Genomic DNA, 56553 nt, shown 5'->3' with positions numbered 1-56553 from the left:
GGTCTCGGCGGCCAGCACCTCCCAGTTGTCGTAGCCGACCACGGCGAGGTCGTCCGGGACGCGCCGGCCCAGCTCGCGGGCCGCCTCGACGAACCCGGCGGCGATCTGGTCGCTGCCGCAGAACACCGCGTCCACGTCGGAGCCGGCGGTCAGCAGCATCTCGGCGGCGTGCCGCCCCCAGCGCTGCGACCACGTGCCCCACAGGGTCTCGCCGGCCTGCGCCACCCCGGCCTCGGCGAGCGCGGCGGTCAGGCCCTCGGCCCGGTCGCGCGCGGCCTTGTAGTCGTCCGGGCCGGTGACGTGCGCGATCCGGCGGCGCCCGAGCGCGAGCAGGTGACGCACCGCGAGCATCGCCCCGCCCACGTCGTCGGGCACGAACGAGACATCCGACGGATCCTCCGACGGGCCGTACGCGTAGACCACCGGCACCGGCAGGTCCTTGCTCACCGAGGGCCGCGGGTCGGTGCTCTCCCCCACCACGATCAGCCCGTCGACGCGGCGCGACAGCAGCGCCCGCAGGTGGTGCTGCTCCCTGATCGCGTCGCCCCGGGCGTCGCACAGCAGGACCGCCATCTCACCCGCGCCGAACGCGTCCTCCGCCCCGAGCAGCACGGGGATGCTGAACCGGCCCGCGCTGTCGGAGGTGAGCAGCCCGACCGTGCGGGTCTGCCCGGACAGCAGCCCCCGGGCCAGCGGGCTGGGCTGGAACGCCAGCTCCTCGGCGGCCGCCAGCACCCGCTGCCGGGTCGAGGCCCGCACGTCCTGCCGCCCGTTGAGCGCCTTGGAGGCCGTGGCGATCGACACCCCCGCCAGCGAGGCCACATCACTGATGGTCGCCCGCCTAACCGCCATCTCTCGAAACCCTTTTCTCTCACCGATCAGCTAGAGCTGACCCTAACACCGTTGACATGGCTCGAGGTTTCTCTTACGTTTCCGAAAACCTTTTAGTCCGCGGGGACCGAAGGAGTCACCATGAGACGACGGCTGGCCGGTATGGCCACCCTCGCGTTGTTAACGCTCACCACCGCCTGCGGCGGAGGCGGGGGTGGAGGCGGGCAGCAACCCGCCGAGGGACCCGTGACGATCACCATGTGGACCAGGGCCGCGACCCAGGTGCAGAGCGAGCGGCTGGTCAAGGCCTACAACAGCAGCCACAGGAACCAGGTGAAGCTGACGGTCATCCCGACGGACAACTACCAGCCCCGCATCGCCGCCGCGGCGGGCGCCAAGCAGCTGCCCGACGTGTTCGCCGCCGACGTCATCTTCGTCCCGAACTACACCTCGCAGGGCCTGTTCCTGGACGTCACGGACAAGATCGCGGCTCTGCCGTTCAAGGACGGGCTCGCCCCGTCCCACATGAAGCTCGGCACGCTCGACGGCCGCCAGTACACCCTGCCGCACACGCTCGACCTGTCGGTCTGGTTCTGGAACAAGGACCTGTACGAGAAGGCCGGCCTGGACCCGGAGCAGGGACCGAAAACGCTTAAGGAGTTCGCCCAGCACGCCACCACCATCCAGGAGAAGCTCGGCAAGGACGGCAAGGTGCACGGCACGTTCTTCGGCGGCAACTGCGGCGGCTGCTACGTGTTCACCTTCTGGCCCTCGGTCTGGGCGGCCGGCGCCCAGGTGATGAACGCCGAGGGCACCGAGTCGCTCAACGACCAGCCGGCCATGACCGACGTGTTCACGATCTACCGCGAGCTGCACGAGAAGGGCGTCACCGGCCCCACCACCAAGGAGGAGCAGGGCCCGACCTGGACCGGCTTCTTCCCGAAGGGGGAGATCGGCGTCATGCCGATGCCGTCCACCACGCTCGGCGCGATGCCGGCCGACATGAAGATCGGCGTCACCGCGATCGCCGGCCCCGACGGCGGCGAGTCCACGTTCGTCGGCGGCGACTCGATCGGCATCTCCTCCACCTCGCGGAACGTCGAGGCGGCCTGGGAGTTCCTGGCCTGGACGGTCTCGGACGAGGCGCAGGTCGAGGTCATGGCCAAGAACAAGGACGTGGTCGCGCGGACCGACCTGGCCGACAACAAGTACTCCGCCGAGGACCCGCGCGTGGTGCTGATCAACTCGCTGGTCGGCAAGGGCGAGACGCCGTACGCGCTGCGCTTCGGGCAGACGTTCAACGACCCGCAGGGGCCCTGGCTGCGGCTGGCCCGCGAGGCGGTGTTCGGTGACGCCGCCCAGATCGGGCGGTTGAACACCGAGGTCACGAAGTCCCTGCAACCATGACGTTGACGCTCGGCAAGCCACGGGGACGGGCGGCGCACGGCGCGGCGCCCGTCCCCTGGTGGCGTGGGCGCAAGGCCCAGGGCTGGCTCTACGCCGCGCCCACCGCCGTCATCGTGGCCGTCCTGTTCATCGCGCCGCTCGCGCTGGTGCTGTGGATGTCGCTGCACCGCTGGCCGCTCCTCGGCCCGGCGACGTTCAACGCACCGGGCAACTACACGAAGATCGCCGACAATCCACTCTTCGTGGACGCGGTGTTCTTCACCCTGAAGTACACGGCGATCATCACGGTGCTGCTGTCGGCGTTCGCGCTCGCGCTGGCCCTGCTCGTGCAGGAGCGCAGGCCGGGCGTCGGCTTCTTCCGCACCGCGTTCTTCCTGCCCGGCGCGGTCGGCTTCGCCGCCACCTCGCTGCTGTTCTACGGCATGCTCAACGCCGACTTCGGGCCGATCGACCCGATCCTGCGGTCGGTGGGCCTGATCGACGAGCCGGTCAAGTGGACCGGCACGCCCGACATGGCGTTGTTCTCCACGATCGTGCTGGTGCTGTGGCGGTTCGCCGGGTTCAACATGCTGATCCTGCTGACCGGTCTGCAGGCGATCCCGACGGAGGTGTACGAGGCGGCCAGGAGCGACGGGGCCAACCGGTGGCAGATCTTCACCAAGATCACACTGCCGCTGCTGCGGCCGACGGTCGCGCTCATGCTGATCCTCAGCGTCACCGGGTCCCTGCTGGCCTTCGACCAGTTCTTCATCTTCACCAACGGCGGCCCGGACAACAGCACCGTGTCGATGGTGATGGTGATCTACCGCGACGCGTTCTTCCGCTTCGACCTCGGCGGCGCGGCGGCCATGTCGGTCGTGCTGCTTGTGGCGCTGGTCGGGCTGAACGTCCTCATGATGCGGAGGCTGCGGTGAGGTACTACACGACGATGACCGCGCTGGCGATCCTGTTCCTGTTCCCGCTGGTGTGGAGCGGCTACGCGTCGCTGGAGGAGCCGGCCAACTACGCGGACATGGCCGCCTTCGGCGAGGGCGTCGGCACGTACGCCACCAACAGCCTGCTGGTCGCGGTCATGACCGTGGGCGGCACGCTGGTGGTGTCGGCGTTCGGCGGCTACGCGTTCGCCCGGTTCGACTTCCCCGGCAAGAACCTGCTGTTCCTGGCCACGCTGGCGATCCTCATGGTGCCGTACGCGACGATCCTCATCCCGCTGTACGTGCTGCTCGGCTATCTCGGGCTGCAGAACTCGCTGGTCGGGCTGTCGCTGGTGTTCGTCATGTTCCAGCTGCCGTTCGCGCTGTTCATGATGCGCAACGCGTTCGAGGCGATCCCGCGCGAGCTGGAGGAGGCGGCGCTGGTCGACGGCTGCGGCACGTTCCGGGCGTTCACCAGGATCCTGCTGCACGCCGTGCGGCCGGCGCTGATCACCGTGGCCCTGTTCGCGTTCCTCGCCTCGTGGAACGACTTCTTCGCGCCGCTCATCCTGCTCAACGACGGCGCGTCGTTCACCCTGCCGGTGGCCGTGGTCAGCATGACGTCGCGCACCATGGGCGCGATCGACTACGGCATGCTCCAGGCCGGCGTCATGGTCATGGCCATCCCCTGTCTCATCCTGTTCATCGTGCTGCAGCGCCACTACGTGCGCGGATTCATGTCAGGAGCTCTGCGTGGCTAACCCCGTCCTGCCCTCTTCGGGCGTGCTGTCCCCTCTCGGCCTCGACGCGGTACGGATCACTCCCGGTTTCTGGGGAGACCGGGTGGCGCTCAACCGCGAGGTCACGATCGCGCACTGCCAGGAATGGATGGAACGGACCGGCTGGATCGGCAACTTCCGCGGCGAGCGCCCGCGCCGGGGACGCGAGTTCAGCGACTCGGAGATCTACAAGCTGCTGGAGGCGATGGCCTGGGCGGACCACCCCGCGCTGCCCGAGCTGGCCGAGACCGTCGCCAGGGCCCAGGAAGGCGACGGCTACCTCAACACCCGCTGGTCCGGCAGCCGCTACACCGACCTGGAGTGGGGCCACGAGCTGTACTGCTACGGCCACCTCATCCAGGCGGGCGTGGCCAGGCTGCGCACGCACGGCGAGGACCCGCTCACCCGGACGGCGGTGCGCGCCGCCGACCACGTCTGCCGCCGGTTCATGGAGGGCACGCAGACCGACGGCCATCCCGTGATCGAGATGGCGCTGGTGGAGCTCTACCGGGCCACCGGCGCCGAACGCTACCTGGAGATGGCCCGCCGGTTCGTGGAGCGCCGCGGGCTGCCCGCCCTGGGCGAGATCCATCTCGGGCGCGCGTACTTCCAGGACGACGTCCCCGTACGGCAGGCGACGGCGTTCCGCGGGCACGCGGTGCGCGCGCTCTACCTGGCGAGCGGCGCGGTCGACGTGGCGGTGGAGACCGGCGACGAGGAGCTGCTGAAGGCGATCGAGGACCAGTGGGAGCGCACGGTGGCCCGGCGCACCCACGTCACCGGCGGGATGGGCTCGCGGCACGCGGACGAGTCGTTCGGCGACGACTACGAGCTGCCGCCGGACCGGGCCTACTCCGAGACCTGCGCCGGCATCGCCTCGATCATGCTGTCGCACCGGCTGCTGCTGGCCACCGGCGACGTCCGCTACGCCGACCTGGCCGAGCGCACCCTGCACAACGTGCTGGCCACCTCGCCGGCGCTGGACGGGCGGTCGTTCTTCTACGCCAACCCGCTGGCGGTGCGGGTGCCGGCGCCGCCGCCGGACGGGATGGTCAACCACGCGGCGCAGGGCGGACTGCGCTCGCCCTGGTTCGACGTGTCGTGCTGCCCGAGCAACATCGCCCGCACGCTGGCGTCGGTGGCGGCGTACGTGGCCACGTCGGACGGCGACGGCGTGCGGATCCACCAGTTCACGCCGGGCGAGATCAGCCACGGCGAGCTGCGGCTGCGGGTGGAGACCGGCTATCCGTGGTCGGGGACCGTGCGGGTGCGGGTCCTCGACGACGGCACGGGACGGATCTCGCTGCGCGTCCCGGCCTGGGCCTCCTCCGCCACGCTGGCGCACGGGGGCGGGACCCGCCCGGTCGGGCCCGGGTACGCCGAGGCCGTCGGGAGCTGGCGGGCGGGTGACGAGCTGGTGCTTGAGCTGCCGATGGAGGCCCGCTGGACCTACCCGGACCGGCGGATCGACGCGGTCCGCGGCTGCGTCGCCGTCGAGCGGGGGCCGCTGGTGTACTGCGCGGAGTCCGCCGGGGACGAGCCGCCGCTGGCCGAGGTGGCCGTGCGGCCCGGCTCCGCGCTGGCCGAGCATGCCGAAGGGGAGGTGGTCGAGCTGGAGACCGAGGCCGTGCTCGGCGCCCCCGCGGCCGGCTCCTGGCCGTACCGGAGCGGCCCCGACGGCTGGGACGGGGACCACGGCGCCGAGCCCGGGGCGGCGTTGCGGCTCATCCCGTACCACCGCTGGGGCAACCGCGGGCCGGCCACCATGCGCGTCTGGCTTCCCGTCGCCGACTAGCAGGAGCACCCCGCGGGCCGCTCGCCGTCCCGCCCGGCGAGCCGGTGCGCCTGACCTGGCACGTTCCCGGTCACCGGTCACGTCACGGGCGGCACCCCGCCCGCGACGGCCACCATCGCCGTGACCTGACGGGGAACGTCCTCCGGTTCCGGATCGTTGTCGTAGGAGACGATCCGGAACCGGAGGTACCACGATGGGCTGGCATTACCGCAAGTCGATCAAAGTCGGGCCGTTCCGCGTGAACCTGTCGCGGCGCGGCGTCGGCCACAGCTACGGCAACCGCCGTTTCCGCGTGACGGTCGGCCCCGACGGCCGCCGCCGCCTCACCGTCCGCCTCCCCGGCGGCTTCCACTGGGGCAAGACCTTCTAGCGACCCCGTCCCGCTCTCCGTACGATCGAGGCATGTTCTTCGACCCGCCACCGGCGCGGGAAGAAGTGGCGCGACCGCCGCACCCGGCTCTCCCGGAGTGGTTCGCCCCGCCCGCCGCCGAGCTCGGCTCGACCCTCGCGAGCGACCGGGTGCTCGCCCGCAGCCCCCACGTGGCCGTCGCCCTGACCGGCGTCCGCTACGCCGACGGCGCCAAGGCCACCACCGTCGAAGGCGACCCCGGCACGTCCCCCGAACCGCCCACCGCCCCGCGGATCTCCTGGATCCCCGGCGGCGGTCCCCTGCGCAGCGGGCAGAGCTTCGGCGTCAACGCCCTGGCGCTGTGGCTGTGGCCGCTGCCGCCGCCCGAGCCCTTCGAGCTCGCCGTGGAATGGCCGCTGGGCGGCATCGGCCTCACCATCACCGAGCTCGACGGCGGCCCCGTCGGCGCCGCCGCCCGGCGGTCGGCGGCTTACTGGCCGTGAACCGTCACTTCCGGTCGAGGCCGAAGAAGTGGATCGCGTGCGCGGCCATCCCCGGATGCGGCAGGTCGTGCCCGGCGTCGGTGACCGTGTAGGCCTCGACCTGGCCGGACCCGTACCGTCGCAGGGTCCAGCCCGGGGCCGGGGTGGTGGTCGAGGTGGGCGTCGGGCTCACCCCGTGCACGTCCGTCCACTGCTCGACCTGCTTCTCCAGCAGGCCGAACTCCAGCACGTCGTCCACGGTGCCGTGCCAGGTCATCAGCCGGGGCCGCGGACCCTGGTGCCCGGGATGGGCGTCGCGGACCAGGTCGCCCCACTCCCGCGGGCTCCGGTCGGAGCAGCCGGGCGGCCCGAGACAGCCGAAGGGCACCCCGGCGAAGGCGGCGCCGGCCTGGAACACGTCGGGATAGGTGGCGAGCAGGTTGACGGTCTGCATCGCGCCGGAGGAGAACCCGGTGGCGAACACCCGCGCGGGGTCGCCGCCGTGCCGTCGCACGACGTAGTCGACCATCGACACGATCGAGCCGGGATCGCCGCCGCCGCCGTGCCGGAGCGCCTCGTCCGACCAGACGTCGAAGCAGTTCGTCAGGCCGTTGGCGCTCTTGTTGCCCTGCGGGTAGACGACGACGAAGCCGTGCTCGTCGGCCAGCGACGCGAACTCGGTCCGCCGGTGGAAGTCGGCGGCCCGGCCGTTGCAGCCGTGCATCACCACCAGGACGCCGGGACGCGCCGCCACGCCGGCAGGGACGTAGAGGTGCATCTCGATGCCGCCGGGGTTCGCGCCGAAGTCACCGATCCTGGTCAACGTCGCCGCTGTCGTCCCGGGCGCCGTGGCGACGCAACCGGCCAGGACGGTGATCACCGCGGCGATCACCGTCCAGGACCCGATCGGCACCGGCCGGTGCCGTCTCATGATCTGATCTCCTAGCCCCGGTTCCAGTTCCACTTCTGGTTGTTGCCGCCCCAGCAGGAGTACAGCTGCAGCTGGGTCCCGTTGCCGGTGCCGGCGTTGACGGCGTCGAGGCACAGGTTCGACTGGACCCCGACGATGGAGCCGTCGGAGTTGACGCGCCACTTCTGGTTGTCGCCGCCCCAGCAGGAGTAGATCTGCACCCTGGCGCCGTTGCCGGTGCCGGCGGCGTCGAGGCACTTGTTGCCGTAGACGCGGATCTCCTGCGCGGAGGTGTAGGACCACTGCTGGTTGGAGTTGGTGTGGCAGTCCCACAGCTGGAGCTGCGTGCCGTCGCTGGTCGAGGCGTTCGGCACGTCCACGCACCGCCCGGACGCCACGCCCCGGATCTGTCCCGGCGTGCCGGGGGTCGGCGTGTCGGTCGGGTCAGGGTCGGGGTCCGGGTCGGCGCTGTTGAGCGCGTTCAGGACGGAGTTGTACGCGGCCTTCTTGTTGCCGTTGCCGTCGAAGAGCAGCGGGCTGGTGTTGGCGCCGAGCCAGGAGTCGCTGTCCCGGACCCCCCAGACCGTGACGCCGGTGCAGCGCGCCACCGCCAGGCAGTCGTTGACGACGTTGGCGTACGTGGTGGCCGAGCCGCCCTGGATGTCCAGCTCGGTGATCTGCACGTCGACGCCCAGGGCGGCGAAGCTCTGGATGGTGGTGCGGTAGTTGCTGTTGTACGGGCTGTTGCTGTTGAAGTGCGACTGGAGGCCCACGCAGTCGATCGGCACGCCGCGCTGCTTGAAGTCGCGGACCATGTTGTAGACGCCCTGCGTCTTGGCCCAGCTCCAGTTGTCGATGTTGTAGTCGTTGTAGCAGAGCTTGGCGGACGGGTCGGCGGCCCGCGCGGTGCGGAAGGCCACCTCGATCCAGTCGTTGCCGGTCCGCTGGAGGTTGGAGTCGCGGCGGCCGCCGGAGTTGCCGTCGGCGTAGGCCTCGTTGACCACGTCCCAGGCGTAGATCTTGCCCCGGTAGTGCGCCATCACACCGTTGATGTGGTCGATCATCGCCTGGCGGAGGTTGCCGCCGGAGAGCGACTGCATCCAGCCGGGCTGCTGGTTGTGCCAGGCGAGGGTGTGGCCGCGGACCCGCTTGCCGTTCTGCACCGCCCAGTTGTAGACCCGGTCGCCGGCGCTGAAGTTGAACTGCCCCCGGTTGGGCTCGGTGGCGTCGATCTTCATCTCGTTCTCGGCGGTGATCATGTCGAACTCGCGGTTCGCGATCGTCGTGTACTGCCCGTCGCCCAGCTTGCCTGCGGCGATGGCGGTGCCGAAGTACCGGCCGCTCTGCTGGGCGGCGGCGGCGAGCGTGCTCTCCGCCGCGTTCGCGGGGGCGGACACCGCCAGCGCCGCGCCGACGATCCCGAGGGCGCCGACGGCGGCCACGAGACCGCGGACGGCGCCGAAACGTTCGGACGCGGATGAGCGTAAAGCGTTCAAGCCCATGCCTGACTCCCTACTGAAAGCTACGGGAAGAGGGATATGCGGGAACCCGGCGTACGACGCCGCGCCCCGGACCGGAGGCGCGCACCACGGCGGCGTCATGGCCGGCGGCCCTCGCCGATCACCACATCAGGCAGGGCCGACTGCCTCGGAGATCAGTGTGGGAAATGCCACCGAAACTTGTCAACATCTCAGCGAAATTTTCGGCCGGGCGATGATCCAGCGAGCGTGCGCCGCGGAGCGCGGAGCGCGGCGTGCGGAAGTGACGCGACAGGCGTAGGTAGATGAAAATTTCATCACCGCGCACGTAAGTTACGACCGCCGGACCTGCACCGCGACAACCTGGGTGTCCAGGGGGCCCTTGACGGCTTCTGACCCGTTGTGTTTACTCGCCGCCAGCACCACCGGGGTACCGAGGAGGGCCGCACCACAGCATGTGAACGCGAACATGGATCCCCGACCATGGGACGCGCGAAGACCGTCCGGCCTGGGTGGCACCACACGCCCAGGTCCCGGCACCTCATGTACGCAGACGGGACGACAGCGCGCCGGCCGGGATGGCCGCGCCCAGCCAGCAGAACGGCGCCAGCAACGGGCTGGCGAACGCGACCGGGACGGAGAGCAGGAAGAACGCGGGCACGATCGCGATGTCCGCCGACGTCCGCAGCACCCGCTCCCGGGGCAGGCCGCGGCTGAAGTAGCTCCAGCAGGCGAGTTCGGCCAGCCCGGCGGCGGCGATCGTGAGGGCGTAGAGGACCACGGCGACGGTCTCACCGCCGTACTCGGCCATGAGCTGTGAGGCGGCGGGGATGAGCACGATCGGGCCGAGGACCAGCAGGTTGAGCCAGAGACCCGGGTTGCCGACGCGCCGCACCGGGGCGAGGAGCTCGCGGTGCGCGATCCAGAACCGGCCGATCACGGCGAAGCTGAGCACGGCGCTGGCCAGGCTCGGGATGAGCCCGCGCAGGTGCGTGCCGAGTTCCTCCGGCGACATGCCGGGAGGCACGTCGAGGTTCAGGACGAGGATGGTGATCGCGATGGCGAACACCCCGTCGCTGAAGGCCAGCACCCTGTCCAGGCTCTCCCGCCCGGCTTTCTGGTCGTTCTCCACCGCTCCGGTCTAACAGCCGTGACCGGTCACGCGGGGGACGACATGCCGGGGGCTACCGGAGGCCGTCGGCGAAAGGCTTGGCCAGCTTGAGCAGGGCGTCGCGGGCGACGGCCGCCTCGAACGCGGGCTCCTTGTATCCCTGGGCCGTCACGACCCCGCCGCCCGTGGTGGTGCCGCGATAGGTGAGTTCGACCGTCTTCGCGCCGGCCAGCACCTCGACGAGGATCTCGCTCCTGGGCGGTTCGTCCGCGCGGCCCGGCCGGACGGTGGTGGAGACGACGGCGAACGCCCCGTCCCCGAGGCCGGGCAACCGTTCGCGGGCCTCGTAGGTGGTGCGGATCCGGTCGTCGCCGATGCCGCCCTTGGCGCGGTAGCGGTCGTACTTCTTCGCGTTCCGGTCGAACTGGTACGCCGCCTGCGCTGCGCTGCCCCAGTCGGCCACGTGCGCGTTCAGGCTGCCGCCGCGGGCGGTGTACTCCTGGCCGGGCTCGTGCTCGACCGGCTCGCGCACGGTCCAGGCGCAGACGGTCTGCGGGACGCGGCCGTCGGTGCTCTTGACGGACGGTCCGGAGACCTCGGGGAACAACGCCGCCCGCACGTCGTCGACGGCGAGGACGGCGCACGGCCCGGTGACCTTCACCTCGCCGGCGTCCCTGGCCATCTCGGCGGTGACCAGCGCGGCCACCTTCCCCGCGGCGGCCCGCACCGCGTCGCCGGTGAGCAGTTCGGGCCGGGTCCGGTTGCTTCCCCCGTACTCGATTTGAATCAGCCACGGCCCCTGCCGGACGAACACCGCGGCCTTCAGCCCGGTGCGGCCCGCCGAGCTCTGGCTGTACGACTCGTCGCCGTACCGCAGCTCCCTGAGGTCGCCGAACGCGGAGCCGGTGGTCCTGCCGTCGACGCGCTTGCCGTCGCGGACGTTGACCCGCCGGCGGTGCGTCTCCTTGTCCTGGGCGAACCGGCTCTCCGCGTGTCCGGCGGTGGCCGTGGCCCGCACCGCGACGGTGAGGACGCGGTGCCCGATGACGCCGTTCCCCACGTCCATCTTGCTGTTGCGCCAGGAGCAGCTCGCCCGCTTCTCCTCGGCGGTGGCGGACGGCGTGGCCGCGTCCCTCCCGCCGTACTTCCCGTCGGCGACCAGGCTCTCGCGCAGCGCGCCGGGGACGGCGGCGCAGAGCTGGTCGCCGCTGATCGGCCGCAGCTTCACCGCCGCGGCCGACCGCGACGGCTTCGGCTTCCCGGACGACCGGTTGGTGGTGCGGCCGGGGGCCGCCTCCCGTCCGCCGTCGCCCGCCCGCAGGAACCACCAGCCCGCGGCGGCCACGGCGACCAGCATGATGACGGCGAGCCCGGCGATGACGGCGATCAGCGCCTTCTTCCCGCCGCCTCCGCGCGGAGGAGGCCGCCACCCCCCGCCGGGCTCGCCCATCCCCCCTGGTCCGGGCAGGGGATGTCCGTACGGTCCCCTGGGGCCGGGTCCATGGGTCGGCGGATAGGGGGTCGACATTGACAGCCTTTCCGTACGAACCAGCGGTGGTCCGATGCCGGACCCATGGCTGACCACGAACCTACGGAAGACGGGCGCACAGGTGTGTCAGGCGAACACCCGACACCGCCGGCTTCAGGAAGCGGCCCAGACGGGACGGGCGCCGCGGACGCGCAGCATCATCGAGTAGAGCGAGGTGGTCGCGGTGATGAACACGCGGTTCCGCTTGGGCCCGCCGAAGACCAGGTTGGAGACGCTCTCCGGCAGGCCGAGCCGGGCGATGAGGGTCCCGTCGGGGTCGTAGCAGTGCACCGAGGACTCGAAGGCGGCCCACACGCGACCGGCGTCGTCCAGGCGCAGACCGTCGAAGCCGCCCCGGCCGTCGTGCCCGGCGAACACGCCGCCGCCCGCCAGGGTGCCGTCGTCGCGCACGTCGAAGGCCCGGATGTGGCGCTCCTGGGTGTCGGCGACGAAGAGCCTGCTCTCGTCCAGGGAGAAGGCCAGGCCGTTGGGCCGGGCGAAGTCGCCGGCGACCATCGCGGTCTCACCGGTGACCGGGTCGATCCGGTAGACGTGGCAGCCGTCGATCTCCTGCTCGGCCCGATGCCCTTCGTAGTCGCTGAGGATCCCGTACGGCGGGTCGGTGAACCAGATCGACCCGTCGGAGCGGACCACCACGTCGTTCGGGCTGTTGAGCCGCCTGCCCTGCCAGCTGTCGGACAGGACGGTGATCGCGCCGTCGTGCTCGGTCCTGGTGACCCGGCGGGCGCCGTGCTCGCAGGAGATCAGCCGGCCCTCGCGGTCGAGGGTGTTGCCGTTGACGTAGCCGGACGGCTGCCGGAACGGCCCCACCGCGCCGGTCAGCTCGTCCCAGCGCAGCATGCGGTCGTTGGGGATGTCGCTCCACACCAGGAACCGGCCCGCCGGGAAGTAGACCGGCCCTTCGGCCCAGCGGCTCCCCCGGTGCAGGCGTTCGACGTGGTGGTCGCCGCCTCGCACGCTCGCGGCGCGCTCGTCGAACGCCTCGAACTCCACGGGGATGAGATCCACGGCGACGGCCTCCCTCGGTGACGGAAGGTCCATTCATACCAAGACCCCTGCCGGGACGACAGGGGTCGGGTGACGAGAGGGGTGGAGCTATGGGGATTCGAACCCCAGACCTCTTCCATGCCATGGAAGCGCGCTACCAACTGCGCCATAGCCCCTTGCGGATGCGTCGCCAAGTGTATCCGAATTTCCGGCCGCCCGTGTCAGGCTCCGGCCGGGGTGACGGTGGTGCGCATGGTGAGCGACTGCTCGCCGGTCTCCAGTGTGACCGTGACCTCGCCCAGTTCGCCCGTGCTCCGCAGGTGGGTGCCGCCGCACGGGATCGACGCCTCGCCTTCGGGCAGGGCGCAGCGCCAGGTGCGGCGGGCGGTGAGGCCGGGCCCCGGCACGTCGATCCGGACCGGCGCGTCGGCCGACACCCAGGTCTTGAGCCGTTCGGCGACCTCGCTCGCGGTCTCGGCGGGGTCCAGCCCGTCGGCGGTGAACCCCTTCTTGCGCAGCGACTTGCCCAGCCGGTACTCGTCGACGCTCCCGTACGGGACGATCCGGGAAGCGGTGATGGCGGTCTGGTCGAAGTCGGGGTTGCCGAGCCGGTCGCGCGCCGTCTCCTTGCGCCAGCGGCCGGCCAGGGCGGCGTTGAGCGCGAGCGCGGCCAGGTGGCAGGCGGTGTGCCCGGCCGACAGGGCGGCCCGGTGCCCCGGATCCACCTCCAGCGCCACCTCGGCTCCCAGGTCCAGCGGGGTCTCGGTGACGTGCACGACCAGCCAGTCCCAGCCGTCGGCGCCGCGCCGCACGGGGATGTCCGCGCCCAGCAGCACCTCGCCGCCGGGCTCCCGGGCGCCGGTCACGCAGTCGAGCACCGGCAGCCCGCCGATGACGCCACGGTCGGCGGGCTGGTCGGGCCAGGTGTGGTCGAGGGGGTGGAACGGCGTCTCGGTGACGACGAGGCCGTGCCGCTCCCCCACCGGCACGGCCCCGACGATCTCGGAACGGCCACTGACATGACCGTAAGGGAAGGTGACAACTGTCGATTCCACAGCGTCATCCTGCCAGAGACACGCGCCGCTCGTCCTCGACGAACCGGTCGCGTCCCGCGTACAGGCCGGTGACCAGCTGCGCGGCCAGCACGGTGAAGATCAGCAGGTACGGGAGCGTCCAGCCGCCGCTCGCCTGGCGCAGCACGCCGACGAGCAGCGGGCCCGCGCCCGCGATGAGGTATCCGGCGCTCTGGCCGAACGCCGAGAGCGCGGCCGTGGTCTCCGGCGTGCGGGTGCGCACGGCGAGCATGGTGAGCGCCAGCGGGAACGACCCCATGCCGATCGCCACCAGCACCACCCACACGGGCGCGGTCGCCGCCGGCGCCAGCCACAGCCCGAGGAATCCGATCACGTACGCGGTCACCAGGCCGACCACCATCGGCCGCTGGTCGCGGAAGCGGGCGGTCACGACGGGCACGAGGAGCGAGACCGGGACGTTCAGCGCGGTGAAGGCGCCGAGGATCACGCCCGCCTCGCTCACCGAGTAGCCCCCGTCGGTGAGCATGGTGGCGAGCCAGCCGAACATGATGTACGCGATCATCGACTGGGTGCCGAAGTAGACGGCGATCGCCCAGGCCAGCCTGCTCCGGGCCATGCCGCGCAGGCCTGTGCCGGTCCGGCCGCCGCCCCGCGCCGGCTCACTGCGCAGGAGCGCGAGCCACGGGACGGCGGAGATGACGGCCAGCGCCGCCCAGACGCCGAGCGCCACGTGCCAGTCGCCCGAGGCCTGCTCGATCGGGACGGTGGCCGCGGCGGCGAGCATGGTGCCGACGGCCAGCGAGGTGGTGTAGACGGTGGTCATGACCCCGGTGCGGGCCGGGAAGTGCCGCTTGATCAGCGTCGGGATGAGCACGTTGCCGACGGCGCCGCCCGACAGGGCGACGGCGCTGCTCAGCAGGAACACCGGCGCGGAGTCGACCAGGACCCGGACCAGCATGCCCGCGCCCAGCGTGACCAGGGACAGCAGGAGCAGCCGGTGCTCGCCGAGACGGCGGGCCAGCGCGGGCGTCACGGCGCCGACGGTGGCGAAGGCCAGCACGGGCAGCGTGGTCAGCAGGCCGGTGCCGACGCTCGTCATGCCGAGCGAGGCGGAGAGCTGGTCGAGCAGCGGGCCGACGCTGCTGACCGCGGTACGCAGGTTCAGCGCGGCCAGGACGATCCCCAGCACGAGGAGCCAGGCGAGAGGAGTGGTTCTGGGCCGTTCCTCTTGGGTCAGCACGCTCATGCCGGACGAAGTCCTCCACTCATCAAGTCATGGGATGAATCGATAGCTTAACAGTCACGAAAGGGACATCTATTCCATAGGCAGAGCAAAGCCCCCGAAACCATCGGGGGCGGGGGGCCGGACACGCGAAACCCCCGAGAAACTCGGGGGTTTCGAAGCGAACCGGGTGAGTTACATCACCGGTCGGGGGCCCTGCGGCGGCTCGTCCCGGGGCGGGACGGGGCCGGGAGGCGGGAGGGTGCCGGAGTCGCCGGGGAAGCCCGTGTCGCCGCCGACCGTGCCGGGAGGCACCGGGCGGTCGCCGCCGAGGCCGGAACCGTGCTGGTGAGGGCCGGGGACGTCGCCCCGCCAGGCGCCGGTCTCGCCGCCGCGCGACTCGATGAACTTCTTGAAGCGCTCCATGTCGCCCTTGACGCGGGTGCTGACGATGTTGAGCCAGTCACCGACCTTCTCGGTGAAGCCCTCGGGGTCGTACTCCATCTGGAGCGTCACCCTCGTGGTCTCCGGGCTGAGCCGGTGGAAGGTGACGACGCCGGACTGGTGGGGCTTGTCGAGCGAGCGCCAGGCGACACGCTCGTCGGGGTGCTGCTCGGTGATCTCGGCGTCGAACTCGCGCGTGACCCCGGCGATCTCGGTGATCCAGTGCGTGCGCGTGTCCGTGACCTGCTTGATGGACGCGACGCCTTCCATGAACTCGGGGAAGCTCTCGAACTGGGTCCACTGGTTGTACGCGACCCTGATCGGAGCATTGACCTCTACAGCGTGCTCGATCGTACTCATGGAGAGCCTTGCTGCCCGTCCGGGCGCGCGCTTAACGTCGGCGCCACAGCCAGTAGAGGCCCACGACCGGAAGCACCAGCGGGATGAACAGGTAACCCTTCCCGAAACCGGACCAGACGGTTTCGTCAGGGAAGGCGGCCGGCCGGAGCACGCTCGCGGCGCCGATGATCAGCACCCCGGCCAGCTCGATGAAGAGCGCGGCCAGCGCGAGCCGCCGCGCGCCGCGCGCGAGCGCGACGGTGAGCAGCACGTAGACCAGCGCGGCGAACCCCGACAGCGCGTAGGCCAGCGGCGCCTCGGCGAACCTGGTGGCGATCTGCACGGCGGCGCGGGCGCCGGCGGCCACCGCGAACAGCCCGTAGAGGGCGATCAGCGCCCGGCCGGGCCCCGCGCCCAGCCCGGTGGTGGTCACGCGGCACCCTGCCAGACCTGCAGCAGCCGCCCGGTCATCACCGCGATCGCGAACCCCGCCACGACCAGGATGGCGGGCCCCCAGCGGCTGCGCTCGGCGAGCGCGAGGAAGACCCCGGCGGGCGGGATGAGCACCTGGCCGGCGAGATAGCCGTAGATCGTGGCCGTCTCGCCCGCGGGCCCCTCCCCGCCCGCCATCGCGGCGACCAGGAAGCCGCCCTGCACCAGCACCCCCAGCTCCAGCAGCACGAACCCGGAGAACAGGATCACGCCCATCGGGCGGTCGCGGATGGCGGTGATCAGGCTCGCCAGCGCCAGCAGCAGCCCGCCGACGATGACGATCGTGGCAACGGTGGTGTTCATCGCAGCACAGGTTATCGCCCGGCCAGGTCGCCCTCGATTCCGTCCAGCACCCAGCGCAGGCCGCGCTCGAAACTGTCACCGGCGCCCGGCGTCCCGGCTTCGATCAGGGGCGCGAGCCGGGGGAACTCCCCCCGCCCGACCAGCTCACGCAGGTAGGGCTCGGCCAGGGCGGCGCGCTCGGCGTCGCTGACGCCGTCGCGGCGGGGGGCCGCGCGCTCGGCCGCCTCCCTGATCACGAACCCGGTGACGTAGTCGGCGACTGCGGCCAGCACCTGCCAGGCGGTCGCCCGGTCGAGCCCGAGCCCGTCGAGCGCGGCCAGTTTGCGCTCGACGTGCCGCAGGGCGTTGGGCCCGACGGCGACCCGCTGCGAGATCAGCTCGACCCGCCACGGGTGGCGGCGCACCAGCTCGCGCTCGCTCCTGGCGAGGGCGAGCAGCGTCTCACGCCAGTCGCCTGGCGGCGGCTCTTCGGCGAGCAGCTCGCGGGAGATCTCGTCGAGCATCAGCGCCAGGAGGTCCTCCTTGCGCTCGATGTGGGTGTAGAGGCTCATCGCGCGGGCGCCGAGCTCGGCGGCCACCCGCCGGATGGACACGGCGGCCAGCCCTTCGGCGTCGGCGAGCGTCACGGCCGCGGCCACGATCGCCTCCCGGGTCAGCGCGGGACGGCGCTCGGGAACGGGCCGGGACCAGACGGAACTCACTCGTTCAGTGTACGCCCATCGATACGGTGTACGGTCAAATGCTACGGTGTACGGCATGCGATACGACGTACGGGATCCGCTCTGGGCCACCGGACTCGCGGTGCTCCTCGGCGCGATCATGACGATGCTCGACACGACGGTGGTCAACGTCGCCCTCTTCGCCCTCGGCCGGGAGTTCGCGGCCACCCCGGCCACCATCCAGTGGGCCGTGACCGGCTACCTGCTGGCCCTGTCGATGACGGTGCCCGTCACCGGCTGGGCGACCGGCCGGTTCGGCGCCCGCGCGGTGTGGGTCACCTCGCTGGCGTTGTTCGCCGCCGGGTCCGCGCTCAGCGCCGTCGCCTGGTCCGCCGGCAGTCTGGTCGCCTTCCGCGCGGTGCAGGGGCTCGGCGGCGGGCTGCTGCTGCCCGTGGGCCAGGCCATGCTCGCGCGGGCGGCCGGGCCCGAGCGGATGGGCCGGGCCATGGCGGTGATCTCGGTGCCGGCGATGCTCGCGCCGGTGGCCGGGCCGGTGCTGGGCGGCCTGTTCGTGGCAGGGCCCGGCTGGCGGTGGCTGTTCCTGCTCAACCTCCCGATCTGCGCGGCCGCGCTGCTGGCCGCTGCCCGGCTGCCCCGCGACGAGGGCGGCGTGCGGCAGCCGCTGGACGTGCTCGGGCTGGCGCTGCTCTCCCCCGGCCTCGCGGCCCTGGTGTTCGGGCTCGCCGAGGTGGGAGAGGGGGCCTCGCTCACTCATCCGGCGCTGTGGGCGGGACTGGCGCTGGTCGCCGCGTTCACCGTGCGCGGCCTGCGAGGCGGCGGGACGCTGGTGGACCTGCGCCTGTTCGGCGACCGCGGCTTCGCCTCGGCGGTGGCGGCCCTGGCCTGCTACTCGGCGGCGATGTTCGGCGTGACCGTGCTCGTCCCGCTGCACAGCCAGATCGCCGGGGGCGGCACGGCGCTGGACGCCGGGCTGCTGCTGGCGCCGATGGGGGTGGGCGCGGCGCTCACCATGCCGATCGCGGGCAAGCTGACCGACAGCCGCGGCCCGCGCGGGGTGGCGGCGGCCGGGATCGCGGTGGCGGTCGCGGGGCTGGCGGCGTTCGCGGCGGCCGACGGGTTCGCGGTCATGATGGCGGCGATGCTCGTGCTGGGCCTCGGGCACGGCCTGGTGTCGCCCTCGGTGATGGCCGCCGCCTTCCGGTCCCTGGATCCCGCCGTGCTCCCGGCCGCGACCACGCTGAGCACGATCGCGGTACGGGTCGCCGCGCCGTTCGGGGTGGCGCTGCTGACCGTGGTGCTCCAGGTGTCCACCCGCGCGTCCGCCGCGGACCCGTTCACCTGGGCGTTCGGCTGCGCGATCGGCCTCGCGGCGGTCTCGCTGGCACCGGTGGCGCTCGTAGGATCGAGGGCATGGAGAGGATCCTCGTCAGCGCGTGCCTGATGGGCCGCCGGGTCCGCTACGACGGCGGCGCCAAGACCAGCTCGGACGAGCGGCTGGCGGCCTGGCGGCGCGAGGGCCGGCTGGTGGCGTTCTGCCCGGAGGTGCAGGGCGGGCTGCCTGTGCCCCGGCCGGCCGCCGAGATCGAGGGCGGCGCGGGCGGGGCGGCCGTGCTGGAGGGGCGGGCCCGGGTGCTGACCGCCGACGGGTCCGACGTGACGGCCGAGTTCCTGGCGGGGGCGCGGGCCGCGCTGGCGGCCGCCCGGTCGGCCGGGGCGCGGCTGGCGGTGCTCAAGGAGGGCAGCCCCTCGTGCGGCGTGCTGACCGTCTACGACGGCACGTTCACCGGCCGCCGCGCCGCGGGCCGTGGCGTGACGACGGCGTTGCTGGAGAGCCACGGCATCCGCGTGTTCGGCGAGGACCACATCGAGGAGGCGGCCGCCTACCTGGGCGAGCTGGAGTCCTGATCGGGGTCATCAAAGAGCCCCGCTCGCGTGAGCGGGTGGCCAGGACCCTCGCGGTGAAGGGCGGCGATCACTTCTCATGCCCGCAGGGGGAGCGGCGCCGCGCGCCGCTCCCCCGCCCGCGGGTCAGCGGGTGGCGTGGTGGTGCCCGGCGTGCGCCTCGGCGTCCGCCTGGAGCGGCGCTCCGGCCTTCGCCTTGGCCCTGGCCGCCGTGGCGCCCGGCAGGCTGCGGTCGTAGGCGTACGTCACCGCCGAGTGCACGATGGCGCCGGTGTTGACCAGCAGCGCCTTGGTGCTGACGTTGGCGATCGTGTCGCATGACCGGTGATAGCACGGGTCGTAGGCGGCCCCCGCCGTGCCGCCGAACAGCGCGGCCTCCTCCTCGGTCTTGACGCCCTCGGCGCCGGTGAACAGGCCGCCCGAGGGGATGCCCGAGTCGATGAACGGCCCGTAGTCGGAGCGGCCGTCGAAGTCGGTGCCGACGTGCGGCAGCCGCAGCGCGTCGAAGTAGCGCTCGAACGTGTCCTCGATCTCGTCGGAGCCGGGCGGGCCCGCGGGCGCGCCGGTCGCGTCGGAGTCGTCGCCGTCATAGATCTTGTAGGCGTAGTTCGTCGAGCCGATCATGTCGAAGTTCAGGTACAGCTTGATCTTCGCCCGCTCCTCCGGCGTCAGGTTCGCCACGTAGTACTCGGAGCCGATCAGGTTCAGCTCCTCGGCCCCCCACCAGGCGAAGCGCAGCTTGTTGACCGTCGGCAGCTTGGCCACGAGCAGGGCGGTCTCCAGGATGCCCGCGCTGCCGGTGCCGTTGTCGTTGATGCCGGGGCCGGCGGTGACGCTGTCGAGGTGCGCGCCGAACATGACCACGTTGCCCGGGTTGCCGGACCGCGAGTCGGCGATCACGTTGTAGGTGGTGCGGGTCTCGCTCTCGGTGTCGGTGGCCAGGCGCACCACGGTGGTCGCCGCGGCCAGGTCCTGTCCGACCTCGAAGCTGGCGCCGACCACGGGGATGGTGACCGTGGGCTCGCCGAGCGTGCCCTGCACGGTGGCCGTGCGGCCTTCCTGGCCCTCGTTGAAGATGATCACACCGGCCGCGCCGGCGGCCTGGGCGTTCTCCGCCTTGACCCGGAAGTCGCAGCTGCCGCGCTGGATCAGGGCGATGTTGCCGGGCGTGAACCCGGCGAAGTCCGCCGCCTCGCAGCCGGAGGTGGAGCCCGGCGTGGCGGGCGGCGGCAGCTGCAGGTCCACGTTCTGCAGGGTCGCGGTCACGTCGCCGGAGCCGGAGTAGGTCATGGTGGCGAACTCGCCGACCGAGCTGCCGTCCGGCGGGGTCGGCGCGTACGTCCGCGGGTTCGGCGAGATCCGCTCCATCGTGGCCGTGGAGTTCTCGATGAAGAACGGGAACTCGAACGGCTGGATGGTCACCTTGTATCCGGCCTTGCGCAGCTTGTCCGCCACGTAGTCGCGCGAGGCGTCGTACCCCGGCGTGCCGGAGGCGCGGGTGCCGCCGTTGGCGTCGGCGATCCGCTGGAACGCCTCCAGATGGCGGACCACCGGCTTGACCTTGACCGACGAGGCCAGGGCCGTGGGACTGGGATCCGCCTGTGCCGGGGTGACGAAGGTGAGAGGAAGGGCGAGGGCCGCTGCCAGGGTGCCGGCTCGGGCCATGCCCTTGGGGAGGTGGAAGCGCATTCGGCTCCTCCGCAAGGAATCTGGTTGGGACTGTTTCCCCGATTCAAGTTGCTGTGGCACGTTAACCAGAGCAAGGCACCCTGAAAAGACCCAGATATTCAGTTTCAGCCCACCACGTCGTCCTTGGCGGATTCGAGGTTGGTCTTCAGCTCCTCCATGACCTTGGCGTATCCCAGGTAGCTGTAACGCTCGGCCGCGCGCCACGGGTAGACCTGCCCCGCCTTGACCGCGGGCAGGTCGTTCCAGGTCGGCTTCTTGGCCATCTCCTCGACCTTCATCGACTGGGCGCGGGCGTCCACCAGGATCACGTCGGCCTCGTACTTGTCGGCGTTCTCCCAGCTCAGCACCTCCCAGAAACCGCCCTCGCTCTCCGTCGCCGCGGCCGGGGAGACGAGGCCGAGGCCCAGCTCCGCGAAGTAGGCCAGGTCGGGGTGGTCGGGCAGGTAGGCCACGTACATGCTTTCGGGGGTGGCGGTGATGACCATGACCTTCAGCCCCGGCCGGGCGGCGGCCAGCTCCTTGAGCTGCGCGGACGCGGTCTCGAAGCGGGTCTTGGCCTCGACGACGGGCGCGGCCCGCGGGTCGGCGCCGAGCGCGGCGGCCAGGTCGGCGTAGCGCCCGATGACCTCGGTGAGCTTCTTGCCGCCGAGCGCGACGCCGAGCGTCGGGGCGACCGCCTCGATGGCCTCCTTCGACTCGTCCGGCACGTACCAGAGGCTGTCCTTGATGTACATGCCCGCGACCAGCAGCTCGGGCTGGACCGAGATGTACTTCTCGACGTTGAACTCGCCCCAGACGTTGCCGATCGTCTCGACCGTGCTGATGTCGACCTCGCCCACCTCGGGGTCGCGGCCGCCGTCCTTGAGCCGGTGCGGGCCGAACACCGCGACCGGCCGCACGCCGAAGTCCCACAGCGCCGCCGCCGAGCCGGCCTGGGCCACCACCCGCTCCGGCCGCTTCGGCAGGGAGATCTCCTTGCCCCGGTCATCGGTCCAGGTCCACGGCCCGGCCGCGGAGGCGGACGCGGAGGGGTCCGCGCTGGACGGCGCGGCCGCGGGCGGGGCCTGCGTCCCGCCGCAGGCGGCGGTTCCGAGCAGGGCGGCTGCGGCGAGGGCGATGAGACCGCGACGCGGGACAGTGACCATGGGGGGCTCCTCCGGGCGAAACCGATGTTTCTGGCCCGCATATTAGATTAGCCTTACCTAAGCCGAAAGGCCGCCCCCCAGGCATTCACCCGGGAACCCTAAGATCGTGGGCAGGGGGTGAGCCCACCGTGCTGAGGGCGATATTCAAGACCGAGGCAGGCAGCACCACACTGCTGCTCGCCGCCACCGTCCTGGCCATGCTCTGGGCGAACTCGCCATGGGGCGACACCTACGAGGCGTTCTGGCACATCCCGGTCGGGCTGACGTTCGGCGACGCCACGTTCTCGCTCGACCTGCGCCACTGGGTGAACGACGGGCTGATGGCGATCTTCTTCTTCGTCATCGGCCTGGAGATCTCCTACGAGATGCGCCTGGGGCAGATGCGCGACCGCCGGCTGGTCGCCGTGCCCGCCCTGGCCGCGCTCGGCGGGCTGATCTTCCCGGCGGCCATCTACCTGATGCTCAACGCGGGCGGCCCCGGCGCCGTCGGCTGGGGCGTGCCGATCGCCACCGACACCGCGTTCGTGCTGGGCCTGCTCGCCGTGGTGGGCGCGCGCTGCCCGGACCCGCTGCGGGCCTTCCTGCTCACGCTGGCGATCGTGGACGACGTCCTCGCCATCATGATCATCGCCATCTTCTACACGGCGAGCCTGTCGGTGCCCGCGCTCATCACCGCGGTCCTGCTGCTCGCCGCGATCGTGCTGCTGCGCTGGCTGCGGATCTGGCGCGCGCCCGCGTACATCGTGCTCGGCTTCGCGCTCTGGGTGGCGACGCTGGAGAGCGGCGTGCACCCGACGCTGGTCGGGATCGCGCTCGGCGTGCTGGTGTTCGTGTACGCGCCCAGCGAGAAGAAGCTGATGCGGGCGGGCGAGGCCGTGCAGGAGCTGACCTACGCGCCCAACCCGCGCGCCGCGGTGGAGGCGACCCGGCTGGTGCGCATGTCCGTCTCCGTGAACGAGCGGCTGCAGCTGCGGCTCCACCCCTGGAGCAGCTACGTGATCGTGCCGATCTTCGCGCTGGCCAACGCCGGCATCCGGCTCGACGCCGAGACCCTGAGCGCCGCGATGACCTCGCCCGTCTCCATCGGCGTGGCGCTGGGCCTGATCGTCGGCAAGCTCCTGGGCATCACCGTCGGCACCTGGCTGCCGCTCCGCCTCAACTGGGGCATCCTGCCCGGCAACCTGGTGTGGGGCCAGCTGCTGGGCGGCGCGGCGGTGTCCGGCATCGGGTTCACGGTCTCGCTGTTCATCGTGGAGCTGGCCTTCGAGGACCCGCTGCTGATCAGCGAGGCCAAGATCGGCATCCTGGCCGGCTCGATCACCTCGGCGCTGCTCGGCTGGATCATCTTCAGGCTGGCCTGGAACCGCGGCGGCGTGTGCGCCCCGCCCGACGCCCCCGCCGAGCCCGAGGAGGAGCTGCCGGAGCTGCTCAGCGTGCCGGTCGGCCCGGACGACCACGTGCGCGGCCCGGCGGACGCGGCCGTCACCATCGTCGAGTACGGCGACTTCGAATGCCCCTACTGCGGACGGCTCCACCCGATCCTGGAGGAGCTGCGGCGGCGTCACCCCGACGTGCGGTTCGTCTTCCGTCACTTCCCGCTGCGCCAGATGCACCCGCGCGCGGTGCCCGCCGCGCTGGTCGCCGAGGCGGCGGCCCGCGACGGCCGGTTCTGGGAGATGCACGACAAGCTCTACGCCCACCAGCGCGCCCTCTCCGACGAGGATCTCGCGCGCTACGCGGCCGACCTCGCGGTCGACCTGTCGGCCCCGATCGCCGCCCGCGCCGCGCGGATCCAGCGCGACGAGCGATCAGGACACGAAAGCGGGGTACGAGGCACCCCGACCCTGTTCATCAACGGCGTGCGCTACCGTGGCCGGCTGACCCTCGACCAGGTCACCGAAGCGGTGAGCCAGGCCCGCCCCGCCGCGTCCCCCCACCGAGAAGCTCCCTGACGGACGGAGATCCCCGGCATGCAGTCCCTGTGGAACACCCTCAACATCGTGATCGTGCTCCTGCAGTGCCTGGTGCCGGCGGCCGGCATCGTGGTCACGGCCATGGGGCGGCGCACCCACGGCCGTGCGGCGATGCTCGGCCTGTTCGGATGCGTCGCGCTCCTGCTGGAGGGGCTGCTGCGGCTGGGCCAGACGATCTTCCTCGAAACCCTGGTGAGGAGCGTCGGCATCGGCGGCGTGAGCCGCGTGCTCGGGATCCTGGGGCTGGTGTCGTTCGTGCTGACGGTGACGGGCCTCGGTCTGCTGATCTGGGCCGTGGTCGCCCGCCGCACCCCGCCCCCGCAGCCCGCCGCACCCGGCTGGCCGCAGCCGCACCCCGGCCCCCAGCAGGGCTGGCCCCAGACCCAGCCCGCCGCACAGCCCGGCCCGTACCAGAATCCGCAGCCCGGCCCGTACCAGAATCCGCAGCAGACCCCCTACCAGGAGCCCCAGCCTGGCCGGCACCCCGGACAGCCCCAGAACCCGCCGGCCGGGCCGCCGCCTCCGGCCTAACCCGCCAGATACTCCTCCCAGGTGATCTTCCCGGCCGGGCGGGCGGACGTGGTCAAGTGCCCGGCCCGGAAGGCCCGCCCCAGCCTGCCCGGCACCCGCACCCGCAGCAGTCGGCGGCGCGACCGCCGCGAGAGCAGCCACTGCCGGGCCGCCTGCGCCATGGTCAGCACCTCGGGCCCGCCGTACTCCTCGACCTCACCTGACGGCCCCCGTTCGATCAGCCACGCCAGGTGCCCGGCCACGTCCCGCACGTCCACCGGCTGGACGGGCAGCTCCGGGTCGGCCACCACCGCGCCCAGCCGCGCCGTCCCGGCGAAGATCTCGGCCGCGAACTCGTGGAACTGCGTCGCCCGCAGCGTCGTCCACGGCACCCCGCCGTCGCGGACGAGCCGTTCGGCGGCGAGCTTGATCCGGTAGTAGCCCCACGGCACCCGGTCCACGCCCACGATGGAGACGTAGACCAGGTGCCCGGTCCCCGCGGCGCGGGCCGCCGCCAGCAGCGTGCCGGTGCCGTCCAGCTCGACCCGGCGCGTGTAGCCGCCCTTGTAGGGCGCCGACGCCAGGTGGACGACCGCGTCCGCGCCGGCCAGCGCCGCGCCGACGCCCTCCCCGGTGGTCAGGTCCGCGACGGCCCAGCGCACCCCGCCGCCGTCCGCCCGCCGGGTACGGCTGAGCGCCCGTACCTCGAACCCCTCGGCGGCCAGCCGGGCCGTCACCGCCCGGCCGAGCCGCCCGCTCGCCCCTGTCACAACCACAGATGTCATGCCGAAAGGACGGGACGAAGGCGTCGGATGTGACAATCTTGGAGCGCACTCCCACATCGCCGCGCGTTCGAGGGGATCATGAATCCGGAGCAGCCAGACGGGGACATGACGATCAGGCGCCGCTGGAGCGGCCCCGCCCAGCCGCCACGGCGGCCGACGACCTCTCCGCACCCGCTGCCCCCGCCGAGGAACGCGACGCCGCTGTTCCCGCAGAGCCGCCCGGCGGCGCCTCCGCCGTTCCAGATGGACGACGGGACCCGCCGCCTGGACTACACGCCGGACCTGCTGCCCGACGTCGCCTACGAGACCGGCAGGTCCCGGCCGGGCACGTGGTGGCTGTTCGTGGTGGGCGGGATCCTCCTGCTGGCGGCCGTGCTGACCGCGGCCGTGCTGTTCTCGGTCAACTCCTAGGCCCTGGCGAAGTCCATCGTCCAGTTGGTCTCCCAGGTCCGCTCGCCGTCGACCGAGAACGCCTGCTCCCACCGGCAGGCGTCCGGCCCGAGCACCGTCCAGACGAACCGGCAGCGCACCGGCGTCCCCTCGTGCGCGTCGTCGGCGTAGAACTCGCCGCGGTCGCCGTCGAAGCCGCCCACCATCGGCGGCAGGCCGAGCGTGCCGGTGCGGCTGCTGGACCAGTAGATGGACCACAGCCGTGCCGCCGGGTCGTACAGCCGCACGGTCAGCCCGCTGTAGCCGCGGGTGGGGAACTCGATCTCGTCGACGTTCGCGGCGCCGCCGAAGTGGGGGGTGCAGACCGACCGGCCGGGGAACTCGTCCCACGTGTCGCTGCCGGCCAGCCGCTCGGTCAGGCGGCGGTTGGCCACGTTCCAGGTGCCGAAGAGGAAGTCGAAGTCGTTCATGCGGCGACGGTAGGGCGGGGTCACTGACATGTAGTGTCAGCGATGTGCGCGCGTCACGCCTCGTCTCGATCCTGCTGCTCCTGCAGACCCGGGGCCGGATGACGGCCAGGGAGCTGGCCGAACGGCTGGAGGTGTCGGTCCGTACGATCTACCGCGACGTGGAGTCGCTGCACGCGGCCGGCATCCCGCTCTACGGCGACGCCGGCCCCAGCGGCGGCTACCAGCTGCTCGACGGCTACCGCACCCGGCTGACCGGGCTGACCGCGGACGAGGCCGAGTCGCTGTTCCTGGCCGGGCTGCCGGGCCCGGCGGCCGAGCTGGGGCTGGGCGCGGTGGTGACGGCCGCCCAGCTCAAGCTGATGGCGGCGCTGCCGGTGGAGCTGCGCGACCGGGCCGGCCGCATCCAGGAGCGGTTCCTGCTGGACGCCCCGACGTGGTACCGCGATCCCGAGCCGGTCGCCCACCTGACGGCGGTGGCCGAGGCGGTGTGGAACGAGCACCCGCTGCAGGTCCGCTACCGCCGCTGGCGGGCGCCCCAGGAGGTGGAGCGCCGGCTGGAGCCGTACGGGCTGGTGGTGAAGGCCGGGCGCTGGTACCTGGTGGCCCGCTGCGGCGCCGACGTGCGCACGTACCGGGTGTCGCAGATCCTGGAGCTGCACCCGCTGCCGGGCCGGATCGCCCGCCCCGAGGGCTTCGACCTGGCCGCCTACTGGCAGGGTCACCTGGCGGAGTTCGAGGCCAGGCTGCGGTGGGGCGAGGCGGTGGTCCGGCTGTCGCCGTCCGGGCTCGGACGGCTGCGCGACCTGATGACGCCCGGCGTGGTCGCGGCGGCGAAGGAGACGGCCGGGCCGCCCGACGAGGAGGGCTGGGTCACGGTGACGGTGCCGATCGAGTCGATCGGGCACGCGGTCGCCGAGTTCCTCAGGCTCGGCCCGGACGCCGAGGTGGTGGCGCCGCCGGAGCTGCGCGAGCGGATCGCCGACGCCGCCGAGCTGGTCGTCCGCCGTTACCGCGGCTGATCCCGGCGCATCACGTGGAAGCGCCGGGTGACCTCGTACCCGGCGCCGGTGTAGAGACCGGCGGCGGGCCCGGTCTCGCCGGTCCACAGGAACCACGCCCCGTGCAGCCCCTCGGCCCGCATCCTCGTCATGGCCGCGTGCAGCAGGATCTTGCCGAGCCCGGTGCCGCGCTCCCCCGGATCGACGCCGAACGGCCCGAACCGCTCGCGGACGCCGTGGTACGCCCCGTACGCCGCGAACCCGACGACGCGCTCCCTCGTCGCGACGATCAGCCGCTCCGGGCCGCCCATCCGCCTGATCGCCTCGCCCCAGTCGGGGTTGAACGCCCCGGCCGCGAACCTGATCAGCCCGGGCAGCTCACCGTCACCCGGCGTCCGGAAGGCGTACCCCTCCCGCTCCCGCGCGGCCCGCAGCTTCAGCACCTCGTCAGGCGTCGCGTACCCGACGAGCGTGCGGTCCATGGCGACCGGCGTGGACACGGTGCGGAAGCCGAGCTGCTCCAGCAGCCGGTACGCGGCCGGGTAGAGCACCGGGTCCACCCCCGGCAGCACGTAGCCCGGCGTGTACGAGGCGAACTCGACCGTCGTGCGCCCGTGCCCCGCCAGGAATCCCAGCGCCTCCTCCAGCAGCCGCCGTCCCATCCCCTGCCGCCGGTGTTCCGGGGTCACGAAGAAGAACGGGATCCACCCGGTGCCGAGCTCCAGATCCGTGCCGGGGGCGAGCGGCACCAGCCGGCGCACCCCGTACGCGCACCCGGCGACCTGTCCGTCCACCACGGCCACCCGCAGGCCCTCGGGGTCGAAGTTCGGATCGAGGAGCACGCCGTCGCGCAGCCGGCCGGGGGTGGTGGGGTCGGCGGGCAGGCCGCGGTTCCAGGCGGCGACGAGCGCCCGCTCGTCACCGGCGGCGAACGGCCGGACCGTGACCTTGGTCATCCGGCCATGCTGCCAGAGTCAGACGCGGGTGGGCAGCGGCCCGCCGTGGTACGTCATCGCGTCGGCGAACGCGGTGAGCAGGTCGACCTCGCCGCCCTGGCCGCCCTCGCCGCCCTCGGCGTCGGCGTAGGCCCGGTGCAGGTTCATCACCAGCCGTTCGGCGTCGTCCCACCCGGCGAACTCGCCCAGGTCGGCCTGCTGCGCCGCCGCCAGGGGCGTGAGGCCGTGCTCGCGGCCCTTCTGGGCGACGTCGAGCACGAACCGGTAGTAGCGTTCGTGCGCCGCCAGGATGCCCGGCAGCGCCGCCGCGTCCGCCAGCGGCCCGTGCCCCGGCACCACGTGCTCGGCCCCGAACGCCGCCAGCCAGTCCAGCGACTCCAGCGCGCCCTGCACCGACCCCATCATCACCAGCGGCGTCAGCCCGTTGAAGATCAGGTCACCGGTGAACAGCACCCGCTCCTCCGGCAGCCACGCGACCACGTCGCCCGGCGTGTGCGCCGGCCGGCCCGGGTGCCGCAGCTCGATCCGCCGCCCGCCCGCGAACACGGTCACCTCGTCGCGGATGGCCACGTCCGGGACCCGGCGGGTGACGTTCCCCCAGTCGGGCACCGGTGTCCAGAACGGCGGGCACCCGTCGATGACGAAGTCGGCCAGCAGCGCCTCCCGCATGGCCGCGTGCCCGAACAGCACGGCGGTCTCAGGCAGCAGGCTGTTGCCGTACGCGTGATCGCCGTGCTGATGGGTGTTGACCGCCATCCGCACCGGCACGCCGCCGGTCGCCTGGTCCAGCGCCCCGAGGAACCGCCGGGTCCGCTGCTCGGTCGCGCACGTGTCGACCACGAACGCCGCCCCGTCGCCGGCGACCGCCCCCGCGTTGTTGACCCACCACGTCCCGTCAGGCTGCACCCACGCGAACACCCCGTCCACGACCTGGTGCAAGCGCGCCTTTCCGATCGGCCCGTCCATGTTGTTCCTCCCGTCGGTGACCCAGGCCCCCTCTGCACTACGTCCCATCCTTCCCGGCGGATCACGTCGCGACCATGACGACATCACGGATCATGCGCGGTGTAGCGGACAGGGCCGTCCATGCTGCAAAGTGGAAACACTGTTTCCCTAGGAGGTCGTGACGTGCGCTATGTGATCATCGGTTGTGGCAATGTCGGCATGGAGCTGGCCCGCCGCTGGACCGCCGCGGGCCATCAGGTGACCGGCACCACCACCACGGCCGGGCGGGTCGAGGAGCTCCAGGAGGTCTGCTCGGACGTGGCCGTGCTGCGGGGCAGCGACCGGGCGGCCGTGGAACGGGTCAGCTCCGGGGCCGACGCCGTCGTCCTGACCGTCAGCCCGCGTCTTTCCCGCTCCTTCGACGCCGCCCAGCGGGTCGCCGAGTACGCGGACACGCTGACCGCCAGCGCCCGCACCGCGGCCGAGGTGCACCCCCGGGTGGTCTTCACCAGCTCGGCGTCCGTGTACGGCGCCGGCACGGGCGACGTGGTCGACGAGAACACCCCCGTGACGGGCGACTCCGACGCCTCGCCGCGCAACTTCGCCGAGGCCGAGGCCGCCGTGCTCGCCACGGCCGGCGGCGCGGTCGTGCGCATCCCCGACGTGTACGGGCACCCGCGCGACATGGACTACCCGACACGGGTGAAGATGGCCCACGAGATGCTGGGCGGGAGCGTCCCCTTCTCGGCCGACGCGCTGCTCTACCGGATCGACTACCGCGACGCGGCCGCCGCGCTCGACTTCGTGGTGAGCGAGGGGCTGACGGGGATCTACAACGCGGTCCCGGACACCGTGCCGCCCCGGACGAACGAGGAGGTGTTCGGCGAGATCTGCGCCGCCGAGGGATGGCCGCCGCTGACCTTCCGCGGTGAGATCAAGACGCCGACCGTGCCGGTGAGCTCGGCCAAGCTCCGCGCCGAAGGATTCACCTTCGCGCACTGAGCGACGGGGTTGGGTGGAGCTATGGGGATTCGAACCCCAGACCTCTTCCATGCCATGGAAGCGCGCTACCAACTGCGCCATAGCCCCAGATCACCGCTCGCAAGCGGGCCTCGGAGAGCATATAGCCATCTCCGTGATTCGCCTAATCGCGGAGACGGCTCAGAGAGACGGGCCGCTCGCGTCACGCGAGCGGCCGTTCACTCGGGCCGGCGCCCCTCGGCGTCGGGGCTGTCGTCGCTGTTGATCGGCTCGGGGAGGGTGCCGGCGTTGTGCTCCAGCAGCCGCCACCCGCGGTGGCCCTCGTGGAGCACCGACCAGGAGCAGTTGCCCAGCCCGCCGATGGCGGACCACAGCTCCTGGGGCAGCCCGAGCAGCTCGCAGATGCCGAGCCGCAGCGCCGCGCCGTGGGAGGCCACGACGAGCAGCCCGTCGTCGTCGAGCTTGGCCGCCCAGCGCCGCATCGCGGCGGCGACCCTGGCGGCGACGTCGGTCACGGGCTCGCCGCCGGGGGCTTCCCAGGCGACGTACTCGCGCGGCCAGCGTTCGGCGATCTCCTCGCGGGTGAGACCCTCCCACTCGCCGCCGCCGCGCTCGCGGAAGTCCTTGTCGACCGCCACGTCGAGCCCGGCGACGCGGCCGAGGGCGAGCGCGGTGTCGTTGGCCCGCTGGAGGTCGGAGGACACGATGAGGGTGGGCCTCAGGGAGGCGAGCAGGGACGCCGCCCTGGCCGCCTGAGCCATGCCGGTCTCGTCGAGCGGGATGTCGGAGTGGCCCTGGAAGCGGCGTTCGACGTTCCACAGGGTCTGCCCGTGACGGAGGCAGACGATGCGCTTGCTCAAGTGCGGGCCCTTTGGATGTTGGCCTGCATCACGCTCTCCGGCAGGGCGATGGCCGGGCAGTCCTTCCACAGCCGCTCCAGGGCGTAGAAGGTGCGGTCTTCCTCGTGCTGGACGTGCACCACGACGTCCATGTAGTCGAGAAGGACCCAGCGGCCCTCGCGCTCCCCCTCGCGGCGCACCGGCTTGGCGTCGGCCTCGGTGCGCAGCCTCTCCTCGATCTCGTCGACGATGGCGCGGACCTGGCGGTCGTTGTTGGCGGAGCAGAGCAGGAAGGCGTCGGTGATGACGAGCTGCTCGCTGACGTCGTAGGCGAGGATGTCATCGGCCAGCTTGTCGGCGGCGGCCTCGGCGGCGATGCGCACGAGCTGGACGGCAGTGTCGGATGCTGTCACGGTGCGGGTCGGTCCTCCTGTGTCGGCAACATGCCCTATATGGAGGGTACCCGTTACGGCCGTCCTGCCCCACGCATGGCACGATCACTTCATTCGTGGGCTCGATACAGGTCGCGCTTGTTGATGTACTGGACGATCCCGTCGGGCACGAGATACCAGATGGGCTCGCCCTTGGCCACCCGCTGCCTGCACTCCGACGACGAGATGGCCAGCGCCGGGATCTCCAGCAGCGTCACCCTGCCCTCGGGCAGCCCGGGGTCGTGCAGGTGATGGCCCGGCCTGGTGCAGCCGACGAAGTGGGCGAGCTCGAACAGCTCGTCGGCGTCCTGCCAGCCGAGGATGGCGCCGAGCGCGTCGGCGCCGGTGATGAAGTACAGCTCCACCTGCGGCCCGTAGATCTGGGAGATGTCGCGCAGCGTGTCGATGGTGAAGGTGGGGCCCGGACGGTCGACGTCGACCCTGCTGACGGAGAAGCGCGGGTTGGACGCGGTGGCGATGACGGTCATCAGGTAGCGGTCCTCGGGCGCGGACACCTCGCGCTCGTACTTCTGGTACGGCCGTCCCGTGGGCACGAACACGACCTCGTCGAGATCGAAGTGGTGTGCCACCTCACTGGCCGCGACCAGGTGACCGTGATGGATCGGGTCGAACGTGCCGCCCATGACTCCAACGCGTCGCTTCCCCTGCATATCAGGCGCGTTCATCATGAAACGGACCTTACGCGGAAGCCTTCCCAAGACATGACGGCACCCCCCTGCACGATGGCCGCGCACCACTCCCGTTGCGGACGTAGCATGCCGGGCATGACGACCACCCCGGACCGCAGCCGCGTCCAACTGCCCGGCATCTCGTCCCGTGCCTACGAACATCCCGCAGACCGGTCGGCCCTGGTCGCTCTGCGTAAGTTGAGCGGGTTCGACACGGTTCTCAAGCAGATGTCCGGCCTAGTCAGTGAGCGGCGCCTGCGCCTCATGTATCTCGCCTCGGCCGTGCGTGTCAGCGAGACCCAGTTCCGCTCTCTCTACGACATGGGCCGCGACGCCGCCTACGTCCTCGACCTGCACCGCATCCCGGAGATCTACGTCCAGCAGGATCCGCAGGTGCAGGCCAAGGCCATCGGCTTCGACGACCCGTTCATCGTCGTGACCACCGGCCTGCTCAACCTCATGAACGAGGAGGAGCAGCGGTTCGTCATCGGCCACGAGACGTCCCACATCCTGTCGGGCCACGCCGTCTACCGGACCATGCTCGACATCCTCACCCGGCTGGCGGCCCGCGTCGCCTGGATCCCGCTCGGCTACATCGGCCTGCGCGCGATCGTGGCCGGCCTGGAGGAGTGGTACCGCAAGTCGGAGCTGTCGTCCGACCGCGGCGGCATGCTCACCGGCCAGGACCCGGAGGCGGCCAAGCGCGCGCTGATGAAGCTCGCCGGCGGCGACTACACGCACGAGATGAACATCGAGGCGTTCCTGGAGCAGTACGCCGAGTACGACACCGCGGGCGACCTGCGCGACGGCTTCCTCAAGGTGCTCAACCTGCTCGGCACCACCCACCCGTTCGCCGTGGTGCGCGTGGCCGAGCTCGACAAGTGGCAGCGCAGCGGCGAGTACGACCGCATCATCGGCGGCGACTACCCGCGCCGCGAGGACGACCCCAACGCCCGCGTCAGCGAGGAGGTCAAGGCGGCCGCCGAGTCCTACCGCAGGTCCTGGTCGGAGTCCCAGGACCCATTCATCGGCGTGCTCCGCGACGTGGCCGAGGGCGCGGTCAACGCCGGCGAGCGGATCTTCAACCGGTTCGCGCGCCGCGACGGCTGACCGTCACAGCAGCAGGGCGATCGCGCGCACGGCAGCCGCGCACAGGGCGACGAACCCGCCCAGCACGGCCAGTGCGCGCAGCCCTTCCCTGCGCAGGTCGGGCATCCGCGCGCCGACCCGCTCGATCTCGCGCCCGGTGACGCCGCCGCACAGCATGCCGAACACCACGGCGGCGGCGGTGACCGGAGCGGGCTGCTGCCACCAGGTCGCCGTGTCGATCTGACCGCCGCCGGTGATCCACAGCGCTCCGCCGGCCGCGACGACGACGGGCGCCCCCGGCCAGGCGGCCGCGCTCACCAGCGCCCCCGCCAGCGCGAACGGGAACGTGATCACCCGCATCGTGGCCCGCGCCCAGCCCTCCGCGTGGTTGCGCACCATCCAGTGGCTCATCCACAGCGCCCTGGTCAGCACCACGAACACCGCCGTGATGACGATCGACGCGATCGGCCACATCACCGACGCCACCACGCACGGCACCGCCAGGACGGCGAGCAGCAGCAGCGCCGTGTTCCCGGCCGGCAGCGTGGTGGCGCCCTCGGCCCGGCTCGCGGCGCTCTTGGCGCCCTTGGCCACGGTCGGCGTCCTGGTCCGGATCCGCGCCGCGGCCTGCGCCCTGGCCCGCACCGCGCCCTCACCGCTCCGCCCCCGCGCGGGAACCCCCTCGGCCGCCCGCCCGCGCCCGGCGCCGCCCTCAGCGGCCCTCCCCCGCGCGGCGGGCACGTCCGCGGCTCTGCCGCGCCCGGCCGTCCCGTCGCCCCGCCCACGCCCGGCGTTCTCGTCCGCCGTCCGGCCTCGCGACGCCCCGCCGCCCTCGGCCGCCCGCCCGCGCGGCGCGGGCACCTCCCCGGCCCGCCCCCGCGCGCCGTCGCCCCGCGCCGCCGTTCCCTCGGTACGGGAGCGCGGCGGCACACTGTCACCCGCACGCCCCCGCGAAGCCGTTCCCTCCGTACGGGACCGCGGCGGCACACTGTCACCGGCCCGCCCGCGCGACCCTTCGCCCCGCGCCGCCGTCCCTTCAGTACGGGAGCGCGGCGGCACACTGTCACCCGCACGCCCCCGCGAAGCCGTTCCCTCCGTACGGGACCGCGGCGGCACACTGTCACCGGCCCGCCCGCGCGGCGCCGGCACCTCACCCGCACGCCCCCGCGTCCCCTCACCGGCGCGGGAGGTGGCGCGGGGCGGCGGCACGTTGCCCTCGGAGCGCGCGTCGTCCCTCGGCTCCCCGGTGTCCGGCTCGCCGAGCCCGCTCGCCTTGACCAGCCGGGCCAGCCGGTCGGCCAGCAGCGCGGCGGTGGGCCGCTTGCCCGGCTCGCGGTGCAGCGCCGCGCGCACCAGCGGCAGCAGCTCGACCGGCACGCCCTTGAGGTCGGCCTGCCCGTTGAGCACCGCGTACATCTGCGCCTCGGCGGTCCCCCGCCCGAAGGCGGGCCGCCCGGTCGCCGCGAACGCCACCGTCGCCGCCCACGCGTGCACGTCGGCAGGCGAGTCGACCTGCTCGTCGGCGAAGATCTCGGGGGCGGTGTAGCCGGGGGTGCCGAGGAAGGTGCCGGTCATGGTGAGCCGGGTGGCGTCGTGCACCTGGGCGATGCCGAAGTCGATGAGCACCGGCCCGTCGCCGCCCATGATGATGTTGGCCGGCTTCAGGTCGCGGTGCACCACCCCGGCGGCGTGGATGATGGCCAGGGCCGCGGCGATGCCCTGGGCGAGCATCAGCAGCTCCGTCAGGTCGAGCGCGCCGTCCTGGCGCACCCGCTCCAGCAGGGTGGCGCCCTCGATGTGCTCCATGACCAGGTAGGGACGGTCGCATGACAGGTCGGCGTCGAGCACCCGCGCCACGTACGGGCTCTCGACCCTGCGCAGTGCCCGCACCTCGCGTTCGAGGCGGATGCGTGCGGCGTCGTTCTCGGTCAGGTCGTGCAGGACCTTGACCGCGACGCGTTCGCCCCGGCGGGCGCTGGCGAGGTAGACCTCGCCCATACCGCCCCGGCCGAGCCTCTCGAGCAGGGTGTACGGCCCGACCTTGCCGAGCTTGCTCACCGTCCCTCCCCGCTCGGCGCGCCCATAAGGGACACAACCCTAGCGCTGTGACGCGTGTGGACGCCTGAGGCACGCCGAAACTCTTATCGGTGTGGCGCGTTCACGACAGCAGCGTGTCGAGCTCCGCCCTGGGCTCGTGACGCAGGTCCCTGCGTCCTTTCCTGCGCCAGTTGACGTGGCCGTGGCTCTCCAGCCAGAGCATCAGCCGGTCGGCGCCGAACAGCACGGCCGCCGCGGACGCGAGCGCGATGACGATCTCCATGCGCCCCAGTCAAGGAGGCCCGAGCCGGGCCGCGAGGGGCGACACGCCGCCCGCGACCCGATCACGTCACTGTCCTGACTCGGCGATGACCGTGCCCTCGGCGGTGCGCAGCTGGCCTTCGCCGGTGTAGACCCACTTGGTCGAGGTCAGCTCGGGCAGCCCCATCGGGCCGCGCGCGTGCAGCTTCTGGGTGGAGATGCCGATCTCCGCCCCGAAGCCGAACTCGCCGCCGTCGGTGAACCGGGTGGAGGCGTTGACCGCCACCGCGGCCGAGTCGACCAGCGCCACGAACCGCCGGGCCGCCTGCTGGGACCGGGTGACGATGGCGTCGGTGTGGCCCGACCCGTAGCGCCGGATGTGGGCCACCGCGTCCTCCAGCGAGTCGACGACCGCGGCCGCGATGTCGAGCGAGAGGTACTCGGCGGTGAAGTCGTCCTCGGTGGCGGGCACCACGTCGCCGTGACGGGCGACGCGCTCGTCGCCGTGCACGGTCACCCCGGCCGCCTTCAGCGCCTCCAGCGCCCTGGGCACGAACGCGTCGGCCACGTCGGCGTGCACCAGGAACGACTCGGCCGCGTTGCACACGGAAGGCCGCTGCGCCTTGGCGTTGACCAGGATCTCGACGGCCAGGTCGAGGTCGGCGGCGGCGTCGACGTACACGTGGCAGTTGCCCACCCCGGTCTCGATGACCGGCACCGTGGACTCCTCCACCACGGAGTTGATCAGAGACGCGCCCCCGCGCGGGATGAGCACGTCGACCAGCCCGCGAGCCCGCATCAGCTCCTTGACCGAGTCGCGGGTGAGCCCCGGCACGAGCTGCACGGCCCCGGACGGCACGTCGGTGCCGGCCAGCGCCTCCTGCATCACCTTCACCAGGGCGGTGTTGGAGTCGTAGGCGCTGGAGGACCCGCGCAGCAGCACCGCGTTGCCGCTCTTGAGGCAGAGCGCGGCGGCGTCGACGGTGACGTTGGGACGGCCTTCGTAGATGATGCCGATGATGCCGAGCGGCACCCTGAGCTGTCGCAGCTCCAGCCCGTTGGGCAGGGTGGAGCCGCGCACCACCTCGCCGACGGGGTCGGGCAGGTCGGCCACCTGGCGCACGGCCTCGGCGATGGCGGCGACCCGGCCCTCGTCGAGGCGCAGCCGGTCGATCATGGCCTCGGCGGTGCCCTGCTCCCTGGCCCGCTCGACGTCCCCGGCGTTCGCCCGGACGATCTCGGCGGCGTGCGCGACCAGGGCGTCGGCGATGGCACGCAGCGCCCGGTCCTTCGGCGCCCGCGGCAGGGGGGCCAGCTCGGCGGCGGCCTCGCGTGCCGCACGGGCAACCTTCAGGAACTCTTCGGACATCGCGTGCTCCTCGTCGCGGTCAGTGGGACTCCAGTATGACGATGTCGTCGCGGTGGATCAGCTCGCGTTCATATTCCGGACCGAGCTCGCTGGCCAGGTCGCGGGTGGAGCGCCCGAGCAGCTCGGGGATCTCGACCGCGTCGAAGTTGACCAGCCCGCGCGCCACCACCCGGCCGCGCGGCCCGCACAGGTCGACCGGGTCGCCGGCGGCGAACTCGCCCTCGACGGAGGTCACCCCGGCCGGCAGCAGCGACTTGCGCCGGGTGACGACGGCCTCGACCGCGCCGGCGTCGAGGTGGAGCCGGCCGCGCCCGGTGGTGGCGTGCGCCAGCCAGAGCAGGCGCGTGCCGGGATGGCGGCCCTGGGGGTGGAAGTAGGTGCCGACGTCGGCTCCGGCCAGCGCGTGCGCCGCCTGGGCGGCCGCGGTGAGCACGACCGGCACGCCGGCGCCGGTGGCGATCCTGGCCGCCTGCACCTTGGTGATCATGCCACCGGTGCCGACCGCGCCGCCCTTGCCGAGCTGGACGCCGGCCAGGTCCTCGGGGCCGCGGATCTCGGCCAGCCGCCGCGCCCCCGGCCGGCTGGGCGGCCCGTCGTAGAGCGCGTCCACGTCCGACAGCAGGACCAGCGCGTCGGCCCGGATGAGGTGGCCGACCAGCGCGGCCAGCCGGTCGTTGTCGCCGAACCGGATCTCGTCGGTGGCGACGGTGTCGTTCTCGTTGACGATGGGCACGATGCCCAGCTCCAGCAGCCGGTCGAGGGTGCGCTGGGCGTTGACGTGGTGGGTGCGCCGCATCATGTCGTCGGCGGTCAGCAGCACCTGGCCGACGCGCAGCCCGTAACGGGCGAAGGAGGAGGTGTAGCGGGCGACCAGCACGCCCTGACCGACGGACGCCGCGGCCTGCTGCGTGGCCAGGTCACGCGGTCGCGCGGGCAGCCCCAGCGGGCCCAGGCCCGCCGCGATGGCGCCGGAGGACACCAGCACGATCTGGGTGCCGCCGCGCCGGCGCGCGGCGAGCACGTCGACGAGCGCGTCGACCCGGTCGACGTCGATCGTGCCCTGGGGTGTCGTCAGCGACGACGAGCCGACCTTGACGACCACCTTCGACGCTGAACTGATGTGTTCCCGCACGTCCAAACCCTATCCGAGCCCGCCGGACGATCATCCAAGACGGCTGTCGGTGCCACGCGGCCCCTGACGGACCGCCTCGGCGTTGAGCGTCGGCTGCCAGTCGAAGACGTAGCCGCCCTCCATCGGCCCGATCACCACCTCGGCCCCCGCGGTGGCGCCGGCCTTGACCAGCTCCTCCTCCACGCCGAGCCGCTCCAGCCGGTCGGCCAGGTAGCCGACGGCCTCGTCGTTGCTGAAGTCGGTCTGCCTGATCCACCGCTCTGGCTTCTCGCCGGTCACTTGGAACAGGTTGTCGTTGACCCTGCGCACCTTGAACCCGGCCTCGCCGAGCTGCTTGGGCCTGATGACGAGCCTGGTCGGCTCCTCCACGGGCTTGGCGGCGCGGGCGGCCGCCACCCACTCGCCCATCGCGTACGTGAGCTCGCGCAGCCCCTCGTGGGTCGCCGCCGACACGGTGAACACCCGCAGCCCGCGCTCCTCGAAGTCGGCGCGTACGAGGTCGGCCAGGTCACGGGCGTCGGGCACGTCGGCCTTGTTGAGCACGACCATGCGCGGGCGGCCCTCCAGCTTGCCGTAGGCGTGCAGCTCCGCCTCGATCACCTCGTAGTCGGTGACGGGGTCGCGGCCCGGCTCCATGGTGGCGCAGTCGATGACGTGCACGAGCATGTCGCACCGCTCGACGTGGCGCAGGAACTCGTGGCCGAGCCCCTTGCCCTCGGACGCGCCGGGGATCAGGCCGGGCACGTCGGCCACGGTGAACACGTGGTCTCCCGCGGTGACCACGCCCAGGTTGGGGATGAGGGTGGTGAACGGGTAGTCGGCGATCTTCGGCTTGGCCGCGCTGAGCGCGGCGATCAGCGACGACTTGCCCGCGCTGGGGAAGCCGACCAGCGCCACGTCGGCGACGCTCTTCAGCTCCAGCATCACGTCCAGCGCGTCGCCCGGCTCGCCCAGCAGCGCGAAGCCGGGCGCCTTCCGCTTGGTGCTGGCCAGCGCCGCGTTGCCGAGGCCGCCGTGGCCGCCGGCGGCGATCACGTAGCGGGTGCCGGCGCCGATGAGGTCGATGAGCACCTCGCCCGTGGCCGCGTCCTTGACCACGGTGCCGTTCGGCACGGGCAGCACCACGTCGGCCCCGTTGGCGCCGTCGCGGTTGGAGCCCTGCCCCTGCTTGCCGTTGTCGGCCTTGCGGTGCGGGCGGCGGTGGTAGTCGAGCAGGGTGGCGGTGTTGGGATCCACCTCGAGGATCACGTCGCCGCCGCGACCGCCGTTGCCCCCGTCGGGGCCGCCGAGCGGCTTGAACTTCTCCCGGTGGACGGAGGCGCAGCCGTTCCCCCCGTCACCGGCCCTGACATGCAGGATCACCTGGTCCACGAAGTCCGGCATTCAGTTTCTCTCCTCCACAGGCCCGCGCACGGGCACACCGTCGACCCCGGCCCCGCCAGGATCGTCTTCTCTGCCGGCCCGTCCCACCCGGGCTTCCCGCCCTGCCCCGTACGGGAGAGCGAGGACCCTGCGCCGGGCGGCGCCCGGAAGGGACCGCACCAACGAACAAGGGGTGGATCGGCAGGCGATCCACCCCTTGTCACAACCCGTCTCGCCGGAGATTTACTCCGCGACGGGGACGATGCTCACGGCGCGGCGCCCGCGCTTGGTGCCGAACTGCACGTGACCGGCGGTCAGCGCGAACAGCGTGTCGTCGCCGCCACGGCCCACGTTGTCACCGGGGTGGAAGTGGGTGCCGCGCTGGCGGACGATGATCTCGCCGGCGTTGACCAGCTGGCCGCCGAAGCGCTTGACGCCCAGGCGCTGAGCGTTGGAGTCGCGGCCGTTGCGGGTGGACGACGCGCCCTTCTTGTGTGCCATCTCTCAAACTCCCGATCAGGCCTGGTCGATACCGGTGATCTTCACCTGGGTGTACCGCTGACGGTGACCCTGGCGCTTCTTGTAACCGGTCTTGTTCTTGTACTTGAGAATGCGGATCTTGGGACCCTTGGTCTCGCCGAGGATCTCGGCGCTGACCGTGAACCGGCCCGCCTCCGTGGTCACATCGCCGTCGTTGACGACGAGCACCGTCGGCAGCGAAACCGAAGAGCCGACCTCGCCGGCGACCTTGTCCACCTCGAGGACGTCACCGACGGAGACCTTCTGCTGCCTGCCGCCGCAACGAACGATCGCGTACACCGCGGAACCCTTCTACTGACTAGCTGTTGTCGACACACCGGCCGCCCCGAGAGGGACCACCGATGACTCCGAATGCTGCGCCCGACATCCGGCTCATCCGAAACCGACGAACCGAGGGGCGCGCCAACAGGGCACGCCACCTGACGCACCGATCCACAAGAGTACCGGATGATCGGTGCCCCTGGCGAACCGGACGATTCATCGGACCGCCCGCCGAGCGGTCACTCGGCGGACTTGGCTCGGCGGGAACGTCGCCGCCCCCTGCCGGAAGACTGGCCGGCCTGGTCGTCCTCCTGCGGGACGTCTTCAAGCGCACCGGTCACCGTATCACGGTTGGCCGCGTCCTTGGCCGCGGAGACCTTGTCGCCCAGCTTCTCGTTGACCGCCTTCTCGACCGCCATCTTGCCCTGCGTGCCGCGCGGTTCCGGCTTGCCGTCGACCGGCTCCGTGGACACGATCAGGCCGCGCCCGTTGCAGCAGTCGCACGGCGTCGAGAACGCCTCCAGCAGGCCCTGGCCGACCCGCTTGCGGGTCATCTGCACCAGCCCCAGCGAGGTCACCTCGGCCACCTGGTGCTTGGTCCTGTCGCGGGCCAGGCACTCCAGCATGCGCCGCAGCACCAGGTCACGGTTGGACTCCAGCACCATGTCGATGAAGTCGATGACGATGATGCCGCCGATGTCGCGCAGCCGGAGCTGGCGCACGATCTCCTCGGCCGCCTCCAGGTTGTTGCGGGTGACGGTCTCCTCGAGGTTGCCGCCCTGGCCGGTGAACTTGCCGGTGTTGACGTCGACGACGGTCATCGCCTCGGTCCGGTCGATCACCAGCGAGCCGCCGCTCGGGAGCCACACCTTGCGCTCCATCGCCTTGCCGAGCTGCTCGTCGATCCGGTACGACTCGAACACGTCGCCCTGCTCGCCGTCCCACCTCGTCAGCCGCTCGGCCAGGTGGGGGGCGACGTACTTGACGTACTCGTCGACCGTCTCCCAGGCGTCGGCGCCCTGCACGACCAGCGAGCTGAAGTCCTCGTTGAAGACGTCGCGCACCACCCGGACCGTCAGGTCGGGCTCGGCCGACAGCAGCTCGGGCGGGCTGGCCGACTTGGCCTTCTTCTGGATGTTCTCCCACTGCGCCGACAGGCGGGCGACGTCGCGGGCCAGCTCCTCCTCGGAGGCGCCCTCGGCGGCGGTACGCACGATCACACCGGCGTTCTCCGGCATGACCTTCTTCAGGATGCTCTTGAGCCGGGTGCGCTCCTTGTCGGGGAGCTTGCGGCTGATGCCGGTCATCGACCCGTCCGGCACGTACACCAGGTAGCGGCCGGGCAGGCTGATCTGCGAGGTCAGCCGGGCGCCCTTGTGGCCGATCGGGTCCTTCGTGACCTGCACCAGCACCGACTGGCCCGACTTGAGCGCCGACTCGATCCGCTTGGGCTGCCCCTCCATGCCCGCGGTGTCGAAGTTGACCTCACCCGCGTACAGCACGGCGTTGCGGCCCTTGCCGATGTCGACGAACGCCGCCTCCATCGACGGCAGCACGTTCTGCACCTTGCCGAGGTAGACGTTGCCGACGTAGGACTGGCTGGCCTCGCGGTTGACGTAGTGCTCGACGAGGACGCCGTCCTCCAGCACCGCGATCTGCGTGCGGTCGCCGTTGCGGCGCACCACCATCATCCGGTCGACGGACTCGCGGCGGGCCAGGAACTCCGACTCGGTGATGATCGGCGGACGCCTGCGGCCCAGTTCGCGGCCCTCACGACGGCGCTGCTTCTTGGCCTCCAGGCGGGTGGAGCCGCGCACGCTCTGCACGCCGTCGGCGGAGGTGTCGTGCGAGGCGGCCCGGCCGGAGCGGGGCGCGCGGATGCGCACCACCGTGTTCGGCGGGTCGTCGGGCGTCGCCTCGGGCGCGTCGTCGTCGGCACCGCGCCGACGGCGACGCCGGCGGCGGCGCGAGGAGGACGAGGACTCCTCGTCCTGCGACTCCTCGGTCGGCGCCTCCTCTTCGGCGTCCTCGTCGGCGTCCTCGTTGTCGTCGCTCTCGTCGTTCTCGTCACGCTCGCGCGACTTGCCGCGACCGCGCCCGCCGCGCCTGCGGCGCCGGCGCCGGCCGCCGCTCTCCTCCTCCTCCTGCTCGTCGGAGGTGTCGGCGTCGTCGCCCTCGTCCTCGGCGGTCTCCACGACCACCTCGTCGTCCGTCTCCGGCTCCGCCTCGGCCACGGGCTCCGGCTCGACCGGCCGTACGGGCTGCGCCTGCGCCGGGTCGGGCGCCTGGAACAGCGGCGCGAAGATGGCCGCCGGGCGCTGGAAGGCGGTGCCCCCGGCGTCGTCCCGGCGCCTGGCGGTCAGCCCGAACGGGTCGGCCAGCAGGTTGACCTTGATGTCGTCCTCGTCGAGGTCCTCCCCGGCGGGCTCGTCGTCGAGCGGCTCGTCCTCGGGCAGGATCTCCAGGATCTCCTCCTGGTCGTCGGCGGACCCGTCGCGCACGGCCGCCGCCTCCCCGGCACCGGCGGCCACCTGAGCGGCCACAGCCGGCTCCGCGCTCTCGACGTCTCCCCCGGACTCCGCCCGCCCGGCACCCGCGACAGCGGCCCGCCCGGCGGCAGCACCGGCATCCGAGGCGGCAGCACCCTGACCGGCATCAGCCGCGACGGCCCCTGCCCGGCCCGCGCCCGCGGGCTGGTCGGCCTCGATCTCCGGCTCGGTCTTCTTACGGGACCGGCGCCGCTTGGCGGGCGCCTCCGGCTCGGCGGCCTCCGCCCCGGCGCCCGAAGGCACGGCATCCGAAGGCAAGGCATCCGAAGGCAAGGCGTCCGAAGGCACGGCATCCGCAGCGGCCTCGGCAGCACCCGAACCCGCCCCCGAAACCGCGCCTGCGACGTCACCACGGGCAGTCTCGGCGCTGGCGGCCGCTCCCGGGGTCTCGGGGACCCCAGGGGCGCCGACGGCCGTGTCCGGCGTCTCCTGGACGCCGGAGACACCCGTCTCGGTCTCCTCGGTCTTCTTGCGGCGGCGGGACGTCGTGGTCGCCGACCGGGTGCGCGTGGCGCGCTTGGGCTTGGCCTCCTCGACCGCGGCGGCCACCGCCTCCTCGGCCGGGCTCACCGGAGCCGCGGCGATGATCTCCTCAGGCTCGCCGGCCGCGCGCTGCGCCGCCACGCTGGGCAGCGGCCGCCCTTCCGTCACCGAAGGGGCGGTCTGGGCGGCGGCGACGGTGACCGGGGCGGCCGGCTTCTCCTCCGGGACCTCCGGCGGGGGCCCCGCCGGCCTTCTGGCAGCGCCGCGGCGCCTGGTCACCTGTGACTGTTCTGTTGTCTCCCCGTCAGGGCCGTTGGCCCCGGCGTTGGGCTCGTTCTCGTCGAGCATGCGGGCGCTCTCCCGTCAGCTCCCGGGCGCGTCGCCGCGCCGCACGGGAGCTCTCGTGTCTCGTTGTCCGCCACGCCCGGAGGCATGGCGCCAAGTCCTGTCTGCCGGTCACGCCCCAGCGGGGCGATCCCCTTAACCGGCGACGTGCTCACCCGCCGGTCCCGCCTCGCCGCCGCGCGTCGTGTCGCGGTCCAGGTCGAGCGGGTCGGCAAGCGCACCGGTGCTGGCGTCGAGCGGCCCCTGCGCCAGCCTGGTCACCTCGGGGGGAACCGGCGGCGCGAAGTCGGCCACAAGGCGCAGCCCTGTGAGCACATCGTCGGGTCGAACGGCAGGCGTCATGTGCCGAACAACCATGCGCAGTATGACACACGACTGTCCGGGCACCTGAGCTGCTGTTCTGTCTGTTCCCTCCAGCACCGTGAGCCCCAGCACCGCCTCGCGCGCGTCGAAACGGCGCAGCCCCTTCTTGGTGAGGCGCTCGACCTCCACACGGTCGGCCGCGAGGAACTTCTGCACGGCCACATCGGCGTGCTCGCGGTCGGCACCGGGCAGTCGGACGTCCCACTCGGAGATCTCCAGGCGGTCGGCCAGCGCGCCGGGACCCGCCTCGACGACGTCGAGCACATCAAGGCCCGGCGGCAGCGAACCGTCGAGGTCGATCTTGACCTGTCGCGGATCGCACGGCGTCGTGACGCCGATCTCAAGGTATTCGGCCTCGCTGGCAACGCCGGTCGGCGCCGCTCCCGCGTAGGAGATCTTCGGGTGTGGTGAGAAGCCCGCGCTGTAGGCCACCGGAATGCCGGCACGGCGGACCGCACGCTCGACGGCCCGCGAGATGTCGCGGTGGCTGGTGAAGCGCAGACGTCCGCGCTTGGCGTAGCGCACACGCAGGCGCTGCGCCGTGGGCGCGGGCGGTGGCCCGTCGGGAACAGGTTTCAGAGCCTTGTCGTCCTTCCCTTGTAAGAGTTTCTTCTCTCAGGATAAGCCGCCCGGGCACCCCCGCGTACAGGCTCATGTACGGCGAGGTACCGGACGCGCACCCGGCGCGTCGTCAGACGACCGTGAGGGGAAGGAGTTTGCGGCCCGTCGGACCGATCTGAATCTCGGTGCCCATGGTGGGGCAGACACCGCAGTCGTAGCACGGGGTCCACCGGCAGTCTTCGACCTCACCGCCGGAGACCGCCTCCTGCCAGTCCTGCCACAGCCACTCGCGGTCGAGCCCGGCGTCGAGGTGGTCCCACGGCAGGACCTCGTTCTCCTCGCGCTCGCGCGTCGTGTACCAGTCGACGTCGACGCCGGCCTGCTCGGCGGCGGACATCCAGCGCTCGAAGGAGAAGTGCTCGCTCCAGCCGTCGAAGCGGCCCCCGTCTTCCCAGACGGCGCGGATGACGGCGCCGACCCGGCGGTCGCCCCGCGACAGCAGGCCCTCGACGATGGACGGCTTGCCGTCGTGGTAGCGGAAGCCGATGGCCCGGCCGTACTCCCGGTCGCCGCGCAGCGCGTCGCGCAGCGCCTTGAGCCGCCGGTCGACGGTCTCGTGGTCGGCCTGGCCCGCCCACTGGAACGGGGTGTGGGGCTTGGGCACGAAGCCGCCGATGGAGACGGTGCAGCGGATGTCGCGCGACCCGGTGGCCTCGCGGCCCGCCTTGATGACCTTCTTGGCGAGGTCGGCGATGCCGAGCACGTCCTCGTCCTGCTCGGTGGGCAGCCCGCACATGAAGTAGAGCTTCACCTGCCGCCAGCCCTGGGAGTAGGCGGCGCTGACGGTGCGGATGAGGTCGTCCTCCGTCACCATCTTGTTGATCACCTTGCGCATGCGCTCGGAGCCGCCCTCGGGCGCGAAGGTGAGGCCGGACCGCCGCCCGTTGCGGGAGAACTCGTTGGCCAGGTCGATGTTGAACGCGTCGACCCGGGTCGAGGGCAGCGACAGCGAGGTGTTGGTGCCCTCGTAGCGGTCGGCCAGGCCCTTGGCGAGGTCGCCGATCTCGCTGTGGTCGGCGGACGACAGCGACAGCAGGCCGACCTCGTTGAAGCCCGACTCCTTGATGCCGTGCTCGACCATGGCGCCGATCGTGGTGATCGACCGCTCCCGCACCGGACGGGTGATCATCCCGGCCTGGCAGAACCGGCAGCCTCGGGTGCAGCCGCGGAAGATCTCCACGCTGAACCGCTCGTGGACCGTCTCGGCCAGCGGCACCAGCGGCTTCTTCGGGTAGGGCCACTCGTCGAGGTCCATGACCGTGTGCTTGTGGACCCGCCACGGCACGTCGGGACGGTTGGGCGCGACCCGCTTGATGCGGCCGTCGGGGTGGTAGTCGACGTCGTAGAACTTGGGCACGTAGACGCCGCCGGACTCGGCCAGCCGCATGAGCAGCTCGTCGCGCCCGCCGGGCCTGCCCTCGGCCTTCCACTCGCGGATGACCTCGGTGATGGCGATCGCGATCTGCTCGCCGTCGCCGAGCACGGCCGCGTCGAGGAAGTCGGCGATCGGCTCGGGGTTGAAGGCGGCGTGGCCGCCCGCGAGGACGATCGGGTCGTCGTCGCCGCGGTCGGCGGCGACCAGCGGGATGCCGGCCAGGTCGAGCGCGGTCAGCATGTTGGTGTAGCCGAGCTCGGTCGAGAACGAGACGCCGAGCACGTCGAACGCGCGCACCGGCCGGTGCGCGTCGACGGTGAACTGCGGCACCCCCTCGGCGCGCATGAGCGCCTCGAGGTCAGGCCAGACGGCGTAGGTGCGCTCGGCCAGGGTCGCGGGAAGCTCGTTGAGGATCTCGTACAGGATGGCCACACCCTGGTTGGGCAGACCGACCTCGTAGGCGTCGGGGTACATCAACGCCCAGCGCACGTCGGCGGAGTCCCACTCCTTGACCGTCGAGTTGAGCTCACCTCCGACGTACTGGATCGGCTTCTGCACCTTGGGCAGCAGCGGTTCCAGGCGAGGGAAAATCGACTCGGCAGGCATGGACCCCAGCGTAGCGGCGGTCGGCCGGTCAGCCGAACGCACGCTGTCTCACGTAGATCGACTGCAGCAGCCCGACGCCGATGAGGTTGGCGAAGGTGGAGGTGCCGCCGTAGGAGACGAACGGCAGCGGCAGGCCGGTGATGGGCATGATGCCGATCGTCATGCCGACGTTCACGAACATCTGGAAGGTGAACCAGCACACGATCGTGCCCGCCATCAGTGTGCCGAACCGGTCGGTGCAGCGCCGCGCGATCCACAGCCCGCGCACCAGCACCAGCCCGAGCAGCGCCACGACGGTGACGGAGCCGAGGAAGCCGAACTCCTCGCCGGCCACGGTGAAGATGAAGTCGGTGTGCTGCTCCGGCACGAACCTGCCGGTGGTCTGCCCTCCGCCGAGCAGCCCCTTGCCGAACAGCTGCCCGGAGCCGATCGCGATGAGCGACTGGGTGCTGTTGTAGCCGACGCCGCGCGGGTCGACGCTCGGGTCGACGAACGCGGTGAACCGGGCCACCTGGTACGGCTCCAGCATCTCGAAGAAGAAGACGCAGAAGATCCCGCCCGCGCCGACGAGCGTGAACAGGGCGATCAGCCGCTTGCGCACCCCCGCGATGATCAGCGCCGAGGCCGTGACGGCGGCCAGCACGAGCGCGGTGCCGAGGTCGGGCTGCAGCATCACCAGGGCCAGCGTGATCACGGCGGCCACCAGCGTCAGCAGCACGTCCAGCCCGCGCGGCCGGTCGGTTCCCTCGACCGGCTGGGCCAGCAGCATGGCGGTGATCAGCACCAGGCCGACCTTGGCGAACTCCGACGGCTGCACCGCGAACCCGCCGCCGAGCAGGATCCACGAGTGGGACCCGTTGATGGTGGCGCCCAGCGGGCTCAGCACGAGCCCCAGCCCGACGAGCGAGACCAGGTAGATCAGCGGCGCGTACGCCCGCACCGCGCGGTAGTCGGTCATGGCCACCACGCCGCACAGCACCAGCCCGATCACCTGGTTGAGCAGGTGCTTCCAGAGCAGCCCGGTCGATCCGGGCGCCCACGTGCGGGTGGACGACCAGACGAGCAGCGAGCCGATGACGACCAGCGCCAGGACGGCGACCAGCATCACCACGTCCAGCCGCCACACCGCCGACTCGGGGCCGAACGCCCGGCGGGTGAACGAGCGCCGCCCGGCCGCCATCGCGCCGGCGCTCATCCCGGGACCACCGTGCCGTCGGGCCGGAACACCGGCAGCTTCGACACCGGCCGGCCCTCCGGCGCCGCGGCGGGCCGCTTGACGCCGAAGATGCCCTCGTAGATCTCACGCGCGGCGGGGGCGGCCGCCGACGCGCCGAACCCGCCCTGGGAGATCATGACCACCACGACGAACCGCGGGTTACGCGTCGGCGCGAACGAGGCGAACCAGGAGGTGTCCTTCTTGCCCCACACCTCCGCCGTACCCGTCTTGCCGCCGATGGGCCACCTGTCCATGGGAAAGCCGGCGAAGGCCCCCGCCGCGGTGCCGTCGGAGGGCACCTGGCTGAGCGCGTGCTTGATGTAGAGCCGCTCCTTCTCCGTCACCGGAAGCCTGCCCACCACCGGCACCGGGACGGTCTCGACCATCTTCCCGTCCGGCCGCACCTTGGCCCAGCCGATCCGCGGGCTGCGCAGCTTGCCGTCGGTGGCCAGCGCCGCGTACGCGCGAGCCAGCTGCAACGGCGTCACCAGCACGTCGCCCTGGCCGATGCTGAAGTTGGCCGAGTCGCCCGGCCGCAGGATGAACCCCTCCTGGCAGTTCTCCAGCGCCAGCCGCTTGAGGAACGCCGCCCGGGCCCCGTCCTTCACCGCGGGGTAGCCGGTCTGCGCCCGCTTGCAGTTCTCGCCGCTGGTCAGCGCCCAGGTCTCCTTCTTCCAGCGGCGGTCGGGGATGCGGCCGGCCGACTCGCCCGGCAGGTCGACGCCGGTGGGCGAGCCGAACCCGAACTTCCTGGCGGTGTTGGCGAACACCTCCTTGACGTTCTTCTTCGGCGTCCGCCCGCCGTCCTTCAGGTACTGCTCGTACGCGGCCTTGTAGAAGATCGTGTCGCACGACTTCACCAGCGCCGTGTGCAGGGTCAGCGTGCCGAGGGCGATGCCGCGGAAGCCGTTGAAGGCCCGGTCGCCGATCATCACCGAGCCGGGGCAGCCGTACTTGCCGTTCAGCGGGTATCCGGCCCGCAGCATCGAGGCCACGGACGACACCTTGAACGTCGAGCCGGGCGCGAACTGCCCGTTGATCGCCCGCGACGTCAGCGGCTTGCCGGACTTCTCCGACAGCAGGTGGCGGTAGGTCCGCTCGGAGATGCCGCCCGCCCACACGGACGGGTTGTAGCCGGGCGCGCTGGACATCGCCAGCACCCGGGAGGTGCGCGCGTCGAGCACCACCGCCGCGCCCCCGTCAGAGGCGGGCGCGGCCTTCATCGCCTTGCGCAGCGCCTGCTCGGTGATCGTCTGGATGCGCGCGTCGATGCTGGTCACCAGGTGATGGCCGGCGACCGACGGCACCTCCTTCTCCACCCCGAGCGGCTTGCCCATCCGGTCGACCTGCACCCTGCGGATGCCGGCCTTGCCGCGCAGGTCGTGGTCGTAGACGTACTCCAGGCCGTCGCGCCCGGCCAGGTCGACCCCGGAGAACGTGGCCTTCAGCCCGACCCGCTTCTCCAGCTCCGCCTCGGTCACCGGCGAGAGATAGCCGAGCATCTGCGCCCCGGCCTCGTCCAGCGGGTAGTCCCTGATGGCCTGGATCTCGGCCGTCACCGCGGGGAAGTCCTCCTGCTGCTCCAGGATCTGCAGCGCCTCACGGGTGTCGACCTTCTCGTCGAGCGGCACCGGTTGGTACGGGGAGCCGGTCCAGCAGGGCTTGGGCACGTCCGGACCGCACGGCGTGATCCGTCGCTGCAACTGGGCGACGGGCCGGCTGAGCACCCGCGACAGCTTGCCCAGCACGTCGAGCCCGCTGTCGCGCATCCGCATCAGCATGGTGCGGTCGACCGAGACGACCAGCCGCGACTTGTTGCGCACCAGCGGCCGGCCCGACGAGTCGAGGATCTGCCCGCGCACCGCGGGCACGATGACGGTCCTGGTGCGGGTCTCGGTGGCCCGGTTGACGAACTCGGGGCCGCGTACGACCTGCACCTGCCAGAGCCGCACGGCGAGCACCGCGATCATCAGCAGCACCAGCACCTGCACGACGAGCAGCCGGGTCCGCATGCGGCTCACAGCGTGTGCCTCTCCCGTGTGCCCCGCGAGACCAGCCAGACCATCACCGGGGCGACGACGAGCGTGCAGGCCACGGTCACCGGCACCTGCTGGGTGAGCGTCGAGACCGTCACCCGCGGGTCGGACAGCAGCCCGCTCACCGCCGCCGCCAGCAGCGGCGCGAGCAGCACGCACAGCATGACGGTGACGACGCGGTTGCCCACGCCCCGCCCGGCCAGGTAGCCGACCAGCGCGAACACGAACGCGTACAGCCCCGCCACGTGCGCCGTCGGCGGCGCCAGATCGACCAGCAGCCCCGCGCCGAACCCGAGCACCGCCCCGGAGGCGGGCCCCCGCGTCAGCGCGGCCCCCACGACCGCCAGCAACACCAGGTCGGGCGCCCCACCGGCGGGCAACGGCAGCCGGTTCACCAGCATGAACTGCACCAGCAGCGCCGCCAGCACGGCCACGACCGCGGTCATCCCGTCCCCTCCCTGCGCGGCAGCACCGCGTCTCTCGGATCGCGCGCGGGCGGCCGCACCACGACGCCGACCACGTCCAGCGCGGTCAGGTCGGCGTACGGCCGCGCGTACGCGGTCCGCGTCAGCTCGCCCGCCGTCGTCTCCACCTGCTCGACCACCCCGATCGGCACCCCCGGCACGTACGGTGCGCCGCGGTGGGAGCCGAAGCTGACCAGGCGCGTCCCCCGCGTCACCGGCGCCGTCGCGTCGAGGAGCTGGAAGCGCAGCAGCCTGCCGTGCTCGCCCACGCCGTGCACCACGCCGATCTCCCGGCCGCTCTCCATGCGGGCCCCGGCCGCCGAGGCGGGATCGCTCAGCAGCACCACGCTCGCCGTGCGCGGGCCCGCGTGCACCACCCGCCCGATCAGTCCGTCGCCGTTGAGCACGGTCATGTCGGCGCGGACCCCGTCGTCGGTCCCGGCGTCGATCTCGACCGCCTCCTCGAACCCCGGCCGGCCGCGCCGGGCGATCACGTTGGCCGGCACCACCTGGTAACCGCCGAGCGAGGCCAGCCCGAGCATCCGTTTGAGCTGCGCGGACCGCTCCGCGTCGACCCTGCTGCCGGCCAGGTCGGACCGGAGCCTGGCGTTCTCCGCGCGAAGCCTCGCGAGGTCCCGCTGGGCGCTCGGCGCGGCGGCGACGGCCTCGACGAACCCGGTCACGGGACGGATCACCGCCGCCCCCGCCGATTCGGCGGTGCCGAACGCCCACGACCCGGCCGCGCGCAGCGGACGCAGCGGCGAGCTCTCCCCCGTACGGTGGTCGACGGTCAGGATGACCAGCGCCACCGCCAGGAGTGTCCCGAGAACCAGCCGTGCCTGGCGCGAGTCCCTCATCAGCGTCGCGACTCCGGAACCAGGACCTGCTGCAGCGCCTCGAAGTCCTCCACGCACCGGCCGGAGCCGAGCGCGACCGAGTCGAGCGCGTTCTCCACCAGGTGAACGGGCATGCCCGTCTCCTGCCTGAGCCGTTCGTCCAGCCCCTTGAGCAGCGCGCCCCCGCCGGTCAGCGCGAGCCCCCGGTCCATCAGGTCGCCGGACAGCTCCGGCGGGCACTGGTCGAGGGTGGCCCGCACCGCGTCGGCGATGGCGTTGACCGGCTCCTCGATGGCCTTGCGGATCTCCTCGGCCGACACGATGATCGTCTTCGGCATGCCGCTGACCAGGTCACGGCCGCGCACCTCGGCGTGCGCCTCGTCGCCGTCGGCCCAGGCCGAGCCGACCGTCATCTTGATCTCCTCGGCCGTCCGCTCGCCGAGCATGAGCGAGAACTCCTTCTTGACGTACGTGATCACCGCCTGGTCCAGCTCGTCGCCGCCGACTCTGATGGACTTGCTGGTGACCACGCCTCCCATGGAGATGATCGCCACCTCGGTGGTGCCGCCGCCGATGTCGACGACCATGTTGCCGGTCGGCTCGTGCACCGGGAGCCCGGCCCCGATCGCCGCCGCCATCGGCTCCTCGACGATGTAGACCTTGCGCGCCCCGGCCTGGTAGCCCGCCTCCTTGACGGCCCGCTGCTCGACGCCGGTGATGCCACTGGGCACGGCGATGATGATGCGCGGTTTGGCGAGATGGCGCCGTCTCTGCGCCCGTTGAATGAAATATCGCAACATACGCTCGGTGACCTCGAAGTCCGCGATCACCCCGTCCTTCAGCGGACGGACCGCCACGATGTTGCCGGGCGTACGGCCGATCATGCGTTTGGCCTCCACGCCCACGGCCACGATCTTCTCCGTGGCGGTGTTGATGGCCACGACCGACGGTTCGCTGAGCACGATGCCGCGGCCGCGCACGTACACCAGAGTGTTGGCGGTTCCGAGGTCGACCGCCATGTCACGGCCGAGAAAGGCGAGCTTGCTACCCATGGGGAACGGAGCCTTCCCGCGACGTTCGCAATAGGACTACGGACTCAAGACCCGATCACTGCCGCAATGACTACGGACTGAATTCGAATCGTAACGTGACGTACCCACCGGCTCGCGTACTGAGCCCGTGCGCCCCACAAAAATCTCAAGCCCCTCCGCGAACCGCGATTTTGCCCGGATTGCGCGCTACAACCCAGGCCCCCGGGTAGGTCCGGAAAACGCAGAGTGCCCGCGAGGCGGAAAGCCTGCGGGCACTCGGCCGGACGCTGCCCGCGAGGTGAGAGCCTGCGGGCGCGCGGCCGGACGCTCAGAACCGGTCGGGGAAGAAGATCTTGATCTCCCGGGCGGCGGACTCGGGCGAGTCGGAGCCGTGCACCACGTTCTCGCCGATCTCCAGGGCGTGGTCGCCGCGGATCGTGCCGGGAGGCGACTTCACCGGGTCGGTGAGCCCCGCCAGCGAACGGAACGCCTCGACGGCGCGGTGCCCCTCGGCGACCAGCGCCACCAGCGGGCCGGAGGTGATGAACTCGACGAGCTCGCCGAAGAACGGCCTCTCGGAGTGCTCGGCGTAGTGGGCCTTGGCGGTCTCGACATCGAGGGTGCGCAGGTCCATCGCCACGACCTTGAGGCCCTTGCGCTCCATGCGGGCGATCACGTCACCGATCAGGCCGCGCTTCACCCCATCGGGCTTGATCAGGACAAGAGTGCGCTCGGACACTGGGAGTTCTCCTTCGAACAGGGGTCGCGGATGCGGGCTACGAGCAGCGCTACGAGCACGGCCTGGCCCGGGATGCTCCGCCGCACAGGCCACGCGAAGCTGCGGCACAGCTTACCGCCCCGGAGCCGGTCGCCCTTTCCCGACGGCCTCAGACTCCGCCCCCGAGCCGGTCACCCTTTCCCGACGGCCTCAGGCCCCGCCCCGGAGCCGGTCACCCTTTCCCGACGGCTTCAGGCCCCGCTCTCGGGCGATTGCGCGGGCGGCGGCACGGGCGGCAGGCCGTCGTCCGCGCCCGGCTCCGGCTCAACGGCAGCGGCCTTCACCGCCGGCGCCCGACGCGCCATGACGGACACCAGGACGATCACCGCCACCACCAGGAACCCGGCGACCAGCGCCCACAGATGCAGCACCCCGACGTAACTGTCGACGAACTCCTGCCGCGACCCCTGGTCGAGCAGCGCCTTCTGCATCCCCGTACCCAGGAGGTAGCCCGCCAGCACGCCGGGGAAGCACAGCGCCAGTCCGAACAGGGCTGCGCCCACCCCCACGTCGGAGAGCGCCGCCGTGAGCGCCACAGCAGCACCCACCGCGAGCAGCGTGAACGGCACCACCAGCACCAGCCCGTCCGCCGACGGCACCACCAGCCGCACCGAGCACAACCCGGCGACCATGGCCAGCAGCCCCAACTGGGTGAGCCACTGCCCGGACGCCCCCGACCCGCGGACCAGGACCGCCGCGACCACCGCGAGCAGGCCCGCGACGCAGAACGGGATCCACAGCCCCTTCAGCCCAGGCCCGCCCATGCCGCCCATCTCCGCGTACGTCACCTGGGCGACGCTCGGCAGCAGCACGACACCGACCGCCACCATCGCGTACGCGAGCGTACGGCTCTCCCGCGTGCCGATGGACGCCAGCGCGAGCAGACCCACCATGGCGAGCGCCGCCAGCAGCATCATCAGCCCTGGACTCCAGTCCTGGCTCGCCGCGCCGACCGCCGCGACCGCCACGCCGGCGGCGGGCGCGGTCGCGAGCAGGATGCGGCTGTGCTCCTGAGGCTGCGGCGACGGCGTGGACGGCCGGCCGCGCAGCATCCAGAGCACGAAGTAGACGGCCGCCAGCGCCAGCGCGACACCGCTGAGCAACGGGTAGGGCTGCAGCGTGATCCGCCACTCCGTCGCGCCCGCGAGGGGCCAGAGCGCGAGCGCCTGAGCGGCCAGCAGGCTCAGCGCCAGCATGCCCGCCCACAGACCGCGCAGCCGGCGGGACCGCGGCCAGACCGCGACCAGCGTGGCGGGCACGAGCAGCCCCGCGCCGACGCCGTGGGCGACGCGCAGCACCCCGACCATGACGGTCGAGCCCGCGTAACCGCCGGCCGCGTCCGCCGCGGCCACCAGCGCCAGCCCCGCGACGAGCAGATGGGCCGCCTGCACCCGGCGCAGCGCCAGGGCGGCGAGCGGCACCGCCAGCATCATCGCGGGCAGCGCCAGCCCGTGGGCGCGCACCAGCCCCACCCGGTCGATCCCGGCAGGCAGCAGCTCCGCGACCACCGAGACCGTGTTGGGGATGGCGACGATCGCCAGCGGCAGCACGGCCACGATGAGCAGCCCGAGCAGAGCATCAGGCACCCACGCTGAGTCGGCGCGTGGCGGCGCGGCCTCGGGGGACCGCTGAATCGGGGGGACGGCCATGAAGCCCGACTTTAGCGGGAAGTCACGCCCTCGACACGGCGAGCGACGAATATCGCGGCGATCCACAGCGCGGCGAAGATCGCCCCGAGGAAGAACATGGTCGGCACCAGGAACCCGGTGCAGATCGCCAGCACCTGCGCCACGCTGCCGAGCACATAGCCGATCGGCTTCTTGAGCAGCCCCGTCGCGACGACGCAGAGCACGGCCAGCCCGATCCCCGCCGTCACCGCCAACGCGGGCGCCACCCCACCGATCGTGATCGCGACCGGCGTGAACAACGCGACGACGATCGCCTCCATGCCGAGCACACTCGCACCCAGCCGTCGCATCCCAGGCGTCACCTGGAAACTCAGCAAACCCATCACGCCTCCGCAGCCTTCACCGATCCCCGCAGGTCACCATCACGCCGCCCCGAGCAGGACCCATTCCTCACCCGCACGCTCGCCCGGCCTCCGCCAGGACCACGCGCAAGCCTTCCCACGTCCCAGCTTCCGCCAGGCCCGCCCGCAAGCCTTCCCACGTCCCAGCTTCCGCCAGGCCCGCGCGCCATCCCCCCGCGACCCAGCCTTCGCCAGGGCCGCACGTCACCCCTCCACGCCGCCTCGACCGTGACCGGCGCGCGCTGCGCTGCCCATCACGCGCCCTCGGCCTTGAGCAGGAACCGGGCGTCGCCCACCGTGACCACCGATCCGGTGATCAGCACGCCCGTACCGGCGAACTCGCCGTCCGCGTCGGCGATGCCGATGGCCTGGTCGATGGCGTCGTCAAGACGCTCGACCACCTGCACCCGCCCCTCGCCGAAGACGGACTCCGCCAGCATCCCCAACTCGGCCGCCGACAGCGAACGCGGCGAGGAGTTACGCGTGACGACCAGCTCGGAGACCATCGGCTCAAGCAGCTCCAGCAGCCCCTCGACGTCCTTGTCGGCCATCACCGCCACGACACCGACGAGCTTGGGGAAGTCGAAGGCTTCCTGCATCGCGTCGAGCGTGGCCTGCATGCCCCCCGGATTGTGCGCCGCGTCCAGCACCACCGTGGGGTTACGCCGCACCACCTCCAGCCGCCCGGGCGAGGACGCCTGCGCGAACGCCGCCCGCACCAGCTCCACGTCGAGCGGGTCGTCACCGCCCGTCAGCGCCTCGACCGCGGCCAGCGCGCAGGCGGCGTTGCTCGCCTGATAAGCCCCGTACAGGGGGAGATAGACGTCCTCGTACACGCCCTTGAGCCCGCGGAAGCTGATCAGCTGCCCGCCGACGGCCACTTCACGGCTGAGCACCCCGAACTCCAGGCCCTCACGCGCCACCACCGCGCCGACGTCGGCAGCCCGCCGCATCAGCACCTCGGCCGCGGCCAGCTCCTGCTGCGCGAACACGGCCGTAGCGCCCTGCTTGACGATGCCCGCCTTCTCCGCCGCGATGCTCGGGATGTCGGGCCCCAGCCTGTCGGTGTGGTCGAGCGAGATCGGCGTCACGACGGCCACGGTGCCGTCGGCGACGTTCGTCGCGTCCCAGGAACCGCCCATACCCGTCTCGACCACGGCCACATCGATCGGCGTGTCCGCGAACGCCGCGAACGCCATGGCCGTAAGCAGTTCGAAGAACTGGATGCGCCGTTTGCCCTGCGCGTCGGTCAGCTCCACGAACGGCGCGATCTCCTCGTAGACCTGAACGAAGCGCTCCTCGCTGAGCGGCTCACCGTCGACCGTGATGCGCTCCCGCATCGACACCAGGTGAGGGCTGGTGAACCGGCCCACCCGCAGGTTGCGCTCACGCAGCAGGCTCTCGATCAGCCGAGCCGTGCTCGTCTTGCCGTTCGTGCCGGCGATGTGTATGACCTGGTAGGCCCGCTGAGGCGAGCCGAGCAGATCCAGAAGGGCCGCGATCCTGTCGAGCGTCGGCTCGAAATCCCACTCGACGCCGCGCTCCAGGATCGCGCGTTCAACCGCACGAAAGTCCACCCCTCAACCCTACTGACCACCGCGACCGCTTACTCACCCCGCCGCCGGTACGGTGCACGCCCCGTGATCGCATCCCAAGCCCGAAGATGGACGGCTGTACGACGCCCGGAGATCCCAACGCGGAAAGAGTCCGGGCGTCCGTCGAAGCTCAGATGACCGTACGAGCCCCCGCCGGCCCGCGTACGAACGAAAAGGCCTCGACGTCACGTCGAGCCTTGAACAGGCAAGACCTCCGACAGAAACCATCGAAGCCCCGAAACAGCAACAGGCCCCGACTCAGCCATCGAGACCCTGAAAATAGAAAAAGCCCCGACCGTCAAGTCGAGGCTCTTTCCTATAAAGATTGTCCGGCGGTGACCTACTCTCCCACACCCTCCCGAGTGC

54 protein-coding genes and 2 tRNA genes (1 of these 56 only partly in view) are annotated in these 56553 nt (G+C 72.0%); 14 read left to right on the top strand and 42 right to left on the bottom strand.

The features are described 5' to 3' along the window. Positions 1-852, bottom strand: partial view of a LacI family DNA-binding transcriptional regulator gene (locus ACGFI7_RS06045; protein ID WP_393399744.1) — the 5' portion only. Its footprint begins 153 nt before the window's first position; the window shows 852 of its 1005 coding nt (coding positions 1-852); its start codon is at positions 850-852; its stop codon lies off the left edge, out of view. A gap of 120 nt (positions 853-972) precedes the next feature. Here ACGFI7_RS06045 and ACGFI7_RS06040 point away from each other — a divergent pair, with 120 nt between their 5' ends. The 6 genes from ACGFI7_RS06040 to ACGFI7_RS06015 all read left to right on the top strand — a co-directional run bounded on the left by ACGFI7_RS06040 (position 973) and on the right by ACGFI7_RS06015 (position 6578). Further along, positions 973-2238, top strand: coding sequence for an ABC transporter substrate-binding protein (locus ACGFI7_RS06040; RefSeq protein ID WP_393399742.1), 1266 nt, complete (start codon positions 973-975; stop codon positions 2236-2238). Next, positions 2235-3152 carry a carbohydrate ABC transporter permease gene (locus tag ACGFI7_RS06035; protein WP_393399740.1) on the top strand — a complete coding sequence of 306 codons (918 nt, stop codon included), beginning with the start codon at positions 2235-2237 and terminating at the stop codon, positions 3150-3152. Before ACGFI7_RS06040 ends, ACGFI7_RS06035 begins: the two co-directional genes overlap by 4 nt. Beyond that, entirely contained in the window at positions 3149-3913 is a 765-nt protein-coding gene (locus ACGFI7_RS06030) for a carbohydrate ABC transporter permease (RefSeq protein ID WP_393399738.1), read from the top strand. The genes ACGFI7_RS06035 and ACGFI7_RS06030 overlap by 4 nt, the downstream gene beginning before the upstream one ends. Beyond that, positions 3906-5726, top strand: a complete 1821-nt coding sequence (locus tag ACGFI7_RS06025) for a glycoside hydrolase family 127 protein (RefSeq protein WP_393399735.1) — start codon at positions 3906-3908, stop codon at positions 5724-5726. Before ACGFI7_RS06030 ends, ACGFI7_RS06025 begins: the two co-directional genes overlap by 8 nt. A gap of 193 nt (positions 5727-5919) precedes the next feature. Then, a complete protein-coding gene (locus ACGFI7_RS06020; RefSeq protein ID WP_393399732.1) occupies positions 5920-6096 on the top strand; it encodes a DUF4236 domain-containing protein in 177 nt (58 codons plus the stop codon). A gap of 32 nt (positions 6097-6128) precedes the next feature. Beyond that, on the top strand, positions 6129-6578 hold the full coding sequence (locus ACGFI7_RS06015; RefSeq protein WP_393399729.1) for a hypothetical protein: 450 nt from the start codon (positions 6129-6131) through the stop codon (positions 6576-6578). 4 nt (positions 6579-6582) lie between these two features. Here ACGFI7_RS06015 and ACGFI7_RS06010 read toward each other — a convergent pair whose 3' ends face one another. From ACGFI7_RS06010 to ACGFI7_RS05955, 12 genes are all read right to left on the bottom strand, one after another. Further along, positions 6583-7488 carry an alpha/beta hydrolase family esterase gene (locus ACGFI7_RS06010; protein ID WP_393399726.1) on the bottom strand — a complete coding sequence of 302 codons (906 nt, stop codon included), beginning with the start codon at positions 7486-7488 and terminating at the stop codon, positions 6583-6585. Positions 7489-7499: 11 nt separating this feature from the next. Continuing rightward, positions 7500-8969: an endo-1,4-beta-xylanase gene (locus ACGFI7_RS06005; RefSeq protein WP_393399723.1), complete on the bottom strand. Its 1470-nt coding sequence runs from the start codon at positions 8967-8969 to the stop codon at positions 7500-7502. A gap of 517 nt (positions 8970-9486) precedes the next feature. Beyond that, positions 9487-10077, bottom strand: a complete 591-nt coding sequence (locus tag ACGFI7_RS06000) for a TMEM175 family protein (protein WP_393399720.1) — start codon at positions 10075-10077, stop codon at positions 9487-9489. Between the two features lie 52 nt (positions 10078-10129). Next, a complete protein-coding gene (locus ACGFI7_RS05995; protein WP_393399717.1) occupies positions 10130-11506 on the bottom strand; it encodes a hypothetical protein in 1377 nt (458 codons plus the stop codon). 192 nt (positions 11507-11698) lie between these two features. Beyond that, positions 11699-12613 (bottom strand): SMP-30/gluconolactonase/LRE family protein, encoded by a 915-nt coding sequence (locus ACGFI7_RS05990; RefSeq protein ID WP_393399715.1) that lies wholly within the window; start codon positions 12611-12613, stop codon positions 11699-11701. 82 nt (positions 12614-12695) lie between these two features. Next, positions 12696-12768: transfer RNA gene (locus tag ACGFI7_RS05985), tRNA-Ala, on the bottom strand. 45 nt (positions 12769-12813) lie between these two features. Then, complete coding sequence (locus tag ACGFI7_RS05980; protein ID WP_393399713.1) at positions 12814-13647, bottom strand: metal-dependent hydrolase; 834 nt, start codon at positions 13645-13647, stop codon at positions 12814-12816. A gap of 4 nt (positions 13648-13651) precedes the next feature. Next, positions 13652-14872, bottom strand: a complete 1221-nt coding sequence (locus tag ACGFI7_RS05975) for a CynX/NimT family MFS transporter (protein WP_393399711.1) — start codon at positions 14870-14872, stop codon at positions 13652-13654. 171 nt (positions 14873-15043) lie between these two features. Further along, a complete protein-coding gene (locus ACGFI7_RS05970; protein ID WP_393399708.1) occupies positions 15044-15652 on the bottom strand; it encodes an SRPBCC family protein in 609 nt (202 codons plus the stop codon). Between the two features lie 31 nt (positions 15653-15683). Further along, positions 15684-16064, bottom strand: a complete 381-nt coding sequence (locus tag ACGFI7_RS05965; RefSeq protein WP_393399706.1) for a hypothetical protein — start codon at positions 16062-16064, stop codon at positions 15684-15686. Continuing rightward, complete coding sequence (locus tag ACGFI7_RS05960) at positions 16061-16426, bottom strand: hypothetical protein (protein ID WP_393399703.1); 366 nt, start codon at positions 16424-16426, stop codon at positions 16061-16063. The genes ACGFI7_RS05965 and ACGFI7_RS05960 overlap by 4 nt, the downstream gene beginning before the upstream one ends. An 11-nt stretch (positions 16427-16437) precedes the next feature. Beyond that, the gene (locus tag ACGFI7_RS05955; RefSeq protein ID WP_393399701.1) at positions 16438-17127 is read right to left on the bottom strand and encodes a TetR/AcrR family transcriptional regulator C-terminal domain-containing protein; all 690 of its coding nucleotides are present in this window, start codon (positions 17125-17127) and stop codon (positions 16438-16440) included. A 55-nt stretch (positions 17128-17182) separates the two neighbouring features. Between ACGFI7_RS05955 and ACGFI7_RS05950 the strand changes: the two genes are divergently transcribed. Beyond that, the gene (locus ACGFI7_RS05950) at positions 17183-18547 is read left to right on the top strand and encodes a DHA2 family efflux MFS transporter permease subunit (protein ID WP_393399699.1); all 1365 of its coding nucleotides are present in this window, start codon (positions 17183-17185) and stop codon (positions 18545-18547) included. After that, entirely contained in the window at positions 18517-19011 is a 495-nt protein-coding gene (locus ACGFI7_RS05945) for a DUF523 domain-containing protein (protein WP_393399696.1), read from the top strand. Before ACGFI7_RS05950 ends, ACGFI7_RS05945 begins: the two co-directional genes overlap by 31 nt. 123 nt (positions 19012-19134) lie before the next feature. Here the strand turns inward: ACGFI7_RS05945 and ACGFI7_RS05940 are convergent, their stop codons facing one another. Together ACGFI7_RS05940 and ACGFI7_RS05935 are read right to left on the bottom strand one after the other, a co-directional pair. After that, a complete protein-coding gene (locus ACGFI7_RS05940; RefSeq protein ID WP_393399694.1) occupies positions 19135-20697 on the bottom strand; it encodes a M28 family metallopeptidase in 1563 nt (520 codons plus the stop codon). Between the two features lie 104 nt (positions 20698-20801). Beyond that, complete coding sequence (locus tag ACGFI7_RS05935; RefSeq protein WP_393399691.1) at positions 20802-21842, bottom strand: ABC transporter substrate-binding protein; 1041 nt, start codon at positions 21840-21842, stop codon at positions 20802-20804. Positions 21843-21970: 128 nt separating this feature from the next. On the opposite strand from ACGFI7_RS05935, the gene nhaA reads away from it, so the two are divergent. Then, a complete protein-coding gene (gene nhaA, locus ACGFI7_RS05930; RefSeq protein ID WP_393399689.1) occupies positions 21971-23794 on the top strand; it encodes a Na+/H+ antiporter NhaA in 1824 nt (607 codons plus the stop codon). A gap of 18 nt (positions 23795-23812) precedes the next feature. Continuing rightward, positions 23813-24346: a hypothetical protein gene (locus ACGFI7_RS05925; protein WP_393399686.1), complete on the top strand. Its 534-nt coding sequence runs from the start codon at positions 23813-23815 to the stop codon at positions 24344-24346. On the opposite strand, the gene ACGFI7_RS05920 is transcribed toward ACGFI7_RS05925, so the two are convergent. Continuing rightward, positions 24343-25110: an SDR family oxidoreductase gene (locus ACGFI7_RS05920; RefSeq protein WP_393399684.1), complete on the bottom strand. Its 768-nt coding sequence runs from the start codon at positions 25108-25110 to the stop codon at positions 24343-24345. The two genes, ACGFI7_RS05925 and ACGFI7_RS05920, sit on opposite strands and share 4 nt — an antisense overlap. Positions 25111-25215: 105 nt before the next feature. Here ACGFI7_RS05920 and ACGFI7_RS05915 point away from each other — a divergent pair, with 105 nt between their 5' ends. Beyond that, a complete protein-coding gene (locus ACGFI7_RS05915; protein ID WP_393399682.1) occupies positions 25216-25521 on the top strand; it encodes a hypothetical protein in 306 nt (101 codons plus the stop codon). Here ACGFI7_RS05915 and ACGFI7_RS05910 read toward each other — a convergent pair. Beyond that, positions 25518-25970 (bottom strand): hypothetical protein, encoded by a 453-nt coding sequence (locus ACGFI7_RS05910; RefSeq protein WP_393399680.1) that lies wholly within the window; start codon positions 25968-25970, stop codon positions 25518-25520. The genes ACGFI7_RS05915 and ACGFI7_RS05910 overlap by 4 nt on opposite strands. Positions 25971-26014: 44 nt before the next feature. On the opposite strand from ACGFI7_RS05910, the gene ACGFI7_RS05905 reads away from it, so the two are divergent. Continuing rightward, positions 26015-26989 (top strand): helix-turn-helix transcriptional regulator, encoded by a 975-nt coding sequence (locus tag ACGFI7_RS05905; RefSeq protein WP_393399678.1) that lies wholly within the window; start codon positions 26015-26017, stop codon positions 26987-26989. Here the strand turns inward: ACGFI7_RS05905 and ACGFI7_RS05900 are convergent. Together ACGFI7_RS05900 and ACGFI7_RS05895 are read right to left on the bottom strand one after the other, a co-directional pair. Then, positions 26977-27924 carry a GNAT family N-acetyltransferase gene (locus ACGFI7_RS05900; protein WP_393399676.1) on the bottom strand — a complete coding sequence of 316 codons (948 nt, stop codon included), beginning with the start codon at positions 27922-27924 and terminating at the stop codon, positions 26977-26979. The genes ACGFI7_RS05905 and ACGFI7_RS05900 overlap by 13 nt on opposite strands. 18 nt (positions 27925-27942) lie before the next feature. Further along, positions 27943-28890, bottom strand: coding sequence for an MBL fold metallo-hydrolase (locus tag ACGFI7_RS05895; protein ID WP_393399674.1), 948 nt, complete (start codon positions 28888-28890; stop codon positions 27943-27945). A 162-nt stretch (positions 28891-29052) separates the two neighbouring features. Between ACGFI7_RS05895 and ACGFI7_RS05890 the strand changes: the two genes are divergently transcribed. Beyond that, positions 29053-29871, top strand: a complete 819-nt coding sequence (locus ACGFI7_RS05890; protein ID WP_393399672.1) for an NAD-dependent epimerase/dehydratase family protein — start codon at positions 29053-29055, stop codon at positions 29869-29871. Between the two features lie 14 nt (positions 29872-29885). Here ACGFI7_RS05890 and ACGFI7_RS05885 read toward each other — a convergent pair. The 4 genes from ACGFI7_RS05885 to nadD all read right to left on the bottom strand — a co-directional run bounded on the left by ACGFI7_RS05885 (position 29886) and on the right by nadD (position 31809). Further along, a tRNA-Ala gene (locus ACGFI7_RS05885) sits at positions 29886-29958 on the bottom strand. A gap of 110 nt (positions 29959-30068) precedes the next feature. Further along, positions 30069-30710, bottom strand: coding sequence for a histidine phosphatase family protein (locus ACGFI7_RS05880; RefSeq protein ID WP_393399670.1), 642 nt, complete (start codon positions 30708-30710; stop codon positions 30069-30071). Next, on the bottom strand, positions 30707-31102 hold the full coding sequence (gene rsfS, locus ACGFI7_RS05875) for a ribosome silencing factor (RefSeq protein ID WP_393399668.1): 396 nt from the start codon (positions 31100-31102) through the stop codon (positions 30707-30709). Before rsfS ends, ACGFI7_RS05880 begins: the two co-directional genes overlap by 4 nt. Positions 31103-31191: 89 nt before the next feature. Then, positions 31192-31809 carry a nicotinate-nucleotide adenylyltransferase gene (gene nadD / locus ACGFI7_RS05870; protein WP_393399666.1) on the bottom strand — a complete coding sequence of 206 codons (618 nt, stop codon included), beginning with the start codon at positions 31807-31809 and terminating at the stop codon, positions 31192-31194. A gap of 96 nt (positions 31810-31905) precedes the next feature. On the opposite strand from nadD, the gene ACGFI7_RS05865 reads away from it, so the two are divergent. Continuing rightward, a complete protein-coding gene (locus ACGFI7_RS05865) occupies positions 31906-32919 on the top strand; it encodes a M48 family metallopeptidase (RefSeq protein ID WP_393399664.1) in 1014 nt (337 codons plus the stop codon). 3 nt (positions 32920-32922) lie between these two features. Here the strand turns inward: ACGFI7_RS05865 and ACGFI7_RS05860 are convergent, their stop codons facing one another. The 19 genes from ACGFI7_RS05860 to ACGFI7_RS05770 all read right to left on the bottom strand — a co-directional run bounded on the left by ACGFI7_RS05860 (position 32923) and on the right by ACGFI7_RS05770 (position 56169). After that, a complete protein-coding gene (locus ACGFI7_RS05860) occupies positions 32923-34956 on the bottom strand; it encodes a protein kinase (protein WP_393399661.1) in 2034 nt (677 codons plus the stop codon). A 100-nt stretch (positions 34957-35056) separates the two neighbouring features. Beyond that, positions 35057-35218, bottom strand: coding sequence for a hypothetical protein (locus ACGFI7_RS05855; RefSeq protein ID WP_393399658.1), 162 nt, complete (start codon positions 35216-35218; stop codon positions 35057-35059). A gap of 66 nt (positions 35219-35284) precedes the next feature. Next, on the bottom strand, positions 35285-36565 hold the full coding sequence (locus ACGFI7_RS05850) for a glutamate-5-semialdehyde dehydrogenase (RefSeq protein WP_393399656.1): 1281 nt from the start codon (positions 36563-36565) through the stop codon (positions 35285-35287). 19 nt (positions 36566-36584) lie between these two features. Beyond that, entirely contained in the window at positions 36585-37697 is a 1113-nt protein-coding gene (gene proB / locus ACGFI7_RS05845) for a glutamate 5-kinase (RefSeq protein ID WP_393399654.1), read from the bottom strand. Positions 37698-37727: 30 nt separating this feature from the next. Beyond that, positions 37728-39080: a GTPase ObgE gene (gene obgE, locus ACGFI7_RS05840; protein WP_393399652.1), complete on the bottom strand. Its 1353-nt coding sequence runs from the start codon at positions 39078-39080 to the stop codon at positions 37728-37730. Positions 39081-39302: 222 nt separating this feature from the next. After that, the gene (gene rpmA, locus ACGFI7_RS05835; RefSeq protein WP_068925700.1) at positions 39303-39560 is read right to left on the bottom strand and encodes a 50S ribosomal protein L27; all 258 of its coding nucleotides are present in this window, start codon (positions 39558-39560) and stop codon (positions 39303-39305) included. Positions 39561-39575: 15 nt separating this feature from the next. Next, positions 39576-39878 (bottom strand): 50S ribosomal protein L21, encoded by a 303-nt coding sequence (rplU, locus tag ACGFI7_RS05830; protein ID WP_270159450.1) that lies wholly within the window; start codon positions 39876-39878, stop codon positions 39576-39578. Between the two features lie 221 nt (positions 39879-40099). After that, positions 40100-43240 (bottom strand): ribonuclease E/G, encoded by a 3141-nt coding sequence (locus tag ACGFI7_RS05825; RefSeq protein WP_393399649.1) that lies wholly within the window; start codon positions 43238-43240, stop codon positions 40100-40102. Positions 43241-43372: 132 nt separating this feature from the next. Next, entirely contained in the window at positions 43373-44125 is a 753-nt protein-coding gene (locus ACGFI7_RS05820; RefSeq protein WP_393399647.1) for a TIGR03936 family radical SAM-associated protein, read from the bottom strand. Between the two features lie 166 nt (positions 44126-44291). Then, a complete protein-coding gene (locus ACGFI7_RS05815; protein WP_393399644.1) occupies positions 44292-46202 on the bottom strand; it encodes a TIGR03960 family B12-binding radical SAM protein in 1911 nt (636 codons plus the stop codon). Positions 46203-46230: 28 nt separating this feature from the next. Then, on the bottom strand, positions 46231-47397 hold the full coding sequence (rodA, locus tag ACGFI7_RS05810; protein WP_393399642.1) for a rod shape-determining protein RodA: 1167 nt from the start codon (positions 47395-47397) through the stop codon (positions 46231-46233). Continuing rightward, positions 47394-49439 carry a penicillin-binding protein 2 gene (mrdA, locus tag ACGFI7_RS05805; protein WP_393399639.1) on the bottom strand — a complete coding sequence of 682 codons (2046 nt, stop codon included), beginning with the start codon at positions 49437-49439 and terminating at the stop codon, positions 47394-47396. Before mrdA ends, rodA begins: the two co-directional genes overlap by 4 nt. Continuing rightward, positions 49436-49900, bottom strand: a complete 465-nt coding sequence (gene mreD / locus ACGFI7_RS05800) for a rod shape-determining protein MreD (RefSeq protein ID WP_393399637.1) — start codon at positions 49898-49900, stop codon at positions 49436-49438. Before mreD ends, mrdA begins: the two co-directional genes overlap by 4 nt. After that, a complete protein-coding gene (gene mreC / locus ACGFI7_RS05795) occupies positions 49897-50775 on the bottom strand; it encodes a rod shape-determining protein MreC (protein ID WP_393399635.1) in 879 nt (292 codons plus the stop codon). Before mreC ends, mreD begins: the two co-directional genes overlap by 4 nt. Continuing rightward, positions 50775-51806, bottom strand: coding sequence for a rod shape-determining protein (locus tag ACGFI7_RS05790; RefSeq protein ID WP_393399633.1), 1032 nt, complete (start codon positions 51804-51806; stop codon positions 50775-50777). The genes mreC and ACGFI7_RS05790 overlap by 1 nt, the downstream gene beginning before the upstream one ends. Positions 51807-52113: 307 nt before the next feature. Continuing rightward, complete coding sequence (ndk, locus tag ACGFI7_RS05785) at positions 52114-52524, bottom strand: nucleoside-diphosphate kinase (RefSeq protein ID WP_148029969.1); 411 nt, start codon at positions 52522-52524, stop codon at positions 52114-52116. A 230-nt stretch (positions 52525-52754) separates the two neighbouring features. Further along, on the bottom strand, positions 52755-54149 hold the full coding sequence (locus ACGFI7_RS05780; protein ID WP_393399630.1) for a hypothetical protein: 1395 nt from the start codon (positions 54147-54149) through the stop codon (positions 52755-52757). A 74-nt stretch (positions 54150-54223) separates the two neighbouring features. Further along, positions 54224-54541 carry a DUF4233 domain-containing protein gene (locus ACGFI7_RS05775; protein WP_393401854.1) on the bottom strand — a complete coding sequence of 106 codons (318 nt, stop codon included), beginning with the start codon at positions 54539-54541 and terminating at the stop codon, positions 54224-54226. 305 nt (positions 54542-54846) lie between these two features. Then, positions 54847-56169 carry a bifunctional folylpolyglutamate synthase/dihydrofolate synthase gene (locus tag ACGFI7_RS05770; RefSeq protein ID WP_393399628.1) on the bottom strand — a complete coding sequence of 441 codons (1323 nt, stop codon included), beginning with the start codon at positions 56167-56169 and terminating at the stop codon, positions 54847-54849. Positions 56170-56553 lie beyond the last annotated feature (384 nt).

It is taken from the genome of Nonomuraea sp. NPDC048826 (genome assembly GCF_043198225.1).
Lineage (GTDB): Bacteria > Actinomycetota > Actinomycetes > Streptosporangiales > Streptosporangiaceae > Nonomuraea.
Note: the sequence above shows the minus strand (reverse complement) of the source record. Positions and strands in the feature narration are given on the sequence as shown.

Bases quoted from the DNA above. Each gene is read 5' to 3' on its own strand.
- ACGFI7_RS06040 (WP_393399742.1), top strand. From the start codon at position 973: ATGAGACGACGGCTGGCCGGTATGGCCACCCTCGCGTTGTTAACGCTC.
- ACGFI7_RS06035 (WP_393399740.1), top strand. From the start codon at position 2,235: ATGACGTTGACGCTCGGCAAGCCACGGGGACGGGCGGCGCACGGCGCG.
- ACGFI7_RS06020 (WP_393399732.1), top strand. From the start codon at position 5,920: ATGGGCTGGCATTACCGCAAGTCGATCAAAGTCGGGCCGTTCCGCGTG.
- ACGFI7_RS06015 (WP_393399729.1), top strand. From the start codon at position 6,129: ATGTTCTTCGACCCGCCACCGGCGCGGGAAGAAGTGGCGCGACCGCCG.
- ACGFI7_RS06010 (WP_393399726.1), bottom strand. From the start codon at position 7,488: ATGAGACGGCACCGGCCGGTGCCGATCGGGTCCTGGACGGTGATCGCC.
- ACGFI7_RS06005 (WP_393399723.1), bottom strand. From the start codon at position 8,969: ATGGGCTTGAACGCTTTACGCTCATCCGCGTCCGAACGTTTCGGCGCC.
- ACGFI7_RS05995 (WP_393399717.1), bottom strand. From the start codon at position 11,506: ATGGGCGAGCCCGGCGGGGGGTGGCGGCCTCCTCCGCGCGGAGGCGGC.
- ACGFI7_RS05975 (WP_393399711.1), bottom strand. From the start codon at position 14,872: ATGAGCGTGCTGACCCAAGAGGAACGGCCCAGAACCACTCCTCTCGCC.
- ACGFI7_RS05970 (WP_393399708.1), bottom strand. From the start codon at position 15,652: ATGAGTACGATCGAGCACGCTGTAGAGGTCAATGCTCCGATCAGGGTC.
- ACGFI7_RS05960 (WP_393399703.1), bottom strand. From the start codon at position 16,426: ATGAACACCACCGTTGCCACGATCGTCATCGTCGGCGGGCTGCTGCTG.
- ACGFI7_RS05950 (WP_393399699.1), top strand. From the start codon at position 17,183: ATGCGATACGACGTACGGGATCCGCTCTGGGCCACCGGACTCGCGGTG.
- ACGFI7_RS05945 (WP_393399696.1), top strand. From the start codon at position 18,517: ATGGAGAGGATCCTCGTCAGCGCGTGCCTGATGGGCCGCCGGGTCCGC.
- ACGFI7_RS05940 (WP_393399694.1), bottom strand. From the start codon at position 20,697: ATGCGCTTCCACCTCCCCAAGGGCATGGCCCGAGCCGGCACCCTGGCA.
- ACGFI7_RS05935 (WP_393399691.1), bottom strand. From the start codon at position 21,842: ATGGTCACTGTCCCGCGTCGCGGTCTCATCGCCCTCGCCGCAGCCGCC.
- ACGFI7_RS05925 (WP_393399686.1), top strand. From the start codon at position 23,813: ATGCAGTCCCTGTGGAACACCCTCAACATCGTGATCGTGCTCCTGCAG.
- ACGFI7_RS05920 (WP_393399684.1), bottom strand. From the start codon at position 25,110: ATGACATCTGTGGTTGTGACAGGGGCGAGCGGGCGGCTCGGCCGGGCG.
- ACGFI7_RS05915 (WP_393399682.1), top strand. From the start codon at position 25,216: ATGACGATCAGGCGCCGCTGGAGCGGCCCCGCCCAGCCGCCACGGCGG.
- ACGFI7_RS05910 (WP_393399680.1), bottom strand. From the start codon at position 25,970: ATGAACGACTTCGACTTCCTCTTCGGCACCTGGAACGTGGCCAACCGC.
- ACGFI7_RS05900 (WP_393399676.1), bottom strand. From the start codon at position 27,924: ATGACCAAGGTCACGGTCCGGCCGTTCGCCGCCGGTGACGAGCGGGCG.
- ACGFI7_RS05895 (WP_393399674.1), bottom strand. From the start codon at position 28,890: ATGGACGGGCCGATCGGAAAGGCGCGCTTGCACCAGGTCGTGGACGGG.
- nadD (WP_393399666.1), bottom strand. From the start codon at position 31,809: ATGATGAACGCGCCTGATATGCAGGGGAAGCGACGCGTTGGAGTCATG.
- ACGFI7_RS05865 (WP_393399664.1), top strand. From the start codon at position 31,906: ATGACGACCACCCCGGACCGCAGCCGCGTCCAACTGCCCGGCATCTCG.
- ACGFI7_RS05855 (WP_393399658.1), bottom strand. From the start codon at position 35,218: ATGGAGATCGTCATCGCGCTCGCGTCCGCGGCGGCCGTGCTGTTCGGC.
- ACGFI7_RS05850 (WP_393399656.1), bottom strand. From the start codon at position 36,565: ATGTCCGAAGAGTTCCTGAAGGTTGCCCGTGCGGCACGCGAGGCCGCC.
- obgE (WP_393399652.1), bottom strand. From the start codon at position 39,080: ATGCCGGACTTCGTGGACCAGGTGATCCTGCATGTCAGGGCCGGTGAC.
- rpmA (WP_068925700.1), bottom strand. From the start codon at position 39,560: ATGGCACACAAGAAGGGCGCGTCGTCCACCCGCAACGGCCGCGACTCC.
- ACGFI7_RS05825 (WP_393399649.1), bottom strand. From the start codon at position 43,240: ATGCTCGACGAGAACGAGCCCAACGCCGGGGCCAACGGCCCTGACGGG.
- ACGFI7_RS05815 (WP_393399644.1), bottom strand. From the start codon at position 46,202: ATGCCTGCCGAGTCGATTTTCCCTCGCCTGGAACCGCTGCTGCCCAAG.
- rodA (WP_393399642.1), bottom strand. From the start codon at position 47,397: ATGAGCGCCGGCGCGATGGCGGCCGGGCGGCGCTCGTTCACCCGCCGG.
- mreD (WP_393399637.1), bottom strand. From the start codon at position 49,900: ATGACCGCGGTCGTGGCCGTGCTGGCGGCGCTGCTGGTGCAGTTCATG.
- mreC (WP_393399635.1), bottom strand. From the start codon at position 50,775: ATGAGGGACTCGCGCCAGGCACGGCTGGTTCTCGGGACACTCCTGGCG.
- ACGFI7_RS05790 (WP_393399633.1), bottom strand. From the start codon at position 51,806: ATGGGTAGCAAGCTCGCCTTTCTCGGCCGTGACATGGCGGTCGACCTC.
- ACGFI7_RS05775 (WP_393401854.1), bottom strand. From the start codon at position 54,541: ATGCGACGGCTGGGTGCGAGTGTGCTCGGCATGGAGGCGATCGTCGTC.